Genomic DNA, 55,681 nt, shown 5'->3' on the forward strand with positions numbered 1-55,681 from the left:
GACAGTAGCAAAGCAACCCAGCGCAAGAAGCGCGAGGGCATTACGAAGCGGGTGAAATTTCATGGACTACCTTTCATCACGCGGCGAGGCGGTGCTCGATCGCAGCGCGGCACAGATCAGGAATGTAAGCACCCTCGTCGAGGGAGGGGAAATAAAGATCGAAGCCGCCGCCTTCGACCCGCACGTCGGAAAGATCGGCCTCCTCCGGCAGGCCCAGAGCGGCGACCGGAATCGCGATTTCGCCATCACCTTGCAACGAGAGCACGAGGCGACGCAAGACACGGTCGTAACGCGCGGCGACGGCTCGCGGTTCGCGACGACGCAGCGCCTCGCCGCGCTCGAAGGCGCGCGCGATGGCTTCGTCAAGCGGTTCCATGCATCCGTCTCCAGGCTTCGCACAACATCGTTTGGTTGGCCGCGATGGCGCAGGTCAATTCCTTCAATACGTCGGGACGAATGCCGAAAGCAGAGATTGGCAGCGGCATCCCGCCTGCGCAGTTTAACCCAGATTGTCCATTAGACCGGGCTGATTCGCCATGAGCATTCGATACGATCATTTCAACGCCCTACGCGGCGGTTTTCGAGCTGCGGGCGGCATTTTTGCGCCCCCGCTCCTCGCCAATAAACATGGTTATTGGCTCGTCGCGGAAACGCAAACCTGCTCGCCCTCGCCTTCGAAACCCGCTCGCGTTCCAATGGACAATCTGGGTTTAAGGCAATTTTCGCCCGGCCGCCCGGGCCCGACGACATGCACATGAGGCGGGGGATGGTCGAGCGAGTACATCATGATGCGCCAGCCCGCGATGCGCAGCAACGTGCCCATCAGAGATTGAGCAGCAGATCGTGTTCGGCCGGAATACGCTCGAAGCCGCGCCCTTCGTAGTGCCGGAAGATCGCCGCGACGATCTCTTCCGGCTCGTCGATGATCTGGATCAGCTCCATGTCTTCCGGGTTGATCATGCCTTCTGCCACGAGGCGGCCGCGGAACCAGTCGATGAGCCCGTCCCAGAAGCCGTTGCCGACGAGAATCAGCGGAATGCGCGGCGACTTGTTGGTCTGGATCAGCGTCAGCGCCTCGACCAGCTCGTCGAGCGTGCCGAAGCCACCGGGCATCACCACATAGGCGCTGGCAAAGCGCACGAACATGTACTTGCGGGCGAAGAAGTGACGGAAGGTCTGCGAGATGTCCTGATAGGGGTTGGCTTTCTGCTCCATCGGCAGCTGGATGTTCAGCCCGATCGACGGGCTCTTGCCGAAGAAGGCGCCTTTGTTGGCGGCCTCCATCACACCTGGACCGCCGCCCGAGATCACCGAAAACCCGGCATCGGACAAGAGCCGCGCGATGCGCTCGGTCATCCGATACCACGGCGAATCGGGCTTGATGCGTGCGGAGCCGAAGATCGACACCGCCGGACGCACCGCTGCCAGACGCTCGGTCGCCTCGACGAACTCTGACATAATGCCGAATACCCGCCAGGCCTCGCGCGCCGAATCGGCGGGTGCGGCCAGCCGGGGATCGGCGATCTTCGGCAATTTGTCTTTCGCGCTCATTTCTTCCGCATGCTCCTGCTCGTAGACGGTTCGTCGTATTTATACCGCGCTTTTCACGCCCTGCCCGATCTGAAAAGCCGCACTGGCCAGCCCACCGGGGCAATCTATGGCGTGATCAACATGCTGCGCCGCCTCGTCAATGACTATCCACAGGCGACACGGCGCGCCGTCGTCTTCGACGCCAAGGGCAAGACCTTTCGCGAGGACTGGTATCCGGAATACAAGGCGCACCGGCCGCCGATGCCCGAAGAGCTCGTCGCTCAGATCGAGCCGCTGCATGCGCTCATCCGCGCGCTCGGCTGGCCGCTTCTGTGCATCGAAGGGGTGGAAGCCGACGACGTGATCGCCACGCTCGCCACACAAGCCGCCGCGCAAGGAGAAGACTGCGTGATCTCCACCGGCGACAAGGATTTGGCCCAGCTCGTCGATCGCCACATCACGCTGGTCAATACCATGACGAACGAAAAGCTCGACGTTCCCGCCGTAGAGGAAAAGTTCGGCGTGCCACCGCAACGCATCAATGATTATCTGGCGCTCGTCGGCGATGCGGTCGACAACGTGCCGGGGGTGGCCAAGGTGGGCCCCAAGACCGCGGCGAAATGGCTGCAGCAATACGGCTCGCTCGATGCCCTCATCGCGCATGCCGATGAAATCGGCGGCGTGGTCGGCGAAAACCTGCGCAAGCACCTCGACTTCCTGCCGCTGGGCAGAAAGCTCGTCACCGTCGTGCGCGATCTCGATCTGCCGGCGCTCGATCTTACGCCCACGGCGCCGGACATCGACAAGCTCAGGGCGCTGTATGCCGAACTCGACTTCAAGAGCTGGCTTGCCGAGCTGGACAGCAGCAAAGCCGGCGCGGCCGAGACGGCACCGGCGCCACTCGATCCCGCCCACCCCGACCGCTCGGCTTACGAATGCATCCTCACCGAGGCGCAGCTCGATGCGTGGCTGGCGCGCATCATGAGCGCCGAGCTCGTCGCCTTCGATACCGAAACCACGGCGCTCGATCCGATGGCCGCGAAACTCGTCGGCCTGTCGTTTGCCATCGCGCCGGGCGAGGCCGCCTATTTGCCGCTTAGCCACAGTTACGCCGGCGCACCCGCACAGCTGCCACTCGAGGCGACGCTGGAAAAGCTTCGCCCCTGGCTCGAATCGGCGCAGCACAAGAAGCTCGGCCAGCACCTCAAGTACGACCGCCATGTGCTGGCCAATCATGGCATCGACCTGTGTGGCGTGCATGACGACACGCTGCTCGAATCCTATGTGCTCGAAGCGCACGAATCGCACGAGCTCGGCGCATTGGCCAAACGCCATTGCGGGCTCGCGACGATTTCCTACGATGAGCTCACCGGCAAGGGTGCTAACCGCATCTCCTTCGCGCAGGTGCCGATCGAGCGCGCCACCGCCTATGCCGCCGAGGATGCCGATGTGACGCTGCGGGTGCATCGCGTGCTCGCCCCACGTCTTGCCGCCGAAGAAAGGCTCGAGCGCCTCTATCGCGAGATCGAGCTGCCGGTCGCCGAAATCCTCTTCCGCATGGAGCGCCATGGCGTGCTGATCGACACCCGGTCGCTGGCCGAACAAAGCGACGCGCTCGGCCGCCGGCTCCTCGAAATCGAAGCCGAGGCCCATATGCTCGCCGGCCAGCCGTTCAACCTCAACTCGCCGAAGCAGCTCGGCGAAATCCTCTTCGAGCGACTCAAGCTTCCGGTGCTGAAGAAAACCCCTTCGGGCGGCCCTTCGACCGACGAGGAGGTGCTCGCCAGGCTCGCCGAGGATTACCCGCTGCCCAAACGCCTGCTCGAACACCGCAGCCTGGCGAAACTGAAGGGCACTTACACCGACAAGCTGCCGAAGATGGTCAATCCCGTCACCGGTCGCGTGCATACGAGCTTCTCGCAGGCCGTGGCGGTGACTGGCCGGCTTGCCTGTGCCGATCCGAACCTGCAAAACATCCCGATCCGCACTCCGGAGGGCCGCAAGATCCGCGCCGCCTTCATCGCCCCGCCGGGGTGCCGTCTGGTGAGCGCCGATTATTCACAGGTGGAGCTCCGGATCATGGCGCATCTGTCCAATGATGCGGGGCTACTCGACGCCTTCGCCCGCGGCGAAGACATCCACCGCGCCACCGCCGCCGAGGTGTTCGGCGTGACCCCCTTGGAGGTGACCAGCGAACAGCGCCGCGCCGCGAAGGCGATCAACTTCGGCCTGATCTATGGCATGAGCGCCTTTGGACTGGCCAAGCAGATCGGCATCGAGCGTGGCTTGGCCCAGGCCTATATCGACCGCTATTTCGCGCGTTATCCAGGGGTGGCGCGTTACATGGAACAAACCCGCACAAAGGCGCGCGAGCAGGGCTTCGTCGAAACGGTGTTCGGTCGAAGGCTTTGGCTGCCGGAGATTCGCTCAGGAAGCCAAGGGCGCCGCCAGGCTGCGGAACGCGCCGCGATCAACGCGCCGATGCAGGGCACCGCGGCAGACTTGATCAAGCTGGCGATGATCAACGTGCAGAACTGGTTGGATGCGGAAAAGCTGCGCTCGGTCCTGATCCTGCAAGTGCATGACGAGCTGGTGCTCGAAGTGCCGGAAGACGAGCTCGAAGTCGTGAAAGAGGCCTTGCCGAAGCTGATGAGCGGAGTGGCCAAGCTCGCCGTGCCGCTCGTCGCCGAAGTCGGCGTAGGCCGCAACTGGGACGAGGCGCATTGAGCTGATCGCGACGCTGGTGGAGCTCGATCAAAGTCCCGATTCATCCAACATGTTACGGGCATCCTTGATCACTTCATCGAGCTGCTGCTCGTCCAGCATCAAGTAGTCGAGGACGTTCGCTCCACGCTTTTGCCATTCGATACTGGGTGAAACCCTATATGTCTCGCTTTCGATGTACTGCGCCAGCAGCGCGAGAGCAATCAGGTTAAGCGACTCAGACGGTAGATGGGAGGTGAAAACATCCAAGTCGTGATGCTGGGCGATGGCTGCACGGATATGCTCCGGAAGCTGCCAGCCTTTGGCGAGTAGGGCGCCTACCAGCGCGTGGTTGGTACCAAGCTCGGCATCCTCGACGTCCGTGAAACTGCGGTTCATTTCGGAATTTGCCATGCGCAGCACCTCCTTATAGTTCGGAAAGCGACGCATCAGCAAAGGGATGCCAGCGTTGTGGAAAAGGCCGAAAAGATGGGCGTCCTCCTTGGTGGCGCAGTCCAGCACTTGTGCCAGGTAAGCAGCGACGAGGGCGGTTCGCGCGGCTTCGTCCCAGAAGCGATCCAGCCCCTGGGTGGGTACGGCATTGCGAAGGGCAAGGCTCATCACCAGGGTGCCGATGTTCTTCATGCCGAGCATGCTGACGCCGTGTTCGATCGAGGTGACCTGCCGCCGTAGCCCAAAGAAGGGTGAGTTGACCGTCTTCAGGACGGCGGCGGCGAGGCCCACGTCAGTGGAAATGAGCTGGCTGATACGCCGTAAGTCGGGTTCATCCTTGCCGCGCTCCTCCAGAACTGCGTTGACGATGGCAGGGCGTGGCGGGATGGCCACGCCAGCGATGATTTTCTCGGCTTCCGCTTGGGAAAGATCGGCCATGATGTTCGAAATCGTGACGAGATGGTCGAAAATGGAATGCTTACAACGTTCAACCGTCACTGACGGCTTTGCATGCACCCTATTGCCCCGGATTATCCGTTAAACCAGAACGAGGTCAAATCCGGTCGTTGCATTCCGCATTCGTCGAAAAGGACCGTTGCCCCATCACTCCGTCCTGAGCGCCTCGACCGGATCGAGCCGGGCGGCATTGCGCGCCGGCAGCACGCCGGCAGCAAGCCCGATGGTGACGGCCACACCCTCGGCGAGTAGGACGAAAGACAGCGGGGTTTGTACCGGCAGCGCTGGGAAAATGAGATGCGCGAGCCAAGCGATGCTTGAACCCGCGAGCAGCCCCATGAGCCCTCCCGTTGCGGCGAGCGCGATCGCCTCGGCGAGAAAAATGCCGAGGATGGTGCGCTCGCGGGCGCCCAGCGCTTTGAGCAGGCCGATCTCGTTGGTGCGCTCGGTCACCGCGATGGTCATGATCGTGACGATGCCCACCGCCCCGACCAAAAGCGAAATGCCGCCCAAGGCGCCGACCGCCAGCGTCAGCACGTTGAGGATCTTGGACAGCGTCTTGAGCATGTCCTCTTGTGTCGTCAGCGTGAAATCCTCGCGGCCGTGCCGTGCCGCCAGCGCCGTCTTCACGCCCGTCGCGACATCATTGGCGACCAGCCCTTCGCGATAGGTGAGATGGATGCGCATCAATCCTGCGCGGTTGTAGAGCTCGAGCGCCCGCGCGGTGGGAATGAATACCGTGTCGTCGAGGTCCATGCCGAGGAACTGGCCTTTCGGCGCGGCCACACCGATGATGCGAAACTGCATGCCGCCGATGCGGATGCGCTGGCCGAGCGCCGGGTCGCTGCCGAACAGTTCCTGTTTGAGCTTCGGCCCGAGCACGGCGAGCGGGCGGGCATGCTCGAGATCTTCGTCCGGCAGGAAGCTGCCGCTTAGCATCGTCATCTTCATGATTTCCAGCGTGCCGGGGCCGACGCCCTGCACCGTGGTGCGGCGCAGCCGGCCGTTGGCGGCGACTTCCGAATTGCCCCAGACGTTCGGCGTCACCGCGACGATGCCTGGGACGCGCGCGAGGGCTTCGGCATCCTCGAGCGTGAGCAGCCGCACCGTGGTCTGCAGGCCGCCGGGCCCGCCGGAGGCACGGGTCTTGCCCGGCGCGATCTCGATGACATTGGTGCCGAACTGCGTGAATTCTTCGAGCACGAAGCGATGCACGCCCTCGCCGATGCTGGTGAGCAGGATCACCGCCGCGATGCCGACGGCAATGCCCAGCAGCGTGAGGAAACTGCGCATGCGATGGGCTAGGAGCGCACGCGCCGAGAGCGAAAGCAGGTCGCGGGCGAGCATGATCAGCGTTTCATCAGGGCTTCGACCGGGTCGAGCCGCGCGGCGCGGTTCGCCGGCAGCACGCCGAACAGGAGCCCGGTTGCGAGCGCGGTGATCAACGCGGCGATCACCGCCCAGTCGGGCGGATAGGCCGGCAGCACGGGCAGCGCGCGGCGCAGCGCGAATGCGCCGGTCTGGCCGAGCAGGAAGCCAACCAGCGCGCCGGCGGCGGAAAGCAGCGCGGCTTCGGCGAGGAAGGCGCTGCGAATCGCCGCGTTTTCCGCCCCCAGCGCCTTGAGCAGCCCGATCTCACTGGTGCGCTGCGCCACCGCCACCAGCATCACATTCATCACCAGGATACCGGCCACCGCGAGGCTGATCGCGGCGATCCCGGCCACCCCATAGGTGAGCGTGGCAAGGATGCGATCGAAGGTGGCGAGCACCGCATCCTGCGTGATCACGGTGACGTCTTCCTCGCCGTCGTGGCGCGCCTTGAGGATGGCAAGCACCTGTGCCTTCGCCTGCTCGATCAGCGAACGGTCCTTCGCCTCGACGAGGATGCGAAACAGCGTGTTCGAATTGAACATCGCCAAAGCGACGGCCACCGGCACGATGACGATCTCGTCGGCATTCATGCCCAGGCCCTGGCCGCTTTGCGCCAGGACGCCGATCACGCGCATGCGCCGATCGCCAATGCGCAGCACCTGGCCGATCGCTGGTGTGGCGCCGAACAGCTCGGTCTGGATCTTCGCGCCGATCACGGCCACGCCGGCATTCGGTTCCTCGGCGGGCAAAAAGCGGCCCTGAGCGAGCGCCATGCGCCTCAATTTCAGGTAGTCGGCATTGGTGCCGACGAGGGTGACGTCGCGCAGCTTGCCATTCCAGACGGCTTCCGACGTGCCCACGGCGATCGGCGCGGTACGCAACACCGCCGGGGCGCGTGTCAGGGCCTGGCCGTCCTCGACCGTCAGATCGCGCGGCGTGTTGGTGATCGCATTCACCGGATTGAAGCCGCCAGTCTCGGAACGCCCCGGCAGGACGATCACCAGGCTGCTGCCCAGCGAAGCGAACTCATTGACCACATAGCGGCGCGCGCCATCGCCCAGCGCCGTGAGCACCACCACGGCGGCCACCCCGATCGCCATCGCCAGCACCATCAGGAAGGTGCGCAGCGGATAGCCGGCGGCGGCCCGCGTGGCGAAGCGCAGAGTGTCAGCCGGCTTCATCGACGATCTTGCGCCCGTCCTGCATCACGATGCGCCGCCGCGCCCGGGCGCCGAGGCTTCCATCGTGGGTGACCATGATCAGCGTCACGCCATTGGCGTTGAGCGTCTCGAGTAGATGCACGACCTCCTCGCCGGTGGCGTGATCCAGGTTCCCGGTCGGCTCGTCGGCGAGGATCAGCGCCGGCCGCATGATCGTCGCGCGCGCGATGGCAACCCGCTGGCGCTGGCCGCCCGAGAGCTGGTCGGGACGGTGGTCGGCGCGGTGGGCGAGACCGAAATCCTCCAACGCCTTGGCAACGCGCGCGACGCGCTCGGCCGGAGGGACGCCGGCCAGCATCAATGGCAGTGCGATGTTTTCCGCCGCCGTGAGCCGCGGCACGAGATGAAAGCTCTGGAACACGAAACCGATCTTCTCGCATCTGACGCGTGCCCGTTCGTCGGCGGAAAGTTCAGTCACATCGCGGCCTTCGAGCCGGTAAGTGCCGGCATTGGGCCGGTCGAGGAGCCCCAGGAGATTGAGCAGCGTCGATTTTCCCGAGCCCGAGGCGCCCATCACTGCGACATATTCGCCCGCTTCGACGACGAGATCGAGGTTCGCCAGCGCATGCACTTCGCTGTCACCGAGGCGAAAGATGCGCTCGATGCCGACAAGCTCGATCAAGGGCATCACTTGCCCCCGGCGGCGGATTCTTCGACGACGTACGCGCCGGGCTTGACACCCTCCTTCTCGAGCGAGAGCACGATGCGGCTGCCGGCGCTCAAACCTTCGCGCACTTCGGTCCATTCCCAGTTGGCCAATCCCGGCTTGACCTGCTGGGCCTTTAGCCTGCCATCGGCAGGGATGACGAGCACCCGGTTGCCTTCCTGCAACGCGGCGGTGGGAATGCGCAACACGTCGTCGCGCGCTTCGAGCAGGACCTCGACATCGGCGCTATAGCCGACGAGCAGGCCCTTCGCCTCGTCGGGCGTATCGAAATCGACTTCGACATCGACGGTGCGCGCCTGCTTCTCGAGCGCCGTCACGAATGGCGCGACGCGCCGCACGTGGCCGGCGAAGACGCGGTTCGGATAGGCATCGAGGCGGATTCTCACCGCTTGGCCGGTCTTGATCTTCGGCGCGTCGAGCTCATCCATCGGCGCCTTGACGTAGAGGCAGGTGTCATCGATCAGGTCGATCGCCGGCGGCGTCGGCACGCCCGGCGGCGACGGCGTCGAATATTCGCCGACCTCGCCGACGATCTTCGCCACCGTGCCGGCGAAGGGCGCAGTGATCACGGTGCGTGAAAGGTCGGCGCGCGCGGCGGCGACTTGCCGTTCGGCGGTCACGATGTCTTTCTGGGCGCTCGAACAGGCGGTGCGTCGTGCCTTGGCCTCCGTGCGCGCGCTCTCGGCGCGCGAGCTCGACACGAACCCCTTGGCCGCAAGTGCCTCCTGGCGGCTTGCCTCCCGCTCGGCGTTGTCGGCGACGGTGCAGGCCTCATTGGCGCGACTCTTGGCGCTAGCGAGCTGCGCCTCGGCCACCTGCGCGCGGGCGGACAGATCGTCGCGCCATAGGCGCATCAGCACCTGGCCGGCTTCGACCCGGTCGCCCTCCTTGACGCCGAGATACTCGATGCGCCCGCCGGCAATCGTCGACAGCTTGGTGCGCTGGCAGGATTCGATGCTGCCGGCGCGCGTGTTGGCAAGCGTCGCTTCGACGCGCCCGGTCTCGACTCGATGGACGCGCACCGAAATCGGCTTGGGTCGGGTAAACCACCAACCGCCGGCCGCGACGACAGCAATCAGCGCAATGAGGGTGAGCAGGGACTTCTTCATGCGTTCGTCACCGGACAACGACGTGAAGGCGCGATTCTACGCCCCGCGCGGCGCGGTTCGCGCCGCAGCGCACCGTCCCGCCAGCGCCGAATTTCAATGGCCGGCGAACACCGCCTCGGCCGCTGCGATGGTCGCCGCGATGTCGGCATCACTGTGTGCCGCCGAGACGAAACCCGCCTCGAAGGCCGAGGGCGCGAAATAGACGCCTTTTTCCAGCATCGCGTGGAAGAAGCGGTTGAAGGCATCACGGTCGCAGGCCATCACCTCGGCATAGGAGGTCGGCGGCGTGGCGGCGAAATAGAGGCCGAACATGCCGCCGACCGACTGGGCGGAAAAGGTCACGCCATGCTTCTTCGCCGCAGCGACGAGCCCTTCGACCAGCGATTTGGTCTTGGCCGTCAGCGTCTCGTAGAAGCCCGGGGCGGCGATCTTCTTCAGCGTCGTGAGGCCGGCGGCGACCGAGAGCGGATTGCCGGAGAGCGTGCCGGCCTGATAGACGGGCCCCAACGGCGCGATCTTGGCCATGATGTCGCGCCGGCCGCCGAAGGCGCCCAGCGGCATGCCGCCGCCGACCACCTTGCCGAACGTCGACAGATCTGGCGTGATGCCAAACAAGCCCTGCGCCGAACCGGGGCCCACGCGAAAGCCGGTCATCACCTCGTCGAAGATCAGCACCGCGCCGTAGCGCGTGCAAAGCTCGCGCATCGTCGTCAGGAACTCGGGCTTGGGCGCGACGAGGTTCATGTTGCCGGCCACCGGCTCGACGATCACGCAGGCGATCTCATTGCCATGCCGGGCGAAGGCATCGCGCAATTGCTGCGCGTCGTTGTAATCGAGCACCAGCGTGTGCTGGGCCAGATCCGCCGGCACGCCGGCCGACGAAGGATTGCCAAGGGTGAGCATGCCGGAGCCGGCCTTGACCAGCAGGCTGTCGGCATGGCCGTGATAGCAGCCCTCGAATTTGACCAGCATGTCGCGGCCGGTAAAACCCCGGGCCAGCCGGATCGCGCTCATCACGGCCTCGGTGCCGGATGAGACGAGGCGCACCATCTCCAGGCTCGGCACACGGGCGACCAGCAGTTCGGCGAGCTCGATCTCGGCCTCGGTCGGCGCGCCGAAGGAGAGTCCCTTCGCAGCGGCTTCCTGCACGGCGCGCACGGTGTCGGGATCGGCATGGCCGAGGATCAACGGTCCCCAGGAGCCGACATAGTCGAGATAGCGCCTGCCGTCGGCATCCCAGACGCAGGCGCCCTCGCCGCGGGTGAAGAAGCGCGGCACGCCGCCCACCGAACGGAAGGCGCGCACAGGCGAATTGACGCCGCCGGGAATCAAAGCTTGGGCACGGGCGAACAGTTCCTCGTTGCGGGTGGTCATGAACGGTGTTCCTTGAACAGCTGGTTGAACTTTTCGGCTTGCTTCCTGATGTCCATCGCGTCGAACAGATCCGAGAGCACGGCGATCATGTCGGCGCCGGCCTCCAGCACCTGGCGGGCGTTGCCCGTCGTGATGCCGCCGATGCCGACCACCGGTACCGGAAAACGCCGCTTCGCCTCGCGGATCACGTCGAGCGAGGCGCGCGTCGCCTGCGGCTTGCTGACCGAAGGAAACAGGCTGCCGAAGGCGATGTAATCGGCGCCGGCTTCCACCGCCACTTCGGCGCGCGCCAGGTCGGCGTAACAGGAGACGCCGAGGATGCGATTCGGCCCCAACGCCTCGCGTGCGGTTTTCAGACTGCCGCCCGGCAGATCGTCACGCCCGACATGCGCGCCGTGGGCGCCGATCTCGACCGCCAGCCAGACGTCGTCATTGATGATCAGCTTCGCGCCATGGGCGTTGCAGACCTTCAGCAACGCGGCGGCCTCGACGCGACGCAAGTCTGTCGGTGCGAGCTTGTTGCGGTATTGCACCCAGCGCACGCCGCCCGCCAGGGCGCTTTCGACCAGCGCCGTCAGACGTGGCAGCAGGTTGTCGTCGGGGGTGAGCGCATAGACGCCAAAGAGCGCCGGAGCGCTTTCAGCCGAGGCAGGCATATTCGACCCCCGCCGTGGTGTCAGTCGGCCGGAACGCGCTCATCCACAGCCGGTTCGGAATGTGCTGACCCATCCCGGGCCGAAAACCCGCGGCGAGGCTCTGCCAGGTGTATTCCTGCGCCGCGCGCACCGCATCCGGAATCGTTTGCCCCCAGGCGAGATTCGCGGCGATCGCCGAGGCGAGCGTGCAGCCCGAGCCGTGGAAGCTCCCCGCCAGGCGTTGCCAACGGCAGCTTTGCACTGGACCGTGTGAGCCATAGAGGGTATTGACGACGCTGGCGTCCGGCTCATGCGTGCCGGTGACCAGCACATACCGGCTGCCGGCCTCGATCAGGCGCCGCGCGCATTCCGGAAGACTCGCGGTCGCCGGGCCGAGCTCCTGCGCCAGCCGCCGCGCTTCGAGGCTGTTCGGCGTCAGGATGTCGGTGTGCGGCAGGATCAGCTCGATCATCGCCTCGACGGCATCCTCGTCGGCGAAGGCATCGCCCCGGCCGGAGGCCAGCACCGGATCGAACACCACCGGCGTCTCTGGGTAATCCGAGAGCACCTCGGCTACCGCGCTGATGGCCTCGACGCTGCCGAGCAAGCCGAGCTTGAAGGCGGCCACCGGCATGTCTTCGAGCAGCGCCCGCGCCTGGCTCGATACCCAGTCTGCGTCGAGCGGCAGCACCTCTTCGACGCCGACCGTATCCTGCACGGTGAGCGCGGTCACCACGGTGGTCGGCTGGCAACCGTGCGCGGCGAGCGTGAGCAGATCGGCCTGCAATCCTGCCCCGCAGGTCGGATCGGATGCGGCGATGCTCATGACGACGGGCGGGACGGAAGAGTGCATGGCAGTTGAAGGCGGCGCGCGGCGAGGATGCGCCGATTGTAACCGAAAGGCCCGCGTCAGACGGGCGCGCGCAGCCGGCCAAAACGCGCCAGCGTGCGCTGCCGCGCCGCCGCGTGATCGACGATCGGCGGCGGATAATCGAGCGGCGGTGTTGGCATCTGCCACGGCGCATGGATGAACTCGTCCGGCACGCCGGAAAGCTCAGGCACGTAACGGCGGATGAAGCGGCCCTGCGGGTCGAATTTCTGCGCTTGCGTCACCGGATTGAAGATGCGAAACCACGGCTGCGCATCGCAGCCGGTGCCGGCCGCCCACTGCCAGCCGCCATTGTTGCTGGCAAGTTCATAATCGAGCAACCAACGCGCAAAGTGGGCTTCGCCCCGGCGCCAGTCGATACCGAGATCCTTGGTGAGAAAGGAAGCCGAGACCATGCGCAACCGGTTGTGCATCCAGCCGGTTTGCAAGAGCTGCCTTTGCGCCGCATCGACGAGCGGGTAGCCCGTGCGTCCCTCGCACCAGGCGGCGAACAGCTCGGGCGCCTCATCCCAGACCAGTGCGTCGAATTCGCGCCGATAGCAATGATCGACGACATCGGGACGCTGCCAGAGGATCATCTGGTAGAACTCGCGCCAGATCAACTCGTCAAGCCAGGCTTTCGCACCTGCGCCTTCTGGGGTCAGGCTGCGTTCCAGCGCCGCGGCCACCAGCCGCCGGATCGACACCGTGCCGAAGCGCAGATGCGGCGAAAGATAAGACACGCCTTTCACGGCCGGGTAATCGCGCGTCTCACGGTAGCGCTCGATGCGCGTCAGGAAATCCTCGAACAGCCGCGCGCCGCCGCTCATGCCGCAGGGAATCTTCAAGTCGGTCGGAACGAAACCGATTTCCTCCAAAGTCAGCGCTGGCAAGCCGGCACGGGGTGCCACGAGCTGGTCCGGCCGCGGCTGGCAGCGGTGCTCGGCCAGGTCCGCTGGGGCAAGGCGCGCCCGCCAGGCCCGCGCATAGGGGGTGAAAACCGAAAACGGTTTGCCCTCGCGCGTCGAAATCTCGTCGCGCTCGAAGATCGTCTGATCCTTGTGATCGATGAAGCGCCGCCCGTCGGCGGAAAGCCGCGCCGCCACGGCGGCATCGCGTCGTCGGGCAAATGGCTCGTGGTCGCGATTGGCATGCACGCTGGCCACGCCCAGCTGTGCCGCCAGGCGCGGAATTTCCTCGACCGCCCGGCCGTGGCGAATGATCAGCCCGCCGCCCTTGGCCCGCAGCGCGGCATCGAGCTCCAGCACCGCGCGGTGGATGAAATCGACCCGACGATCGGCCTTCGGCAGTCCCGCGAGGATATCGGTGTCGAAGACGAAGGCGCAATGGACTCGCCCCGCCTCGCGCAACGCCGCGGCGAGCGCAGCATGGTCGAAGTCGCGCAGATCGCGGCGGAACCAGACGAGGGCAGCCGAGTCTTTTTTCATGGCAAGAGATTACAATCAGCAAAACTATGAGCACGAGCAAATTCGAACCCGCCAGCCTCGCGAATCACTTCCTGATCGCGATGCCGTCGCTGACCGATCCGCATTTCGCGCGCACCCTGACCTATGTGTGCGAACACAATGCCGAGGGAGCGCTGGGCATCATCGTCAATAAGCCGCTCGAAATCGATCTCGGCACCTTGTTCGAGCGCGTCAGCGTACCGCTTTCGCGCGGTGAGAAGCTGGAGCGCTATCGCGGCTTGCCGGTCTATTTCGGCGGCCCGGTGCAGACAGACCGTGGTTTCGTGCTGCACCGACCGGCCGGCCGGTGGCAATCGACGCTCATCGTCACGAGCGAGATCGCCCTGACCAGCTCGCGCGACATCCTCGAATCGATGAGCGAAACGGGCGAACCCGCCGACGTGCTGGTCTCGCTCGGCTATGCCGGCTGGGCGCCCGGCCAGCTCGAATGGGAACTGTCGCAGAATGCCTGGCTGACCGTCGCCGCGCAGCCGGACATCATCTTCTCGCTGCCGCCGGCAGAGCGTCTTGGCGCCGCGATGCGTCTGCTGGGCATCGATTTCGGTCAGCTTTCCGAAGTTGCCGGCCATGCCTGAGCAGGGATCAGGGGTCAGGGGTCAGGGGTCGGAAACGGTGATGGCCTTCGATTTCGGCGCGAAGCGCATTGGTGTCGCGATCGGCGAAAGCCTGCTCTCCCACGCGCGGCCGCTGACGACGATCGACGCCGAAGCCAACGCGCTGCGCTTCGCGGCGATCGACCGGTTGATCAGCGAGTGGCGACCGGCGCGTCTCGTCGTCGGCCGTCCGGCCCACGCCGACCGCGAATCCCCCCATGAATTCGCCGCGCGCTGCGAGCGCTTCGCACGCCAGCTCGCCGGGCGCTACCGGCTGCCGGTCGAGTTCGCCGACGAACGTTACAGCTCCCTCGAAGCCGAGGCACGACAGGTCGGCGACAAGCGCAAGGCGCGGCTCGATGCCGAAGCCGCTGCGGTGATCCTTCAAGCCTGGTTCAATGAGCATGCTGACGATTCCACCCGTTCCTGAACTGATCGACCGCCTGGCCGGGCAAATGCGGCCGGCCATCACTGCCGAAACGGTGCTGGTCGGCATCCATACCGGTGGCGCCTGGGTTGCCGAGGCCTTGCATGCCACCCTCGGCCTGGCCACGCCGTTGGCGACCATCGACGTTTCCTTCCACCGCGACGACCACCATCTCGGCAGCGGACTGCGCGCCGGCGGCCGCGTCTCTCACCTGCCCGAAAATGTCGAGGGGGCGCACCTCATCCTCGTCGATGACGTGCTCTACACCGGCCGCACGGTGCGCGCAGCCTTGAACGAGCTGTTCGACTACGGCCGGCCGGGACGCGTCGATCTAGCCGTGCTCGTCGATCGCGGCGGTCGCGAGCTGCCGATCGCGCCCACCTGGTGCGCCTTTGTCCTGCCCGAACCACTGCCAGCAATCGAGAGCCTCGATCTGATGCGCGATGCGGACGGTCAGATGCGTTTTCGCCCGGGGAAAAAATGACCAACGCCAATCCGCAGCTAAACGATCACGGCGAGCTGATCCATCTGCTCAGCCTCGAAGGGCTGTCACGCGAGATGCTGCTTGGCATCCTCGATCGCGCCGAGCCCTTCACCCAGGTGGCCGAGCGCGAGGTGAAGAAGGTGCCACTGCTGCGAGGGAAAAGCGTCTTCAACCTGTTCTTCGAGAATTCGACGCGCACGCGCACCACCTTCGAAATCGCCGCCAAGCGCCTGTCGGCCGACGTGATCAATCTCAACATCAACACCTCGTCGGCGGCGAAGGGCGAATCCCTGCTCGACACGGTCGACAATCTCGCCGCGATGCAGGCCGATATGTTCGTCGTGCGCCACGCATCCTCCGGCGCCCCCTACCTGATCGCGCGGCATCTGGCCGCCACCGGCCGCCACCACATCCATGTCGTCAATGCCGGCGATGGGCGCCATGCGCACCCCACCCAGGGCCTGCTCGACATGTATACGATCCGACACTACAAGAAGGATTTCACGAAGCTCTCGGTCGCGGTGGTCGGCGACATCCTGCACTCGCGCGTGGCGCGCAGCCAGTTGCATGCGCTGGCCACGCTCGGCGTGCCGGACATCCGCCTGGTGGGCCCCAAGACCCTGCTGCCCACCGCCGCCGCGCAGATGATTCCCAACGCGCCGCTTTCCGTCCATCACGATCTGACCCGGGGCCTTGCCGGCGTCGATGTGGTGATGATGCTGCGCCTGCAGAACGAGCGCATGCAAGGGGCGCTCCTGCCTTCCCCGCAGGAATACTTCAAGTCCTGGGGGCTGACGGCGGAGAAGCTCCTACTCGCCAAGCCCGACGCGATCGTCATGCATCCGGGGCCGATGAATCGCGGCATCGAGATCGACTCGGCCGTGGCCGACGGCAAGCAGGCAGTGATCCTGCCGCAAGTCACCTTCGGCATCGCCGTGCGCATGGCAGTGATGAGCATGCTGGCCGGGGGAGGGGCTGCGCAATGAAGATCGAAATCAAGAACGGCCATGTGATCGATCCGGGCAGCGGCTTCGATCGACCGGCCAGCGTGTTCATCGCCGCAGCCAAGATCGTCGGCGTGGGTGAGACGGCGCCGCGTGGCTTTTCCGCCGATGCCGTGCTCGATGCAAGCGGCTGCGTGGTCTGTCCGGGACTGATCGACCTTTCGGCGCGTCTGCGCGAGCCCGGCTGCGAATACAAGGCCACGCTCGAATCGGAAATGGCGGCCGCGGCCGCCGGCGGCGTCACGCGGCTGGTCTGCCCGCCGGATACCGATCCGCCGCTCGATGAGCCTGGCCTGGTCGAGATGCTGAAATACCGCGCGCGCCAGCCGGGGTTCGCCGAGGTCCATCCGGTCGGCGCGCTGACCATCGGCTTGGCCGGCCAACGGCTGACCGAAATGGCCGAGCTTCACGAAGCCGGCTGCATTGCCTTCGGCCAGGCCAGCGTCTGTATCGTCGACACGCAGGTGTTGATGCGCGCGATGCAATATGCGGCGACGTTCGATTTTCCGGTTTGGCTGCAGGCCCAGGATGCCTATCTGGCCAAGGGCGGCGTCGCCCACGAAGGCGCGGTTGCCGCGCGGCTGGGCCTGCCGGGCATTCCGGTGAGCGCGGAAACCGTCGCGTTGGCCACGATCATCGAGCTCGCCCGCGCCACCGGCGTGCGCCTGCACGTGCGGCGTCTCTCCTCGGCCGCGGGACTGGCAATGATCCGCGCCGCGCGTGCCGAAGGCTTGAACATCACCTGCGACGTGACGATCAACCACCTGCATCTGTGCGACGAGGACATCGGCTTCTTCGATCCGATGGCGCGCCTCGATCCGCCGTTGCGGTCTGCCGCCGACCGCGATGCGCTGGCGGCGGGGCTGGCCGACGGCAGCATCGACGCGCTGGTCTCCGATCACACCCCGGTCGATGATGATGCCAAGCAGCTGCCGTTCGATCAGGCGGAAGCCGGCGCAACCGGTCTCGAGCTATTGCTGCCGCTGACGCTGAAATGGGCCGAAGCGCAGGGCATCGGGCTTGTCAAGGCACTTGCCAAAATCACCTCCGAGCCGGCACGCATCCTCGGTCTGACGAAGGGCTGCGGCGCCCTCGCGCCCGGCGCGGTGGCCGACCTGTGCATCTTCGATCCACACGCCGAATTCACGGTCACGCGCGAGCGCCTCAAAAGCCAGGGCAAGAACACGCCTTTCCTCGGCCAGACATTGCGGGGCGAGGTGCGCTACACGCTGACGGCCGGACATCTGGCCTATTCCACTGACGGACTGCTGCGATGATCGTCACCTTCAAATCGCAAGCCAGCGCCGACGTGATCTATTTCGGCGACGTGGCGCAGCGGCTGATGGAATTGATGGGCAAGGAACCCGCCGAGCGGGGCATCGTCACCGTCGAAGAGCTGCCGGAGGCGATCGCGCGGCTCAAGGCCGCGATCGACGCGGATCGGGAAGCCCACCGCCAGCTCGTCCAGGCCGACGAGCCAGGCAGTGAGTCGCTGCCGGAAGGCGGTACCCGGCCGCGCGTCTCGCTCACCCAGCGCGCGCTGCCACTCCTGGCGATGCTGGAAGAATCCCTCGCGGCGGGAAAGCCCGTGGTCTGGGGGATCTGATCAGTGCGTCTTTTCGTCGTTGTTCCGGCCGATGAAACTGACCGGGAACACTACCTGTTCTTCGGCGTGCCGCATCGGCATGCTCTCGTAGTCGGGCATCTGCGCCTCGATACCGCTGGCCTGCACCAATTTTTGTAGGAGGATCTGCACCTGCTCGTCGTACCAGTGGCTGTCGATGCGCGTCGGGATGAAACGCAGCTCCCGCACACTGTCCGGCACTTCCTCTGGGGCGAGGATTTCGAACGCGGCATAGGCGTTCGAGAAAAACGGGCCGGCGATGAATCTGAGCTGCCAGTCGCCCTCGCCGTCGTATTCGATGATGAAGATGCGCGCGCCTTCGGCGGTCTGCTCATCTGCGTCGGTCACTTCGCCGAATACCGGCATCGCGCAGAAAGCGGCCTGGCGCTTCTGCATCACATAAGCCACCGCTTCCTTGAAAGAGAGGCGGCCATCGTTTTCTTGTTCCATTTTCGTCTCCTGGGTTGGGGTCACAGCAAGGGGGCGAGCCATTTTTCGGCTTCTTGGAGCGACAGATTGGCGCGTCTAGCCCAATCTTCAAGCTGGTCGCGGCCGATTTTCGTCACCGCGAAGTATTTTGCCTGTGGATGGGCAAAATAGAAACCCGCCACCGAAGCCGCCGGCGTCATCGCGAAATTCTCGGTCAGCCCCATGCCAGTGTTGCGCGGCACATCGAGCAGCGCGAACAAGTCTTTTTTCACCGTGTGATCCGGGCAGGCCGGATAGCCCGGCGCCGGGCGGATGCCCTGGTACTTTTCCGCGATCAGGTCATCCAGGCCGAGCTTGCCGTGCTCGGCCTCACGGGCATAGCCCCAGTCGTCGATGCGCACGCGCTCGTGCAGCCACTCGGCGGCGGCCTCGGCGAGCCGATCGGCCAAGGCTTTGAGCATGATCGCGTGGTAGTCGTCGTGCTGGGCCGCGAATTCTTCGAGCTTCGATTCGATGCCCAGTCCGGCAGTGACGGCGAAAGCGCCGATGTAATCGGGTATGCCGCGCGGCGCGATGAAATCGGCCAGGCACAGATTCGGCTGGCCGGATGGCCGCTCGTGCTGCTGGCGTAAGCCCCGCCAGGTCATCAAGACTTGCTCGCGCGCCTCATCGGCATAGATTTCGATGTCGTCGCCGACGCTGTTGGCCGGAAACAGGCCGAAGACCGCGTTGGCGATGAGCCACTGCTCGTCGATGATCTTTTGCAGCATCGCCTGCGCGTCGGCATGGACCGCGCGCGCCTGTTCGCCGACTTTCGGATCGTCGAGGAGCTGCGGAAAGCGGCCCGGCAAGTCCCAGGTCTGGAAAAACGGCCCCCAATCGATGTAGCGCGCCAGTGTCGCCAGATCGATTTTGCACAACGGCCGGATGCCCGGCCGGCGCGGTTTGCAGGGCACATAGTCGAGCTTGGGACGATTCGCGCGCGCTGCCTCGAGCGACAGGAGTTTGACGCCCTGTTTGGCCGCATGCTGCTCGCGCAGCTTCGCGTAATCGGCGGCGATCTCGGCGCGATAGGCCGCCGCCTGATCTTCGGAGAGCAACTTGGTGACGACGCCGACCGCGCGCGAGGCGTCCGGCACATAGACCACCGTGCCGTGATAATTCGGTGCGATCTTGATCGCGGTATGCGCGCGGCTCGTCGTCGCCCCGCCGATCAAGAGCGGCGCCGTGAAGCCGCGCCGCTGCATTTCACTGGCGACATGGGCCATCTCTTCCAATGACGGCGTGATCAGACCCGAGAGTCCCACCGCATCGGCGCTGTGTTCTTTGGCCGCGTGGAGGATCTTGTCAGCCGCGACCATCACGCCCAGATCGACGATCTCGTAGCCGTTGCAGGCGAGCACCACGCCGACGATGTTCTTGCCGATGTCGTGCACATCGCCCTTCACCGTCGCGAGCACGATCTTGCCCTTCGCGGCAGCGCCGGTGCGTTTCTTCTCTTCCTCGATGTAGGGCACCAGATGCGCCACCGCCTGCTTCATCACGCGCGCCGATTTGACCACCTGCGGCAGGAACATCTTGCCAGCGCCAAAGAGATCGCCGACCACGTTCATGCCGGCCATCAGCGGCCCTTCGATCACGGCGAGCGGCGGCTTGCCTTCGGCAGCGAGCTTGGCGCGGCATTCCTCGGTATCGGCGACGACGAACTCCGTGATGCCCTTCACCAGCGCATGCTCGAGGCGTTTCTCGACCGGCCATTCCCGCCAGGCCAGGTCCTGTTTTTCCTCCTTCGCCTGACCCTTGACGCTCTGCGCGAATTCGACCAGCGCCTCGCCGGCACCAGGCTTGCGGTTCAGGACGACGTCTTCGACCTTCTCGCGCAACAGCGGATCGAGCTCGTCGTAAACCCCCAATTGCCCGGCGTTGACGATGCCCATCGTGAGTCCCGCACGGATCGCATGGTAGAGGAAGACGGTGTGGATCGCGGCGCGCACCGGCTCGTTGCCGCGAAACGAAAAAGAGACGTTCGAGATGCCGCCCGAGGTTTTCGCATGCGGCAGGTGCTGCTTGATCCAGCGCACCGCCTCGATGAAATCGACCGCGTAGTTGTCGTGCTCCGGGATGCCGGTGGCGATCGCGAACACGTTCGGATCGAAGATGATGTCATCGGCCGGAAAGCCGTCGGCGGTCAGAAGCTCATACGCCCGCTGGCAGATCTCGATCTTGCGTTGGAACGTGTCGGCCTGGCCGGCTTCGTCGAAGGCCATCACGATCACGGCTGCGCCCAGCCGCCGCGCTGCTCGGGCTTGGGCGAGGAATTTCTCCTCGCCCTCCTTCATCGAGATCGAATTGACGATGCCCTTGCCCTGGATGCATTTGAGGCCGGCTTCGATCACCTCCCACTTCGAGGAATCGATCATGATCGGCACGCGCGCGATATCGGGCTCCGCAGCGATCAGATTCAGGAAACGCACCATCGCCGCCTTGGCGTCGAGCATCGCCTCGTCCATGTTGATGTCGATGATCTGCGCGCCGTTTTCGACCTGCTGGCGGGCGACCTGCAAGGCTTCATCGAAGCGGTCTTCGAGGATCATCCGCGCAAAAGCCCGCGAGCCGGTGACGTTGGTGCGCTCGCCGACATTGACGAACAGCGAGTCCGGGCCGATGTTCAAGGGCTCCAGCCCCGCCAGACGCAGCTGAGAGTCGGCGCCGACAGGACGGCGCGGCGGGATGTCTTTGAGCACCGCGGCGATCGCGCGGATGTGCTCGGGCGTGGTGCCACAGCAGCCGCCGGCGATGTTGAGCAGGCCATCCTTGGCCCACTGTTCCAGTTCGCTGGCGAGCATTTCCGGCGTCTCGTCATAACCGCCGAAGGCATTCGGTAAGCCCGCATTCGGATGCGCCGAGACGAAGCAGTCGGCCACCCGACCGATCTCTTCGACATACTGGCGCAGCTCTTTCGCGCCGAGCGCGCAGTTCAGACCAAACGAGAGCGGCCGCGCATGGCGCAGCGAATTCCAGAAGGCTTCGGCGGTCTGGCCGGAAAGCGTGCGCCCCGAAGCATCGGTGATCGTGCCGGAGATCATCACCGGCCAGCGGCGGCCGGCTTGCGCGAAGAAGTTTTCGATCGCATAGACGGCCGCCTTCGCATTCAGCGTATCGAACACCGTCTCGATGAGCAGGATGTCGGCGCCGCCCTCGACGAGTCCGCGCACCGACTCGGCATAATCGGCAGCCAGCGCATCGAAGCTGATGTTGCGAAAGCCCGGATCATTGACATCCGGCGAGAGCGAGCAGGTGCGCGAGGTGGGGCCGAGCACGCCGGCGACGAAGCGCGGCTTGTCGACTGTGGCGTACCGGTCGGCCACTTCACGCGCCAGCCGGGCGCCGGCCAAATTGAGCTCATAGGCCAGGTCTTCGAGACCGTACTCGGATTGCGAGACGCGCGTGGCGTTGAAGGTATTGGTCTCGATGATGTCCGCCCCGGCCTCGAGATAAGCCGCATGGATGCCGGCGATCACGTCCGGCCGGGTCAGGCACAACAGGTCGTTGTTGCCCTTCAGATCCTTGGGATGATTCTTGAAGCGTCCGCCGCGATAGTCGTCCTCGACGAGCCCATGCTTCTGCACCATGGTGCCCATCGCACCATCGAGGATGAGAATGCGCTGCGCGAGCAGCTCCATGAGCTCGCGGGAACGATCTGGCCGCATCGTGGGGAAATCCGCAGAAGTTGTTGAATTGCATTTAACCCAGATTGTCCATTGGAACACGAGCGGGTTTCGAAGGCGAGGGCGAGCAGGTTTGCGTCCCCGCGACGAGCCAATAACAGTGTCTGGCGATACGCGGGGGCGCGAAGATGCCGCCCGCAGCCCGAAAGCCGCCGTGTAGGGCGATGAAATGACCGTATCAAATGCTCATGGCGCATCAGCCCGCTCTCAATAGATAATCTGGGTTGAATCTTATCATGGCAGCGAGACCCATCCTCTCATATCCGGTTGATCGATGGTCCGATTAGTTTTATCGTTGAACTTGAAAGGAGAGCACTGATGGAACACCTGACCCCGAAAGAAGCCGCCAAGTTTCTGGAAGACAATCCGAAGGCATTGTTCATCGACTGCCGCAGCGAGATGGAATACCTGTTCGTCGGTCACCCGGCAGGCGCCTTGCACGTGGCCTGGAACGATGGCCCGGATTGGGAAATCAACCCGCATTTCGTCGGCGAGGTGAAGAAGCTCGCCGGTCACGTCCATGACCGCCCCGTCGTGCTGATCTGCCGCTCCGGGAACCGCTCGGTCGATGCCGGCAACGCGCTGGAAGCCGCCGGCTTCACGCGCGTCTATAACGTGCTCTATGGCTTCGAGGGCGAGCTCGACGAACACCACCATCGCGGCACGCAGAATGGTTGGCGCTTCGAAGGACTGCCGTGGGAGCAGTGCTGAATCATCGCACCGAAGTAGCGAACAAGCGGTAGATCCCCTTGCGCTTGCCGTCGGCGACGAAGATGGCGTCCTGCATGACCGCGAGAGTGCCGCCCAAACCGGCAGCGATTTGTGTCGCGCGACCGTCGTCGAGCAGGAAAATCTCGTCCTCGCTGGCGAACAAAATCTCCGCCGTGCGCGGATGCACGGCGAGCGAAACCACGGGCTTCATCTCGATCAACGGCAGCAACAGACCGAGCGGCTCGCCGGGCCGCACGCGCCAGATCGCCGTGGGAGTCGCAACGATCGAAAAGTCGCCGGCATGGGTGACTGCGGTGATCGGTTCGGTGAATGTGGCGACGAGCTGAGCCTGTCGTCCATCGAAAAGAAACAGCCGCGCCGGCGCGCTCGTTTCAAAGAGGATCAGACTGTCGCCTGCACCACCACTGATGCGCGTAGCCGGCGTGGGCAGCGGCACACGCGGCACGAACAGACGCCCCTGCAATGGGCCGAGACGGCCGGCAGCGACGAGCACTGGCGTGCCGGCTTCGCTGCAGGCGAAACCCTCGATCGGCACGGCCGCATCGAGGAGCCCCTCGTGTGCCCCGATGCGCCAGAGATTGCTCTTTCCCGCGAACAACAGGCCATCGCTGCGTGCACACAGCACGGGTGCGTCCGGCCAGACATCGTTCGGCATCAGCGCTGCCGAAAGCTTTTGCACGCCGAAGCCCGGCGCGAGCCGGATGCCTTCATCTGCCCAGGCAAGGGCAAACCAGAAAAAGGACAGGAGCAGTGCGAGGGCTCTCATCGGATTTCCCAGATGCCCATCAACTTCTTGGCCAGGTCGTTCGCTTCGGTAACGACCGTGAAGGCATTCTTCACGCCTTCGGCGAGCGTCTTGTTTTCGGTGATGCCGCGGTAAAGGAAGGGTTGCGCCGCTTCCTCGACCGAGGTGATTTCCGGGGGCGCGTCGAGCTCGACGGAGCCCAGCCAGCCGGCGGCCTTCGCGGCATCCGAAAGGCTTTGATCGGCAAGCTCATAGACGTCCTTGATCAACATGATGCCCTTGCCGCCGGGCACGAGTTCATCGATGAATAGCCCACCCCAGGCCCAAGCGATCGCCAGCAGCGTCCGGCGACTCTTGTCCCACAGGCGCCGGATCTGCGCGATCGGCCGCGCGTCCTCCTGCGGCGGTGATTCGAGCAGGCGCGCGATCACCAGATCGCGCAGATTGCGCTGCATCTTCTGGCCTGCGGCGATCAGATCGACGATCACTTTCGCATCGGGATGATGGATCCGCGGCGCGCCGCTTGTCACTTTAACGACAACGGGCTTGCCAGCCGCTGGCCAGCGGCAGCCGGAAGCATCGCAGACGGTTTGCGGCGCAAGCACGGGCAGGGCATCGGAGGCGACAAGCGGGCGATGGCGCACCGCGAAACGCAGCCGTGGTGAATCCCAACCGGCGCCGCCCGCCGCGCGCAATGCTTCGCCGCTTTGCGGTGCGACCGGCGGCGCATCCAGGCTCGACAAGGCTTTGAGTTCCAGTCCGCCGCTCGCAGCGTGGGCCGAAGTCGCTGCCGACAGGGGCACCGACTTGAGCGAGGCCAACAGCGCCCGATGGCGCGACTCTTCTTCGGCGGCGCGGCGCTGCGCCTCGGCTTCCGCCCGACGACGCGCCTCTTCCTGCCGGGCGAGCTCGGCCGGATCGGGGCCGGCATCCTCGAAGGAAAAAGCTTGTTGCAGCAAAGAGCCGAAGATCGCCGCACCCATCGTCGCGCCCAATGGAAGCGACGGAGCGACGCTTTTCGTGCGCGGCGCGCTGGCGCGGTTCGTTGCGCTCTTCGGCGCAGGCGCGCTGCGATTCGTGCAGGTGACGCATTCCATTCTCGGCGTCGGCAAATCGGGCGGGCGGTAGTTCGGTCCGGCCAGCTCCTTGGCCTGCTCCCAGGCCGATTGTGCGCCCGCATCGAGCGCGGTCGCGGCTAGCAGGATCGCGCCGATCAGGCGCAGCGACGGCGCCATGCCGCGACTCCGAGAAGCGCTGCGAGCAGCAAAGCCGACGCGACGCCGGGTTGCTCGACCGCGAACACGACCGGCGTCAGCAGCGCGCGCACCAGGGCGCGCAAGCTCTCGCGCTCGCGGATGAAGTCGGCCACGGGCGGAGAGAGCTGGTAGTAACGCGCGACGAACCAGCGTCCAGGTGCATTCGTCAGCAGATGACGGTCGCGAAACGCCCGCAGGGTCGCGACATGCGACTCCCATGGCGAGCCGAACGCAGCGGTGGCGATGAAGCAGCCTTCGGCGCCGGCAGCGGTCGCCGAGACGCCGTGCGCCCGGGGAGTGATTTCGGGCAAGGCTTGGGCAGCCCGTTCGCGCTTGACTTCCCACTCGTAGATCTTGTCTTGCGCCGCACGCGCATCGGGCGCATCGGGCGCGAGTGTCAGGAAGCGGCGCATCTCGCGCATCGCCGCATCGAAATCGGCCTGGCTGCGCGCGACTTGGCCGATCAGCAGCGCGCGGTCGTAAAAGAGCGGCGCATGCCAGGGCGCGGTGCGGTAGGCTTCGGCGTAGAGCGCGATCGCTCCCGCGTAATCCTTTTCTTCGACGAGCACTTTGGCCTTGACGAGCAGACGGCGCAGCGCCTCGGGCACCGGTGGCTTGCCCGGCAAGAGCTTGACGACCGTGGCTAGCCCCGCGATCGCCCGATCGCGAGCGTCGGCGTCTCTGGCATCCCGAAACGCGGCAACGAAAAGGTCGAAAGCGCGCTGCGGATCGTTCTGGAGCAGCGCCCGCTGCGCTTCGGTAAGACGGGCGCGCTGCGCCTCTTCGGCCCGGGCGCGCGCGATTTCGGCGCTCTTGGCGCGCAAAGCCGCGACGGGGCCTTGCAGTTCGTACCAGAGAATGCTTTTCGCGCTGTGGCCCTCGGTCGTACCGCCTTTTTTGTCGCTCTCGCGCAGCTTGCCGAGGAGGTCGAGCCGCTTGACGATCGCATCGACGCGGTCCAGTCCTTCCTGCATCTTGCCGGCGGCGAAAAGCGGCAAGGCCTCGTCGATCACTGCGCGCCAAAAAGGCTTTTGCAGCGCCAGATCGTCGGTGAAGAGTACCACGCCGTCGCTCGCGACGGCCGCCTCGAAATCCTCACGCGCGGCAGCCACGTCGCCGAACACCAGTTTCGCCCAGGCGCGCAGCGCCAGCATGTTGGCGCGCCGCGCTCCGCTTGCCATGCCGATGCTCGCCATCTCGACAGCGCGATCGTAAGCAGCGAGCGCGGCGCCACGCTCACCACGTCGCAACAGGATCAAGGCATCGAGCCGCACCGCGGCTTCCGGAACGGTCAGGGAACTTCTCGGCTTGGCCAGCGCGACGGCATCTTCCGCGGCGGCTTCGAGCTTGCCTTGGGCTATACGGGCGATGGCGCGCATCGTCTGCGCCTGATCGGTCATGACATCGCCAATCAGCGTCTCATCCACGCCTTCCTTGACGATGCGATCGAGCCGCGCTTCCGCCGCGGCATGACGGCCTTCGGCGAGCAGCTCACCAGCAGCATGGAGATCCTTGAGCGTCGCCGCATGGACGGCAAAGGCCAGAAAAAGACCCGCACAGCAGGCGAGAAACTTCTTGAAAGCTTCCACGGCAAAGCTCCGGTATCACGATGGTTTGATTTTATCCCTGCACGGCTTCGCCATCTTTGCGCGCAAACCGAGATATCCGCTAATGAACGCGCAGCAAGGTAACATCGCGCCTCGATGAATATCTCACGCCTCTCTTCTCTGCGAGCCGCGCTCGACAACCCGAAACGCTGGCGCCGCTGGGCGCTCGAAGTGTTGATCGTGATCACGATCGTCGCCGCGATCACCACCTGGCAGAACAGCGGGCTCGCCAGCGGCATCGCGCCGCCGCTGGCCGGCACGCGCACCGACGGCAGCACGGTGAAACTCGGCGCTGGTAAGACGGCACGGCTGGTGGTGTTCTGGGCCACCTGGTGCAAGGTCTGCAAGGCCGAGGCGGGCAACATCGAGGCCGTCGCCCGCGACTGGCCGGTGATCACGGTCGCGATGCAGTCGGGCGAACGCGAAGAGGTTGCCGAATTTCTCGAGGAACGCGGCCTGACGGTGCCGGCAATCGCCGATGACGACGCGAACATCGCCGAAGCCTGGGGGGTGCGCGCGGTGCCGGCGCATTTCGTCGTCGATCCCGCAGGCAACATCCGCTTCCGCCTCGTCGGCTACACCACTTCCTGGGGATTGCGCGCCCGCCTGTGGTGGGCCAATACCTTCCCCCTCTGATGCTCGCCAAATGAACCCGCCACCGCTGCGCCTGGCCTGGACGGTCTGGGGACTGGGCGCGCTGTTTTACCTGTTCGCCTTCTACCAGCGTGTCGCGCCGGCGGTGATGACCGATCAACTGATGGCGGAATTCGCCATCGGCGGCGCGGCGCTCGGCAACCTCTCGGCCTTTTACTTTTACGCTTATGTGGCGATGCAGATTCCCACCGGCGTGCTGGCCGACCGTTTCGGGCCGCGCCACGTGCTGGCGGTCGGCAGCTGCATCGCGGCGCTGGGCAGCCTGCTGTTCGCGTTCGCGCCGGGCTTTGGCTGGGCGGCCTTCGGCCGCCTGCTGGTTGGCGCCTCGGTCGCGGTCGCCTTCGTCTCGACGCTCAAGCTCGCCAGCCACTGGTTTCCGCCGCAGAAGTACGCGCTCGCTTCGGGGATGGCGCTGTTCTTCGGTGTGGCCGGCGGCATCATGGCGGGGGTGCCGCTGCGGCTGCTGGTCGAGCATTTCGGCTGGCGCATCGTGATGGGCAGCGCCGGTCTTTTCGCCATCCTGTTGTGCGCCGCGATCTGGCTGCTGGTACGCGACGATCCCGCCGAGCGCGGCTATGCCAGCCATCACGCTCACGATGGCGCCCAGCACGGCCATCCGCCGATCCTCGCCGGCCTGATCGAGTCGCTTTCCTACCGCAACACCTGGCTGCTGATGCTGGCGCCGATCGGCTTCTCGGGGGCAGTGCTGACCTTTGGCGGCCTCTGGGGCGTGCCCTGGCTGCGGCAGGTGCATGGCCTCGACCCGAAGGCCGCGGCGGCCGTCACTTCCACGCTGCTGGCCGCCTGGGCGCTCGGCGGGCCGCTGCTCGGCAACGGCTCCCAGAAGCTCGGCCGCCGCAAGCCGCTCTACCTGGTGAGCGGCGTCGTTGCCACCGTCGGCTGGGCGCTGGTGATCTTCCTGCCACTGCCGCTGTGGCTGCTGATCCCGCTTTTGATCGTCATCGGCTTCGCCTCGGGCAACATCATCATCGGCTTCGCCTGGGCGAAGGAATCGGTCCCGCTGCGATTGATGGGCACGACTTCCGGCGTCGTGAACATGGGACCGCTGCTCGGCGGCGTCATCCTGCAGCCGGGGGTCGGCTGGCTGCTCGACCGCTCCTGGAGCGGCGCGCAGCAGGCCGGCGCGCGCCTCTACGACGCGGCGACCTGGCAGACCGGTTTCGCGCTGATGTTCGCCAGCGTCCTGATCGCGCTGCTGCTGGTGCCGTTCATCCGCGAAACACATTGCCGGCAGGCCGGTTGAGTGCCGTCCCGCCAGTGCCGACTTTCAGCTGCCCAGCCCGCGCCGATACTGGATCGCCTCGGCGATGTGCGGGCCGCGAACGATCTCATCAGCAGCCAAATCGGCGATGCTGCGTGCCACTTTCAAAATGCGGTGATAGGCGCGAGCAGACAGGTCGAGCCGCTGCATCGCCTGCTTGAGCAGCGCCGCGCCGGCATCATCCGGTCGGCAATGGCAATCGATCTCGTCTGGGACGAGCAATGCATTGGGCTTGGCTTGACGGTCGATCTGCCGCGCTCGCGCCGCGACGACGCGCTCGCGCACGCTCGCGGAAGGCTCGCCCGTGGCGCGCGCGGATAGTTCCGCTTCGGAAACGGCCGGCACCTCGATCATCAAATCGATGCGGTCGAGCAGCGGGCCGGAGAGTTTGCCCCGGTAGCGCGCGATCTGCTCGGGCGTGCAGCGACAGCGTGCATCACCAAGATAGCCGCAGGGGCAAGGATTCATCGCCGCGACGAGCTGGAAGCGGGCCGGAAACTCGGCGCGCCGCGCCGCGCGCGAGACGCGGATGAAGCCGGTCTCGAGCGGCTCGCGCAGGGCTTCGAGCACGCGCCGCTCGAATTCGGGTAGCTCATCCAAAAACAAAATGCCCTGATGAGCCAAGGAAATCTCGCCGGGTTGCGGATTTCCGCCGCCGCCGACCAGCGCCGGCACCGAGGCCGAGTGGTGCGGCGCCTGAAACGGCCGCACCCCCCAGCGGCTGACATCGAAACTGCCAGCAAGCGATTGAACGGCGGCGGATTCCAGCGCCTCTTGTTCCGTCATCGGCGGCAGGATGCCGGGCAGGCGAGCCGCAAGCATCGATTTGCCGGAACCCGGCGGGCCGGACATCAGCAGGCTATGGCCGCCGGCCGCGGCGACCTCCAGCGCGCGCTTGGCCGGCAGCTGGCCTTTCACTTCGGCGAGATCGGGTGCAAGACTCGGCGGCTTCCGGACGGCGCTGTGGTGGGGTGAAAGCGGTGCGGCGCCCGTCAGATGCGCGCAGACCTCGAGCAAAGTGCGCGCCGGCAGGATGATCGCCGTTTTGACCAGGGCCGCCTCGTCGGCACAAGCCCAGGGCAGCACGAAGGCGCGTCCGTTCCCCTTCGCGGCCAGGCACATCGCCAGCGTGCCGCGCACCGGCCGCAGCTCGCCGGAAAGCGACAGCTCACCGGCGAACTCGTGGTCATCGAGACGGGGTGAAGCGAGCTGCCCCGATGCGATCAGGATGCCGAGCGCGATCGGCAGATCGAAGCGGCCGGATTCCTTCGGCAGATCGGCCGGCGCGAGATTCACCGTGATGCGCTTGGCGGGAAACTCGAAGCCGCTGTTTTGGATCGCGGCGCGCACGCGGTCGCGCGCTTCCTTGACTTCCATCTCGGGCAGCCCGACCAGCGTGAAGGAGGGCAGGCCGTTGGCCAGATGCACCTCGACCGCGACCTCGGGCGCGGCCAGCCCCGCCAGCGCACGGCTTTTCAGGATCGCCAGCGACACGGTTGCTGCTTACTTGCGCTGCGCTTCCAGCTCGGCAAGCTTCGCCTCCAGCTGCTTGAGGCGCTCTTGGGCGCGGGCGAGCAGTGCCTTCTGGACTTCGAAGTCCTCGCGGGTGACGAGATCGAGCTTGGCCAACTGGGCGGCAAGCAGCGCGCGCAAATTCTTTTCCAGGTCGGCCACCGGTGTCGCAGCCAGGGCGGTGGAGATGCGGCGACTGATGTCTTCGAGAAATTTCGGGTCGAGCATGATGATGGCTTGAAAGAGGAAAACGCTTGGCGCATCGAGTCTAGCACCAGCCTGGTGCGACGGTGATGTCCGCTTGCGCCGAAGCTGTGCAAGCGGCCTTGCGACCAGGCAGGGCCGACAGCGGCGGCGAGCGCGTTACCTATTGATTTTATTGAATTTTATGCTAGTGGCACGGGATGTGCAGCAAAGCCTGGCGAAATTTCCCGCAACCCACTTAGGAGACACACATGAACATTCGTCATCACACCGTCGCCCTCGCCGCGGCATTCTCTGCTCCGCTCATCGCCACTGCCGCCGATCCGGCGCCTACCCCCGAGCACGGCTTTACCGGCAACATCACTTTGGCCTCGGAATACCTTTACCGCGGCATCGCGCAGACGCGCGGCAACCCGGCACTGCAAGGCGGCTTCGATTACGCTCACAGCAGCGGGTTGTATGCTGGCATTTGGGGTTCGAACATCTCCTGGATCAGCGACGCTGTCGCCGGTGCCAGCGCCAGCCTGGAAATCGACGTCTATGGCGGCTACAAGGGCGCGATCACCGACGACTTCGGCTTCGATGTCGGCGTGCTGACCTACAACTATCCGGGCAGCGGCAAGCCGTCCGGGGCCGCCAAGCCCGATACCACCGAAATCTATGGCGCGCTGTCCTGGAAGTGGCTGACGCTCAAATATTCGCAGACCATTGGCAGTCTGTTCGGCTGGACCAAGCCGGATGGCAGCAAGACCAAGGGTTCCGGCTATCTGGAACTGAACGCTGCTTACGATCTCGGCGAGGGCTGGAGTATGGCCGGCCATGTCGGCCAACAAAAGGTGAATGGCTTTGGCGATGCCTCTTACACCGATTACAAGCTCGGCGTCAGCAAAGACCTCGGTTTCGGCACGCTGGGACTGGCCTATTCGACCACCAACGCCAAGGCCGATTGCGCCAAGGCCGAGCCCTATTGTTTCGTCAAGAGCGACGGCAGCACCTATGACGCTGGCAAGGGTGGCCTGCTCGTCACCTTTGGCAAGACCTTCTGAAAGGAAGCGCAATGAAATTCGTCACCGCCATCATCAAGCCTTTCAAGCTCGACGAAGTGCGCGAGGCCCTTTCCGCCGTCGGCGTGCAAGGCATCACGGTCACCGAAGTCAAGGGCTTCGGCCGGCAAAAAGGGCACACGGAGCTTTACCGCGGCGCGGAATATGTCGTCGACTTCCTGCCCAAGGTGAAGGTCGAGGCCGCCATTCCGTCGGAACTGCTGGAACAGGCCATCGAGGCGATCGAGAAGTCCGCCAGCACCGGCAAGATCGGCGATGGCAAGATCTTCGTCTTCGACCTCGAGCAAGTGATCCGCATCCGCACCGGCGAGACCGGCCCGGCTGCCCTTTGAGGAGAAATGAAATGAGGAAATTACTCGCAATCCTGCTGATGGCTTTGAGCCTGTTCGGTTTTTCGAGCGGCGCGCCGGCGGTCGAAGAGGCGAGCGGCGCGCCGGCGGTCGAAGAGGCGAGCGCCGCGCCCGCGGTCGCTACCGCCGCCAAGGCGCCTGCTGCCGAGCTATCTGCAGCCGAGGCTCCAGCCGCTGCGCCGGCGCCCAACAAAGGCGATACGGCGTGGATGATGGTCGCCACGCTCTTGGTGATCCTGATGACCATTCCGGGTCTGGCGCTGTTCTACGGCGGGCTGGTGCGGGCCAAGAACATGCTCTCGGTGCTGATGCAGGTGTTCGTCATCTTCGCGTTGATCAGCGTGCTGTGGGCGGTCTATGGCTACAGCGTCGCTTTCACCGCAGGCACCCCATACTTCGGTAGCTTCGAGAAGCTGTTCCTGATGGGCGTCACACCCGACTCGGTCGGCGCCACCTTCAGCAAGGGCGTGGTGATTCCCGAGCTGGTGTTCGTCGCCTTCCAGGCCACTTTCGCAGCGATCACCACCGCGCTGATCGTCGGCAGCTTCGCCGAGCGCATCGAGTTCTCCGCCGTGCTGCTCTTTTCGGTGCTGTGGTTCACCTTCAGCTATCTGCCGATGGCGCACATGGTCTGGTACTGGGATGGCCCGGATGCGATCACCGATGCCGCCTCGCTCGAAAAGGTCACTGCCGCGGCAGGCTTCCTGTGGGCCAAGGGCGCGCTCGACTTCGCCGGCGGCACGGTGGTGCACATCAATGCCGCGATGGCCGGTCTCGTCGGCGCCTACTTGGTTGGCAAGCGCGTCGGCTTCGGCCGTGAAGCGATGACGCCACACTCGCTGACGCTCACCATGGTCGGCGCGGCATTGCTCTGGGTGGGCTGGTTCGGCTTCAACGCCGGCTCCAACCTCGAAGCGACCGGCACCGCCGCGCTGGCGATGGTGAATACGTTGTTCGCAACGGCCGCCGCGACGCTCTCCTGGATGTTTGCCGAATGGCTGTTCAAGGGCAAGCCCTCGATGCTCGGCGCCGCGTCGGGTGCGGTCGCGGGACTGGTGGCCATCACGCCGGCCTGCGGTTTCGTCGGCCCGCTGGGCGCGATCATCATCGGCCTGGCCGCAGGCATCGTCTGCCTGTGGGGCGTCAATGGCCTGAAGAAGCTACTCGGCGCGGACGACGCGCTCGATGTGTTCGGCGTGCATGGCGTCGGCGGCATCCTCGGCTCGCTCCTCACCGGCGTGTTCGCCTCGCCGGCCTTGGGCGGCACCGGCGTGTATGACTACGTCGCCAATGCCGTCGGCGAGTACGACATGGCGGCCCAGATCGTCAGCCAGCTCTGGGGTGTCGGCGTCGTGATCGTCTGGTCCGGCGTGGTCGCTTTCATCTGCTACAAGATCGTCGATGTTCTGATCGGACTGCGCGTGCCCGAGGACGAGGAACGCGAAGGGCTCGACATCACCGCGCACGGCGAGTCGGCCTACCATTACTGACCGATAGCGCCGTAAAAGCGGGCGCCTCGAGGGCGCCCGTTTTCTTACCTGAACACCACCGTCTTGTTGCCATGCACCAGCACGCGGTCTTCGAGGTGATAGCGCAGGCCGCGCGCGAGCACCGTTTTCTCGATGTCCTTGCCGTAGCGCACCATGTCGTCGGGCGCATCGGAGTGATCGATGCGAATCACGTCCTGCTCGATGATCGGCCCCTGGTCGAGTTCGGCGGTGACATAGTGACAAGTCGCGCCGATCAGCTTCACGCCGCGCGCATAGGCCTGGTGGTAGGGTTTGGCGCCGACGAAAGAGGGCAGGAAGCTGTGGTGGATGTTGATGATTCGCCGCGGATAGGCTGCGCACAGCTCAGGCGGCAGGATCTGCATGAAGCGCGCCAGCACCATCGTGTCGCCGCGCGATTCTTCGAACAGGCGTTGCACCTCGGCGAAGGCCTCGCGCTTGTTCTCCGGCGTCACCGGCACATGGTGGAAGGGGATGCCATGCCATTCGACGAAGCCGCGGAAGGTGTCGTGGTTCGAGATCACGCAGGGAATCTCGATGTCGAGCTCCTTGGATTGCCAGCGCGCGAGAAGATCGTAGAGGCAGTGTTCCTGCTTGGAGACGAGGATCACGACGCGTTTTTTCACCGCGCTGTCGGTGATCTGCCAGTCCATGTCGAGTTCCTGCGCGATCGGCGCGAAGCGGCTGCGGAATTCGGCGAGCATGAACGGCAGCGAGTCGGCCTTGACCTCGATGCGCATGAAATAACGCCCTTCGATCTCGTCCGAATGAAAACTCGACTCGGTGATCCAGCCGTTGTGTGCGGCGATGAAGCCGGTGACCCTGGCGATGATGCCAGTGCGATCCGGGCAGGAGGCGGCCAGCGTGTAGAAGCGGCCGCTAGACATCACCGACCCTCGCTGCGGCCCGGTCGATTTCGTTGCGCAGCGCGTCATAGGAGAGCGCGACGGGAAACTGCGGGAATTCAGCGATGACATTCTGCGGCGGGTGGAACAGGATGCCGGCATGCGCTTCGGCAAGCATCGCGGTGTCGTTGTAAGAATCGCCGGCGGCGATGACGCGGAAATTGAGCTCCTTGAAACGCTTGACCGCCTCCTGTTTCTGGTTCGGCAGGCGCAGGTGGTATGCGGCGACGAAGCCGGCGGCATCGGTCTCGAGCCGGTGGCAGAACAGCGTCGGCATGCCCAGCTGGATCATCAACGGCATCGCGAATTCGTAGAAGGTGTCGGAGAGGATGATCACCTGATAGTCGCGGCGCAAGGCGTCGAGAAATTCCTTCGCGCCGGGCAGTGGCCCCATGCTCGCGATGACCTTCTGAATGTCCGGCAGGCCGAGCTCGTGTTGCTTCAACAGATCGAGCCGGTAACGCATCAGTTGGTCGTAATCCGGCTCGTCGCGCGTCGTGCGGCGCAGCTCGGCAATGCCCGTGCGTTCGGCGAATTCGATCCAGATCTCGGGGACGAGCACCCCTTCGAGGTCGAGACAGACGAGTTGCACGGCCAAGGCTCCCGGAAAAAAGAAAGCGGCGATTCTACTCGACCTCCCCTGTCGAGGACGGCGGCTGGAAATTACGATTCCTGGACGCAGAGTATGCCGGGATCGCGCTCACCCGCCACTGCCATGGTTTCCAGATGCTGGAGCACCTCCATGCTGGCCGCCTCCATCGCGCCGAGCTCGGCAAGGCCAGTCGTGAAATCGCCGTTGCGATAGGCCTGCACTGCGGCCTTGCCGTGCTGGTGCACGCGTATGTGGGATGGCTCGACCGCGCCATAGCCGGGGAGCTGCGAAAAGCACACCTTGCCGTCGCCTTCGTAATACCACTTGCCGAGCCGACAGGCGGTATGGCTGGCGAAATCGTCAGCATTCTTGTCCGACATACCGAGGAAGACGAGATAGATTTCCATCTTGTAAACGAGGTGGTCCTTCTTGGCCGTCTCGATGAAGCTGCGCAGTGCCGTCGCAGCGATCGTCTGGGTCATGCTTTGCGAGATTTCGAGCAGCCCATCGATGCTGGCGAAGGCTTCTTCGCCGTTCTGGTGGATCGCGGCCATTTCTTCCGGATTGACCTGCGATTGCAGCTTGGCCTGTGACGCTTGCTCCTGCACATTCGCCACCAGCTGAGAGATTTCCCCTGTGGAGGCAGTGGTGCGCTCGGCGAGCTTACGCACTTCGTCGGCCACGACCGCGAAACCGCGCCCCTGTTCTCCCGCACGCGCCGCCTCGATAGCAGCATTGAGTGCTAGCAGATTGGTCTGGTCGGCGATTTCCTTGATCAGCTTGACGATGCCGTGGATGCGTCCCGTGTGCTCGTGCAGCTGGTCGATGGCCGTGGCGCTGGCCTGCGCGCGCTCGATCAGGCGACCAATGTGCTCGGTCAAACGATGCACCGTTTGCTGGCTATGTGCGGTTTCACTGCTGGCCTTGACGACCTCCCGGGTTTCCTGACGCAACGCCAAAGCCATCGTGGCCATGGTGTTCTGAACCGATTTCGTCGATTCGCCGAAGGCGTAGAGATGTTTGACCAGATCTTCGAAGAAGGCTACTCGTGCCCGCTTGTCGGCGCATTCCGCTTCGATGGCAGCCAGCCGGCCTTCGAGCACAGCGACGCGTTCCTGTGCCGCTTGTTCGCGGCTTTTCGCTTCCGATAATTCGCGCTGCAGTGTTTCGATTTCCCTGCGAGATGCACCAAACATGATTCCTCCCAGAGTCAAGCCATATGCTTTACGGATTTCGCGTCAAGCATAGCAGAATCCTGCGTCGCGAATATGGTCAATGACGCTCGACCGCAAACCTCTGCGGTTGCTTTCTGCACCGTGCCCTGAGCGAGAATCTCTGTCAGCCGGGGAAACGATCAAGCTTCGAGCCGTGCATGGATCTCGAGCCAGCGCGCTTCTGCATCCTCGATGAGTCCGGTCAGCTCGGCATCGCGCCGTGCCAGCTCGGCGGCCAATGCGCGGTCGGCATAGAGCTCTGGATCACTGAGCCGTTCTGCCAGCACCGACTTTTCGCGTTGCAAGGTGTCGAGCTCGCCTTCGAGCCGCTCGGCTTCCTTTGCGAGCCGGCGCCGCTCGGCCTGCTGCTGCTTTTTCGCCTGCCGTTCCTCTTGGCCCTGCGTTGACTTTTCTGGACGGGCAGACTGGGCGGCGGCCCGGCGCGCGGCAAGCCAGGCGGCATAGTCGTCGAGATCGCCGTCGAAGGGGTGCACCTTGCCATCGGCCACCAGCCAGAGTTCATCGACCGTGGTGCGTAGCAGATGGCGATCGTGAGAAACGAGCACCACGGCGGCCTCGGTTTCCTGGAGCGCCAGCGTGAGCGCCTCGCGCATTTCGAGGTCGAGGTGGTTGGTCGGCTCGTCGAGCAGCAGCAGATTCGGCCGCGTGCGGATCATCAGCGCCAGCGCCAGCCGCGCCTTCTCGCCGCCGGAGAAATTTTTGCACGGCGTCTCGGCCATCTGCCCGCGAAAGTCGAAGCCGCCCAAGAAATCGCGTAATTCCTGCTCGCGTATCCCGGGTTCCTGGCGCATCAGATGCTGCAAGGGCGACTCGTCGGGCCGCAGCCTCTCCATCTGGTGCTGGGCGAAATAGCCGATCTGCAGATGCCGGCCTTCCAGCCTTTTTCCGGCCAGCGGCGCGAGCTCGCCGGCCAAACATTTCACCAGCGTCGATTTGCCGGCACCGTTTCGGCCCAGAAGGCCGATGCGGCTGCCCGGCCGCAGGTTGAACCGCACCCGATCGAGGACTGCCGTGTCGCCATAGCCGACTTTCGCGTCCTCCAGGACCAGGAGGGGATCGGAAAAGCCGGCAGGCTCCAGGAAACGGAAATGGAACGGCGCATCGACGTGTGCGGCGCTGATGAGCTCCATGCGCGCCAGCGCCTTCAAGCGGCTTTGCGCCTGGCGCGCCTTGGTAGCCTTGGCACGGAAGCGTTCGACGTAGGCATTGAGGTGGGCGATCTCGCGCTGCTGCTTCTCGTGCAGTGCCTGCTGCAGCGCCAACGCTTCGGCGCGGGTGCGCTCGAAGGCCGTGTAATTGCCCGTGTAGAGTTTCATCGCGCCGTTTTCGATCGCCAGGACGTGATCGACGATCGCATCGAGGAAGTCGCGGTCGTGCGAGATCATGATCAGCGTGCCGGGAAAGTTCTTCAGCCAGCCTTCGAGCCACAGCACCGCGTCGAGGTCGAGGTGGTTGGTCGGCTCGTCGAGCAGCAACAGGTCGGCGCGCGCCATCAGCGCCCGGGCGAGATTCAGGCGCACGCGCCAGCCGCCGGAAAACTCGGCGACCGGGCGGCTGAAATCGGTCTGCGCGAAGCCAAGGCCAGCGAGGATCTCGGCGGCGCGCGCCTTCGCCGCATAACCACCGATGTCGGCGTAACGCGCATGGAGTTCGGCGATTTGATGACCGTCGTGCGCGTCTTCGGCATCGAGCAGCGCCGCCTCGATCTCGCGCAGCTCGCTATCGCCATCGAGCACGAATTCGAGCGCCGGCATGGCTAGAGCGGGTGTTTCCTGCGCGACATGCCCGATGCGTAAGGCGCGCGGCAATTCCAGATCACCCGCCTCGGCATGCAATTGGCCGCGCAGCAGGGCGAAGAAAGAAGACTTGCCGCAGCCGTTGGCACCGACGAGCCCCACCTTCCAGCCCGGGAAGAGCTGCAGCGAAGCGCCCGCGACGAGCGTGCGGCCAGCGCGACCGAAAGCGAGGTTTCTGGCGAGGATCAACGGATCGCGGCGAGGAAGTCCTGCCAGTTCGCCCATTCGGCGCGACAGGCGTCGGGCACCGGCAGCGTGCTGGGAATTGCCAGACACTCGAACGGGGAGAGCGCCTGGCCGATGCGGATCGCGCGCGCGAGGATGTCATACCACTGACGATCCACATCGCTGCGGCCGGCCACCGCGGCCGAGACGGCTTCGGGAAATTCGAAGCGCTGCAGATAGCGTTCGGACACCCGGCTGATTTCGCAGGGAAAGATCTCGCGCTGCGCTCGCGCCTTGGTGATCGGATCGGCATCTTTGCAGCGCTCGAGATAGCGCGTCATCAGGGCAGGGTAGGTCTCGGCCACGGCGAGCCAGCCGATGCCGGAGACCAGCCCCGTGGTGAAGGCATCGTCGGCGCGTGACGCGGGAATGCCATACTCGGGCAGCAGTGCGCGCATCGCCGCGCCAGTAGCGACGGCATTCATCCAGAAGCCGCGGTAATCGAATCCCGGACAGGCGCCTTTCTGGTAGCGCGTGATCATCTCGGCGACGAATACCACGCGCTTGACGAAGCCGGTGCCCAACCGGGTCACCGCCTGCGGCACCGACGCCGTCTTGCCAGCGGCGGCGAAACGCGCCGCATTGGCGTAATTGATCAGCAATGTCGAAATCACCGGGTCGGGCTGGATGATGCTGGCCACTTGGCGCGCATCGCCTTCCTCGGCGGCCACCGAGATCTTCTGGAAGATCAGCCCCGGCGCCGGCAGATTGCCGTGGGATTCGATCGCGTCGAGGAACTCGGCCATCGGCGGCGTCATCGGATTCTGGCTCGGCTGCTCGACGATCGCAGTGAGCAGTTCGATCGCCGCCTCGGCGGGCGCACCGATCTCGGTGTAGAACGCATCGATGCCCACACCCTTGTCGAACGGTGTGAACATGATGCGGGGTGCCGTGCCGCCAGCGCCGAGTGTTGTCGGGAACTCCGGCGTCGCGCGATAAAAACGGCCGTAGTTGTCGATCGCCACCCAGACGGCATCATGGACGGCCGCGTCGAGCTCGGCGCGCAGCCAGCCGATCGCATGAGGCGCGAGTTCCTCGATCGGGCGGCCGGGATCGTGGCGCGGATCGCAGGCCAGCGCCACCACGGCCGGTGTGTTCACCGTCGCCGGCACGAAGGCGGCGACGAGCCCTTGGCCAGGCCCGACGACGCCATTGGCAGCCACGGCCAGTTCGAATGTCCGGGGATTCAGTCCATCCATGATGCAGCTCCTCTCGATGGCGCCGATTCTACGACCTCGCCGCCTGGGGTAACATCGCCGGTCATGGTTCCCCACCTCGCCACCGCGCTGACCGGCCCGCTGCTGACGCTGGAGAGGCGCTTCCTCGACAATGAGACCGCCATCGAGCGCTGGCTGCGCGGCCAGTGGCTCGAACATGCGCCACCGTTCTACTGCTCGGTCGATCTCAGGAACAGCGGCTTCAAGCTCGCGCCGGTCGACACCAACCTGTTCCCGGGCGGCTTCAACAACCTCGACCCAGCGATGCTGCCCTTGTGCGTGCAGGCGGCGATGAGCGCGATCGAGAAGCTCTGCCCCGAGGCGAAGAACCTGCTCTTGATCCCCGAAAACCACACGCGCAACCAATACTACCTGATGAATGTCGCGCGGCTGGCAGCCATCCTGCACCATACGGGGCTTAACGTGCGCATCGGCTCGCTGTTGCCGGAAATCGACAGACCGACGACACTCGCGCTGCCCGATGGGCAGTCATTGACGCTCGAACCGCTGCGGCGCTTCGGGTCGACCGGCGATGACGGGCTGGGGCGCCGCCTGGGCCTTGCCAGCGACCCAAGCTTCGATCCCTGCGCGATCCTGCTCAACAACGACTTGTCTGCCGGCGTACCCGCCATCCTCGAGAACCTGCACGAGCAGTTCGTCATCCCGCCGCTTGCCGCCGGCTGGCATGCGCGCCGCAAGTCGCAGCACTTCGCCGCTTACCGGCGCGTCGCGCGCGAGTTCGCCGCGCTGATCGGCATCGATCCGTGGCTGATCGATCCGGAATTCGCGGTGTGCGGCAAGATCGATTTCCAGCAGCGGGCAGGCATCGAATGTCTCGCCGAAAACATCGACAAGCTGCTCCATCACATCCGCGCCAAATACACTGAATACGGCATCACTGCCACACCCTTCGTCGTCGTCAAGGCCGATGCCGGCACCTATGGCATGGGCATCATGATGGTCAAGGACGCAAGCGAAGTGCGCGAGCTCTCGCGCCGTCAGCGCAACAAGATGGCCGTGGTCAAGGAAGGCTTGCCCGTCAGCGAAGTCATCCTCCAGGAGGGCGTGCCGACCTTCGAGAGCGTCGACGAGGGTGTGGCCGAGCCGGTGGTCTACATGATCGACCGCTACGTCGTCGGCGGCTTCTATCGTGTGCACACCCAGCGCGGCCCGGACGAGAACCTCAACGCGCCAGGCATGCATTTCAAGCCGCTTGCCTTCGAGACCGGCTGCTCGCTGCCCGACACGACCCAGAACCCGGACGCGCCCCCCAACCGCTTCTATGCCTATGGCGTGGTAGGCCGGCTGGCGCTGCTGGCGGCCGCTCACGAGCTGGAAGAAACCGGCGAGACATGAGGCTTTGGTTCGCCGGACTGTTGGCGCTCTTGCTCGTCGCCTGCGGCCCGCGCGCGCCGATCGGGCAGGAGGCCTATGTCTTCGGCACGCGCGTCGAAGTGCTGGTCAGCGGGGTCGGCGAAGCCGAGGCGCATGCCGCGCTCGGTGAGGTATTGCGCGAATTCGACCGCCTGCACCGCGCCTACCATGCCTGGCAGCCTTCGGAGCTCACGGCGCTCAATGACGCGATCGCCGCCGGTCGGCCGCATCGGGTTTCCCTGGAGCTCGCTGAGCTGATCCGCACCGCACAGGCACTTGCCGCGCAGGGCGACTACCTGTTCGACCCCGGCATCGGCCGCATCATCGCCTTGTGGGGCTTCCAGAGCGACGAGTTCAAACCGGTGCTGCCGGATGCCACGGCATTGCAGCAACTCACCGCCGCCAAACCGTCGATCGCCGATCTGGCGGTTGCCGACGACGGCACCGTGACGTCGAAGAACCCCGCCGTGGCGCTCGATTTCGGCGGCTATCTGAAGGGAGTCGCACTCGACCGCGCCGCGGCGATTCTCAAACGCCGCGGCATCCACGACGCGCTGATCAACATCGGCGGCAATGTGCTCGCGCTGGGCAGCAAAAACGGCGTTCCCTGGCGGGTGGGCATCCGTCATCCGCGCGTCGAGCTCGCCGGCGAAGGCGTCATCGCCACGCTGGAGCTGCATGACGGCGAAGCGATCGGCACTTCGGGCGACTATCAGCGCTTCTTCGAACTCGACGGCAAGCGCTACTGTCACCTGATCGACCCGCGCACCGGGGTCCCCGCGCAAGGCACGCAGTCGCTGACCGTCCTGATCCCGCCGGGGCCGCAAGCCGGCATGCGTTCGGATGTGCTGACCAAGCCGCTGTTCATCGCCAATGATCGCTGGCGCGAGTTGGCGCGGCGTCTCGACGCAGCCCAGGTGCTGCGCGTCGATGGAGAGGGGCGGGTCTATGTCACCCCAATGATGCAGAACCGGCTGCAATTCACGATGGACAATCTCACCATCGGCGTCGTGCAATAATCTTCTCGATGATTGGCATTCTCCTGATCACCCACGACACGCTCGGCGAGGCACTGTTGCAGTGCGCCTGCCACGTGCTCAACAAGCGCCCGGTACAACTGTTGCAGCTGGGCGTGGCCGCCGGCGACGACCCGAACGACCTGCTGCCGCTGGCGAAGAAGATGCTCAAGCTCGTCGATAGCGGCGACGGCGTGCTGATCCTCACCGACATCTACGGCGCCTCGCCGGCGAATCTGGCCGGCAAGTTGCTCGAACCCGGCCATGTCGAGGGTATCGCCGGCGTCAATCTGCCGATGTTGCTGCGGGCGCTCAGCTATCGCGACAAGGACATGGAAACGCTGTTGAAGCGCACCACCGGCGGCGGCCGCGATGGCGTGCTCGACATGCTGCGACATTGATCCAATGCCGAAAGCCGAGGCGACGATCATCAACAAGCTAGGGCTGCACGCGCGCGCCTCGGCAAAACTCACCCAGCTGGCCGGCAGCTTCCCCTGCGAGGTGTGGATGGAACGGAACGGCCGCCGCATCAACGCGAAGAGCATCATGGGCGTGATGATGCTCGCCGCCGGCAAGGGCAGCAAGGTGATCATCGACACCGAGGGGGAGCGCGCCGACGAAGCGCTCGCCGCGATCCTCGCTTTGATCGACGACCGCTTCGGAGAGGACGAGTAATCATCCTAAAAACCCCAGTTGACCGCTCCTGAAGGCAAAAAATGCCTGAGAAGATCGAAAGATGTTTCACTGATTCCGCTCACCGGAGAGGTGACCCCGCTACGCACCCCCTGGCATGCGCCGGCGGGCGCTTGGCTTTGTTGCTCCTCCTTGCAGGCATGAGCCTGCGGCGTCGTCGCGTCGCGCCAGCCGCCCGCCGGCACGCACCATCGGGCGCGTCCAACTGAGGTTTTTAGGATCATGGCATTCACCGTGCATGGTCTCGCCGTCTCCCAGGGCATCGCGATCGGCCGCGCCCATCTGATTTCCCATGCCATCTTCGAGGTCGTCCATTACACGCTGCGCGAACGCGACATTCCGGCCGAGATCGCGCGCTTCGATGCGGCACTCGCCGCGGTACGCGCGGAACTGGCGCAGTTGAATACCGAGGTCACCGTGCCAGGCACACCCAGCGAGCTCGCCGCGCTGGTCGGTGTCCATGCGCTGTTCCTCGACGATCCGCTGATCGCCGATGTGCCGAAGGTGCTGATCCGCGAGCGGCGCTGCAACGCCGAGTGGGCGCTGGTGCAGCAGATGGAACAGGTGATCGCGCAGTTCGACGAGATCGAGGACAGCTATCTGCGCGAGCGCCGCCAGGACATCGTCCAGGTGGTCGAACGCATCCTGCGCGCCCTTTCCGGCAAGCCGCGCCGGTTGTCGAAGAAAGGCGCAACGGGCGAGATCGTCATCGTCGCCCACGATCTTTCGCCGGCCGACACGATCCAGTTCAAGAACCTGAAGATCGCCGGCTTCGTCACCGACCTGGGTGGCGCCACCTCGCATACGGCGATCGTCGCCCGCAGCCTCGCCATTCCCGCCGTCGTCGGTCTGCACCACGCGCGCGCGCTGGTGCGCGAGGACGACCTGATCATCGTCGATGGCCGGCGCGGCGTGTTGATCGTCGATCCCGACGAGCGCGTGCTCGAGGAATACCGACTCAGGAAGCGCGAGCTCGAGCTCGAGCGCTCGAAGCTCAAGCGCCTGAAGCACGCGCGCGCCGCCACGCTCGATGACGTCGAGATTAGCCTGCAGGCCAACATCGAGCTGCCGCAGGACATCGAACAAGTGCGTCAGGCCGGGGCGGACGGCGTGGGCCTGTTCCGCACCGAGTTTCTCTTCATGAACCGCGAAACGCTGCCGGACGAAGACGAGCAATTCGAAGCCTACCGTCATGTCGCCAAGGCGCTTGCCGGCAAGCCGGTGACGATCCGCACGCTCGACATCGGCGCCGACAAGACGGCACGCGCACTGAACGGTGCGGAGCGCCAGGTGCCCAACCCGGCGCTCGGCCTGCGAGCGATCCGCTATTGCCTGGCCGAGCCACAGTTGTTTCTCACCCAGCTGCGCGCGATCCTACGCGCCGCGCACTTCGGCCAGGTGCGCATCCTGGTGCCGATGCTCGCCCATCATGGCGAGATCGTCCAGACGCTGGCGATGGTCGAGCAGGCCAAGCAGCAACTGCGCGAGCGACGCTGCAAGTTTGCGGAGAACGTCGCCATCGGCGGCATGATCGAGATTCCCGCTGCCGCGCTCTCGCTCGGCCCGTTCCTGCGCCATCTCGACTTCCTGTCGATCGGCACCAACGACCTGATCCAGTATCTGCTGGCGATCGACCGCACCGACGAAGCGGTCGCCCACCTCTACGATCCGCTGCACCCGGCCGTGCTGCGCCTCTTGGCCCAGGTGATCCAGACCGCGAACAAGGCGGAAATGCCGGTGGCGATCTGCGGCGAGCTCGCCGGCGACCCGCAACTGACGCATCTTCTGCTCGGCATGGGGCTGCGCCAGTTCTCGATGCACCCAACACAACTGCTCGAAGTCAAGCAGCAGATCGTGATGGCGGATACCGAACAGCTTTCCGCGAAGGTGTCCCGGATTCTGCGTCTCGACGAACCGGAGCGCATCCGCGAGCTGGTCGAACGCTTGTAGTAGTGCCGTCCCGAAGCCGCCGAGTTTCTGTTAAAGTGCGCGGCTCATGAAAAAAACCCTGACCACGAGCCTGTTTCTGCTCTGCGTCGCCGCTGCGCCCGTTCAAGCCGTTGAGACGGTGGCGCAGCTACCGGCGGGGCAAGCCACGCCGGTCGAACCGACGCCGCCCGCTTCCTTCATGTCGCGTGCCGTCGATAATGTCGGCAGCACGCTCGAGCGTGCGCTCGACTTCCTTGGCATCCGTTACCAACGCGGCGGAAGCTCCCCGGAAACCGGCTTCGACTGCTCTGGCTTCGTGCGCTACGTCTATGGCGAAACGCTCGGCCTGATCCTGCCGCACAATGCCAAGGCGATCAGCCAGGCAGGTGAGAAGGTCGACAAGAGCGAATTGCAGCCTGGTGATCTGGTGTTCTTCAACACGATGCGACGCGCCTTTTCGCACGTCGGCATCTATCTGGGCGACAACCTGTTCGTCCATGCGCCGCGTGCCGGCGCGCGTGTGCGCATCGAGGACATGACCAACCGTTACTGGAGCCGCCGCTTCAACGGCGCGCGGCGGCTCCGGCCGTAATTCCCCGCATGGAAGACAAGCGCAGCATCGGCCCGGTCGAGGCGCGACGCGTCGTCTTCGATGAACCCTTCGTCTTCGCCGCCGGCAAGGCCCTGCCGCAGTGGGAACTGGTCTATGAGACCTATGGCACGCTCAATGCCGCGCGCACGAACGCGATCCTGGTCTGCCACGCGCTCTCCGGCCACCATCACGTCGCCGGCTGGTATGCCGACAATCCGAAGAACCTCGGCTGGTGGGACAACATGATCGGCCCCGGCAAGCCGATCGACACCGAGCGCTTCTTCGTCGTCGGCGTCAATAATCTGGGCGGCTGCCACGGCTCGACCGGTCCGGCCTCGCTCGATCCGGCCACCGGTGAGCCCTGGGGCGCTGATTTCCCGGTCGTCACCGTGCCGGACTGGGTCAGAGCGCAAGCGAGACTGGCCGATCATTTGGGCATCGAACAATGGGCGGCGGTGGTCGGCGGCAGCCTGGGCGGCATGCAGGCGCTGCAATGGACGATCGACCTGCCCGAGCGCGTGCGCCATGCGCTGGTGATCGCCGCGGCGCCGAAGCTCACCGCCGAGAACATCGCCTTCAACGACGTCGCCCGCCAGGCGATCATCACCGATCCGGACTTCCACGGCGGCCATTTCTACCGTTACGACACGCGGCCGCAGCGCGGCCTGCGGCTGGCACGCATGCTCGGCCACATCACCTATCTGTCGGACGACCAGATGGCGGAGAAATTCGGCCGCAAGCGGCGCAGCGGTGCCGGCAGCTACAGTTTCGACGTCGAGTTCGAGGTCGAATCCTATCTGCACTACCAGGGCGACAAGTTCGCCGGCATCTTCGATGCCAACACCTATCTGTTGATGACCCGCGCGCTGGACTATTTCGATCCGGCGGCACCTTATGGCGATGATCTAGCCGCTGCTTTGGCGCGTGCGCAGGCTGGCTTCCTCGTCATCTCGTTTTCGACCGACTGGCGCTTTTCACCGGCCAGAAGCCGCGAGATCGTCAATGCGCTGGTGAAGAACCAGCAGCCGGTCAGTTACGCCGAGATCGCCAGCCAGCATGGTCACGATTCCTTCCTGATGGCCGATAGCTACTACCATGCGGTGGTGGCGGCCTACATGGCGAACGTCGAGACATGAGCCACGCGATCAAACGCCCCGACTTCGCCGTCATCGCCGGCTGGATGAAGCCGGGCGAGAGCGTGCTCGATCTGGGTTGCGGCGCGGGCGAGCTGTTGCTGCTGCTCGCCGAACGGGGCTTGCGCGGCTGGGGCATCGAGCGCGACCCGGGCCACGTGCTGGCGGCGATCGAAAACGGCGTCAATGTGATCCAGAGCGACCTCGAAGAAGGTCTGGCTGGCTTTGAAAACGATGCCTTCGACCACGTCGTGCTCTCGCGCACGCTGCAGACGATGCGCCATACGCAACAGATCCTCGCCGAGATGCTGCGCGTCGGCCGCGAGGCGGTGGTTTCGTTTCCGAATTTCGCCTACTGGAAGAACCGCCTCGCGATCTTGAACGGCCGTATGCCGGTCTCGGAAGATCTGCCCTACCAGTGGTATGACACGCCGAACGTGCGTTTCTTCACGATGCTCGACTTCGAGAGCCTGTGCAAGGAAATGGGCATCGTCATCCGCGAGCGCCAGGTGCTCGACGAAAAAGGCCTGCTTGTGACCGAGGAACACAATTTCCTCGGCAGCCTGGCGGTTTATCGGATCGGCCGGCCGCGCTGAGCGCTGGTGCCCGGAGCCGGACTCGAACCGGCATGCCATGCGGCGAGGGATTTTAAGTCCCTTGTGTCTACCAATTTCACCATCCGGGCAGCGTCTGCATTCTAGGCTGCCCGGGCGCGGCGCGGAGCGCTTCAGTGCGGGATCGGCGTTCCACTGGTGAACAACCGTGCGAAATCCTCGAAAGCCATCGGCCGCGCGAACAGATAGCCTTGCGCCAGATCGCAGCCGAAATCGCGCAGGATCCGCGCCTGGGCCAGTGTCTCGACGCCTTCGGCCACCACCGTCATGCCCAGGTTGCGCCCCATCTGGATGATGGTTTGGACGATCTTGCGGCTCTTTTCGTCGTGTTCCAGACCGCCGACGAAGGCCTGGTCGATCTTGAGCTTGTCAACATGCAGGCGCAGCAGATTGCCGAGGTTCGAATAGCCGGTGCCGAAGTCATCCACCGCGATCGCGATCCCCGCCGTGGCGAAGGTTTCCAGCGAGCGGACGAGGGTTTCGTTTTCGCTGGCGATCGCGCTCTCCGTAATCTCGACTTCCAGACGTTGCGCCGGCAATCCGCAGGATTCGATCAGCTCGAGCACCCGCGGCGCACAGTCGTGATCGAACTGCAGGGGCGAGAAATTCACCGCGATGCCGAACCCGCGCAGCCGACCGTCGAGGCGCGCGCCCGCTACACAGGCTTCGCGCAGCACCCAGTGACCCAGGGTCTTGATCAGGCCGGACTCTTCCGCCGCGGCGACCAGCTCGGCGGGCGAGGGCATCGAGGCGTCCTCGTGGCGAGCCAGGCGCAGCAGCACTTCGACGCCGGCGATCGTCCCATCGGCAAGCCGCACCTGCGGCTGCCAGGCGAGCATCAGCCCCGAGGAAGCGAGCGCCTTGCGCAGGATATCGGTTGCCTCGATGCGCCGCGCCAGACGCCGGTGCATTTCGCTGGCGAAGAAATAGTAACGGCCGCGGCCTTGCTGCTTGGCGTTGTACATCGCCGTATCGGCGTTCATCAACAGCGCCTCGACCGTCTCACCGTCGCCCGGATAGCGGGCGATGCCGATCGATGCGGCGAGGAAGAATTCGCGTTCGTCGTGAGTGAATGGTTCGGCGAACGCGGTCAGCAGCTTTTCGGCGACCTCGGCCAGATCGGCTTCATCGACGATGTCCTCGACGATCACGGCGAATTCGTCCCCGCCCAGCCGCGCCACCGTGTCGTTGGCGCGCACGAGATGGGTCAGCCGCTGCGCCGCCTCGACCAGGATGCGATCGCCGATGCCGTGGCCGTAGGCATCGTTGATGTCCTTGAAGTGGTCCAGATCGATGAACAGCACACCGATCTCGGTTTCGTTGCGCTGCGCGCGGGCGACCGCCTGGCCGAGGCGATCGAGCAGCAGACGACGGTTCGGCAAGCCGGTCAGCGCGTCATGGAACGCAAGATGCATCAGCTGCGCACGTAGCTCTTTGTGCGAGCCGATATCGGCGAACACGCCGACGTAATAGCGCGGCTTGCCCTGCTCGTCGCGCACCAGATCGATGTGCAGCCACTCGGGATAGATCTCGCCGCTCTTGCGGCGGTTCCAGATCTCGCCTTGCCAAGAGCCGGTCTCGTCGATCGTGCGCCACATCTCGGCATAGAACGCGGCATCGTGACGCCCGGACTTCAGCAGGCCAGGCGTCTGGCCGATCGCCTCTGCCTCGGAGTAGCCGGTGGTGCGGCAAAAAGCTGCATTGACCAGCAGGATGCGGCCTTGCACATCGGTGACCATGATGCCTTCGGCGGTGGCATCGAACACCGCGGCGGCAATCTTGCGGTTTTCCAGCTCGCAGCGCAGGTTGTCGATCAGGCGCGCACGCTCCTCGTTGAGCGCGTGCTCGTGCTCCATCAACGCGGCCACCAGCGCGAACCGTGAGACCACACCGACGAAAGCACCCTCGCCGCTGATGACCGGCAGATAATCGCAACGCTCCCGTTCCAGCCGCGCCCAGACCTCATCGACCGGCGTGGCCGGATCGAGCCCGGGCGGCTGACGGCGCACCAACAGGTCGGCGAACACCCGCGCCGGAAACAGCGCGGCTTCGCGCACTTCGACGAGACCGAGGAAGCGTCCATCGCCATCGTCTTCGTCGAAGACCGCATACACCAGCACCTCGTTGCCGTTCCTCGCCGCCACGTCGCGATAGCGCTGCAGCGCACCGACGCTGCGATGACGGGAGCAAAGGCAATCGCGCGCGGTCAGCATGTCATTACGAGTCGCCGCCCGCCGCTTCGAGCGCGATCTCGACATCCAGGTCGAGATGAATGATTTCCTCGGGCCCCATCAGGGGTTTGACGTGATCGAGGACGAAGCGGCGCAGCGACTCGGCATCGACCTTGCGCAGGATGGCGCTGCGCACCAGGACATCGCCGATCACCTCGTCTTCGATCGGCACGTGCTCAAAAGGCGTCGTCATCAGCAACGCGAGCGCCTTGCCCATCGCCACCTGGCCGATCGGCGAAGACCGGCCGAGGACGAGACCGTCGACGATCGGCGGCAAGACGAACTCGCGCGCCCGCATCCTGATGTTCTGCCGTTGCTTTTTCATTTCTGCCCCTCGCCGCCGCCATCACCCCCCGAGATGGCTGGCGGTCGCTCGAAAAACCCTACGGGTCATCGTTTGTCATTAGACCATATTCGCCGTGACATCGAAATGGTTTTGCTCAAGAAACCTCAAGGCCTGCCATGATCCCACTGCCGCCGGACGATGTCGCGGATCAAATGCAGGCGGCGGTGGAAGAAATGGTCGGCGCCGGGAATGACGATCACTGGCAAATCGAGAGGTTCGGCCCAGGCGAGAACGTTGGCAAGCGGCACCGTCTCGTCCTTGCCGCCGTGGATGACGATCGTGTCGGTGGGCACGGCAGCGGTTTCATAGTTGCGTAAGCCTTCGATGAAGCCGGCCGCAGTGCCGACCAGCACCAGCCGGCTCGCCGGATCACCCTCCTCTTTCAGCCGCTGCGCGAGCCGGGTGATCACATAGGCGCCGAACGAGAAGCCGGCAAGATAAATAGGCAGCGTTCGGCCAAAACGTTGTCGTGCGTCAGCCAGCACGGCGAGCAAATCCTCGGTCTCGCCGATGCCCTGATCGTGCGCGCCTTCCGAGCCGCCGACGCCGCGGAAATTGGGCCGCAGCGTCGCGCAGCCCAGCTCGCGGAAAGTGCGCGCCAGCGTGGTGACCACCTTGTTCTCTGCGGTGCCGCCATAGAGCGGGTGCGGATGCGCGATCAGCGCGATGCCGGTCGCCTGCGCGTGAGGCTCGACGAACACCTCGATCTTGCCCGCCGGGCCGGCGAGGAACAAGCGATCGGAGCGCATCATTCGTTACATGATGGGCATAAATCCAACAAAACGATGTCCAGCTTGTACAAACGCGCAAGGTGGATGTATTGCCTCACCATCGGCGAAGTTGCAACCTTGACATATCCGCTGTTTTTGGCACCGCGGTAATGATGATTTCTCATGCAAATATATAATTTCTTGACTCTGGAATCCAAAATGGCCTTGAGTACGTCCTTGAAAAACTCAGCGAAAGCATCCGCCAAGCTGATTTCTATCGCGACTCCGTTCTGAACATCCAAAATATCAAAGGCCTGTAACTTTTCGGTTTCCACGGCCTCTTCGTTCTGCACGTCTATGCCTTTGAATCTCAAGGTCATGTTCTCTGCAACCTTGGCTTCGATCTTTATTCTCGCCCCGTATTTGGCCGACAAGAACTCCTGCAATTTCTTCGTGGTTCGATAGCTTTTCGCCTCATCGGCGCTATTTTCATTAAGATCGATGTTTTTCAACCATTCTTCCCTGTATGCAGCGCACTTGTAGCGGCCACCATCGACGCTCTTCGGAACAAAGACATTCTCGAAGAAAGCCAGTATGTCCTCGATGATGTCTTGCTCAGGCATGATTCCAGCCATTGAACAAACCAGATTCAAGGGAGGCAGAAATCAGATCAGCAGCCGCTCGACGATCTCGCCCTTGGCCAGATGGCGTTCGACGATCTCGTCGATGTCTTCCCGATCGACGTAGGTGTACCAGACGGCCTCGGGATAGACGACGATCACCGGCCCCTTGTCGCAGCGATCCAGGCAGCCGGCGCTGTTGACGCGCACCTTGCCGGGGATCGCCTCACCCATGCTTTTGACTTTTTCCTTGCAGTAGTCGCGCATCGCCTGGGCGTTGTGGTTGTTGCAGCACATCTCGCCCGGCTCGCGCTGGTTGGTGCAGAAGAACAGGTGGTATTGGTAGTAGCTCATTTTTTTCTCCATGATCGGCTGGGTTGGGAGTGCCAATTTACCAAAGTCGGCGCTGGCGGGAAGGCATAATGCGGACGATGTCCTCTGCCGCTTTGCCCCTCGATCCCGTCAAGGAGAGGCTGCTGCTCGCCACGCTCGCCGGCATCCAGTTCGCCCACATCCTCGACTTCATGATCATGATGCCGCTCGGGCCGATCCTGATGCAGGAATTCGCCCTCGATGCGCAGCAGTTCGGCCTGCTCGTCTCGGCCTACACCTTCACGGCCGGGGCGGCCGGCGTGCTCTCTGCCGTGTTCGTCGACCGCTTCGAAAGAAAGCGCCTGCTGCTACTGATGTTCGCGCTGTTCGCTCTCGCCACACTCGCCTGCGGCCTGGCGCCTGGCTATGCCACGCTGCTGGCAGCGCGGTCTTGCGCCGGCGCCTTCGGCGGCGTGCTGGGCTCGATGGTGCACACCATCGTCGGCGATGCGATTCCTTTCGAGCGCCGTGGCCGTGCCGCCGGCGTCGTGATGTCGGCCTTTTCGCTGTCCACCGTCGCCGGTGTGCCGCTGTCGCTCTTCCTCGCCAACCACTTCGGCTGGCGCAGCCCATTCTTCCTGATCGCCGCGCTTTCCGTCGCGTTGTTGCTCATTGGCTTCGTTCGGCTGCCGACGCTGCGCGGCCATCTGCCGACCGCGGTGATCGGGGAAGAAGAGCGCGCCCATCCGCTCGCCGCGATCCTCGAAACGCTGGCCCATGCCAACCACCTGCGCGCGCTTGCATTCATGGCGCTGATGATGCTCGCCGGCTTCACGGTGATCCCCTATATCACGGTCTACGCGACCGCCAATGTCGGCATCCGCCAGCAAGACATCCCCTATATGTATCTGGCCGGCGGCTGCGCGACCTTCTTCACCGCGCGCTGGATCGGCCGGCTGGCCGACCGCCACGGCAAGGTGCGCGTGTTCCGCCTCGTCGCGCTCGCAGCCTTGGTGCCGCTCTATGTGCAGACCCACCTGCCGCCGGTGCCATTGTGGGTGATGGTGGCCTGCGCGACGGTGTTCTTCATCTTCGTGCCGGGCCGCATGGTGCCGGCGATGGCGATCATCACCTCGGCAGTCGAACCGCGCCTGCGCGGCACCTTCATGTCGCTCAATGGCGCGGTGCAGAATCTGTTTTCGGGGCTCGCCGCCTGGGCGGGCGGCCTGATGATCACGCTGGAAAACGGCCGCGTGGTCGGCTATGGCAACGTCGGCCTCGTGGCGATGGCCGCTACGGTGCTGGCGGTGCTTTACGTCGGCCGCATCCGCATGGAGGGTGCCGTTCCGCCAGCGAGGATTTTCAACGGGCAGGATATTTGAGGGCGTTCTTGGCGATCTTGTCGCGCGCGGCGGCGATCGGATCGATATTCAGCGCATCGGCGAGCTCGACCAGATAGATCAGCGTATCGGCTACCTCGTCGCGGATTTCGGCGAGCTTTTCCGGCGGCGGCGCGAGGCTTTCCTCGGCAGTCGCCCACTGGAAATGCTCGACCAGTTCCGCCGCCTCGACGATCATCGCCATCGCCAGGTTCTTCGGCGTGTGGTATTGCCGCCAGTCGCGCGCGGCGGCGAAGTCGCGCAAGGCGAGTTTCAAGGTTTCGAGGTCATGGATGTCGTTCATCGTTCGCTCCGGGAAAGTATCAGCCAAGGCAGCGCGAAAAAAGGCCACAAGGCGGTGGTCAGACGCGTCAAGCCATTGAAGTTGAGGAAATGCCCCTGTTGCCAAACACGTAAGGTGTCGGCGAGATAAGGATTGTCCGGCATCAGATTCACGAGCACGGTGGCAATCATCAGCGCCAGCGCCGCGATCGCCTGGCGAACGGCGGGCGCGAAGGCCATCGCTACTCCCCACAGCAGCAGGCCGAGCGCGAGTCCCGCCAGGGTGCCGGGCGTGGCCCAGGCCAAGCCATGCACGCCTTGCATCAGCACGAAGAGCGCGGCGCTCTTGACGACGAGGGCGAGCAGAATCAGCGCCAAAGGATACAGGGCAGGGTGGGCTCTGGCCAGCCGCGCGCCGATCAACGCGATCGCCGCGGTTTGTGCGGCGACCGTGGCCAGCTCGAAGCTTCTGATGCGGTCCGCCGCGAAGTCGAGCGCGGCCGGCAAGCCGATGAGCCCGCGCAGATTGCCGCTGCCGAACAGGGTGCTTTCGGGGTTGAGCTGGGTGAGCAGCCACAGTGCGACGAGCAGCAAGCCCGCATCGCCCGCTGCACCGGCGAGCAGACGCCGCTCGCGCCAGCGATTTAGACGCCCGCCATCGAGCAGCGCGCGCCCGCCAGCCAGCCCCAGGAGGGCGCCGATCAGTGCGCCGACGCTGTTGCAGGCGAAATCGAGATTCGAAGGCACGCGACTGGGCAAGTAGTTTTGCACGGTCTCGACGCCGAGGCTCAGGCCCGCGCCGAGCAAGACCGACAAGATGAGCGAGAGGATCGGAGCAAGCCGCCGGATGAGCGCCGCCGTCCAGAAGAAGCCCAGGGGCAGATAGGCCAGCACGTTGCCGGCGAGATCGAAGCCGGTGAAATAACGCGGCCAGAATGATGACAGGAAGGCGAGAGGATCGACACCCGTATCGCGCCAATCGGCAAACGGATAGAGGCTGCCGTAGATGAGGAGCAGCGTCCAGGCGCCGGCAAGTTTGAGCGGCAGGTTCGAGGAGGCGCGTGCGGACACGCCGGCGCCGATTTTCTAGGTGCCGTGGGGGGTGATCCGGCGCAGGCGGGCAAGCAGCCCGGCGGGGGAAAGTCGCTGCGGTGCGAAGCGCGGCAGCTCGACGGCATCGAGCGTATTCTTGACCAGCAACCCCAGATCGGTATCGCCTTCCATCACCAGTCGCCGGTTGAAGAACAGCGTGTCCGGATCCTCCTCGCGGGCAAGCAGCGCGAGAAAATCGCGCGCCCGTGCCGAGATGGTGAGATCGGCCCGCCGGGAATCGAAGACGGGATGGAAGCCGCGGCCGTTGTAACCGAAACGCAGCGTCATCCCGGCATCCTTGACGCGGATCGCGAAGCGCTTGCCGGCAAGCATCTCGAGCGGCTCGCGCGGGATCAGGCGACCGAGCGCGAGATTGAGACCAGTCACCAGCGCCAGAGTCGGCGGCAGTTGCGGCAGCCGGTCGCCGAGACGGGACAAAGGCGCAGGCAGCGTGAAATCCGGTAGCTTGAAGTTCTTGATCATGGCGTCGTTCCAGAAACCCAGTCCAAGCCTGGGCGATCGTACCAGAAGCCGTTGCAGTAATCGCCTCCCGGCATCGCCGCCGGCAGGCCGTCGAGCAGCGCGCGATAGGCGCGGATGAGTTCCGCCATGCCTTCGGATTGCGGCGAGAGGCGGATCAGATCGACGCCCAGGGCAGCCAGTTCCGGCAATTCGCGTTCGAGGTGGTAGAGCTTGGCAGACTGCGTCTGGATGCCGTTCAAGGTGAGGAAAGGCTCACCCTCGCGCGTCTTGACCGGCAGGCCGTCCGGAAACTGGATGCAGCGGAACTCGCAGCAGTCCTTTTGCAAGCGGTAGCGCCGTGCGGTGAAGCAGCGCGCAGAATAAGCGAGCGGCAAGCGGCCGTGGGCGAACACCTCGGTCTCGATGCCGGCCGGCATTGCCTTTGCCATGCCCGTCAATGCGCTGCGGCCGACTTCCGGCGGCATCACCCAGCGGGTGGCGCCGCAGTCGACGAGGATCTTCAGCGTATGGCCGTTGAAGACGTTGAGCGTCGGGCCGGCGACGAAGCGCTGGCCGCGCTGTGCGAGCTGGCGCACCGCGCCCATCTCGTTGGCTTCCACCGTCAGGCGCGGATCGTCCTTCGCCGCATCCATCAGCCGGCGCACCGCCTTCAGGTCCGATTCGGATTCGATCAATGGCAAGGTGGAAAGGGCGACTTCCTTGCCGGCGTCTGCGAGCATGGTTGCCGCTTCGAGGTAATCGTCCAGCCGCATTTCGTGACGACGCGAGCAGACCGCTTCGCCGAGATAGACGACATCGACGGGCGCCTCGATCATCTCGGCATAGAAATCCATCACCCGCTGGCGCGGCCAGTAGTAGAGCAAGGGGCCGAGGGCGAGTTTCATTTCCACGGCCGATTGTACGCGCCGAGGGTTGCCGTCAGCCCTTCGGATACCTTGTTGAGCTCCGCCATCCACGCGGCCGTGGGCGCAAAGTGTTCGCGATCGCGTCGGCAGGCGTCGATCGCCTGGCGCCAAACCTGGGTGACCTGCTTGACGTAAGCCGGGCTCCTCTGGCGGCCTTCGATCTTGATCGCCCTGATGCCCATCCTCATGAGCTCCGGCAACAGTTCCAGCGTATTGAGGCTGGTGGGCTCCTCGATGGCGTAGTAGGTTTCGTCGTCCACCTCGAAACGCCCCTTGCACAGCGTCGGATAGCCGGCGCGTTCGCCCGGTGCGAAGCGATCGATCAGCACACCATTCAAACGCGTCTCCATGCCGTCGGGCGTTTCCTCGTAGCGCACCGCCTTGCCCGGCGAACAGGCGCCCTGGCAGTTCGGGGAGGTGCCGGTCGCATATGCGGAGAGCGCGCAGCGGCCCTCGACCATCACGCATAGGCCGCCGAAGCCGAACACCTCGATCTCGACCGGGGTGTTCTTGACGACGTGTTCGACCTGGGCGAGCGACAGCACGCGCGGCAGCACGGCGCGCTGGATGCCGAAGCGTTCGTGATAGAAGTTGATCGCCTCGTAATTGGTCGCCGAGCCTTGCACCGACAGGTGCAGCCGCAGCTGCGGGTGGGTACGGTGCGCATAGTCCATCAGGCCCGGGTCGGCGAGGATGATCGCATCGACACCGAACGCGGCCGCCTTGTCGACGGCGGCCGTCCAGCCGGGCCAGTTGTCGGTCTGCGGATAGGTGTTCAGCGCGACGAAGACCTTGACGCCGCGCGCGTGGGCATAGGCGATGCCCTCCTTCAGGCTCTTGTCGTCGAAATTGAGGCCGGTGAAGTTGCGCGCGTTGGTCGCGTCTCGGAAGCCGGTATAGACGCAGTCGGCGCCGTGATCGACG

At 64.8% G+C, this 55,681-nt stretch carries 56 protein-coding genes, 1 tRNA gene and 1 pseudogene (2 of these 58 cut by a window edge); 22 read left to right on the forward strand and 36 right to left on the reverse strand.

Translation table 11 applies throughout. From position 1 onward, the window contains the following. The 4 genes from EL335_RS12350 to EL335_RS12365 form a co-directional block, all read right to left on the reverse strand. Nucleotides 1-63 carry the beginning of a DUF2782 domain-containing protein gene (locus EL335_RS12350; protein ID WP_126447338.1) on the reverse strand. It extends 291 nt beyond the left edge of the window, so only the first 63 of its 354 coding nucleotides appear in the window; its start codon is at nt 61-63; its stop codon lies beyond the left edge, outside the window. A gap of 13 nt (nt 64-76) precedes the next feature. Beyond that, nucleotides 77-376: a hypothetical protein gene (locus EL335_RS12355; protein WP_126447340.1), complete on the reverse strand. Its 300-nt coding sequence runs from the start codon at nt 374-376 to the stop codon at nt 77-79. Nucleotides 377-631: 255 nt separating this feature from the next. Further along, entirely contained in the window at nt 632-823 is a 192-nt protein-coding gene (locus tag EL335_RS14600) for a DUF4160 domain-containing protein (RefSeq protein ID WP_126447342.1), read from the reverse strand. Continuing rightward, entirely contained in the window at nt 823-1,551 is a 729-nt protein-coding gene (locus EL335_RS12365) for an LOG family protein (protein ID WP_126447344.1), read from the reverse strand. Before EL335_RS12365 ends, EL335_RS14600 begins: the two co-directional genes overlap by 1 nt. Nucleotides 1,552-1,560: 9 nt before the next feature. On the opposite strand from EL335_RS12365, the gene polA reads away from it, so the two are divergent. Continuing rightward, complete coding sequence (gene polA, locus EL335_RS12370) at nt 1,561-4,257, forward strand: DNA polymerase I (RefSeq protein ID WP_126447346.1); 2,697 nt, start codon at nt 1,561-1,563, stop codon at nt 4,255-4,257. 27 nt (nt 4,258-4,284) lie between these two features. On the opposite strand, the gene EL335_RS12375 is transcribed toward polA, so the two are convergent. The 9 genes from EL335_RS12375 to EL335_RS12415 all read right to left on the reverse strand — a co-directional run bounded on the left by EL335_RS12375 (nt 4,285) and on the right by EL335_RS12415 (nt 13,834). Continuing rightward, a complete protein-coding gene (locus EL335_RS12375; RefSeq protein WP_126447348.1) occupies nt 4,285-5,184 on the reverse strand; it encodes an HDOD domain-containing protein in 900 nt (299 codons plus the stop codon). A 105-nt stretch (nt 5,185-5,289) separates the two neighbouring features. Then, nucleotides 5,290-6,489, reverse strand: a complete 1,200-nt coding sequence (locus EL335_RS12380; protein WP_126447350.1) for an ABC transporter permease — start codon at nt 6,487-6,489, stop codon at nt 5,290-5,292. Nucleotides 6,490-6,491: 2 nt separating this feature from the next. After that, nucleotides 6,492-7,694: an ABC transporter permease gene (locus EL335_RS12385; protein WP_126447352.1), complete on the reverse strand. Its 1,203-nt coding sequence runs from the start codon at nt 7,692-7,694 to the stop codon at nt 6,492-6,494. Continuing rightward, nucleotides 7,681-8,355, reverse strand: a complete 675-nt coding sequence (locus EL335_RS12390) for an ABC transporter ATP-binding protein (RefSeq protein ID WP_284155508.1) — start codon at nt 8,353-8,355, stop codon at nt 7,681-7,683. The genes EL335_RS12385 and EL335_RS12390 overlap by 14 nt, the downstream gene beginning before the upstream one ends. 5 nt (nt 8,356-8,360) lie before the next feature. Then, nucleotides 8,361-9,509 (reverse strand): efflux RND transporter periplasmic adaptor subunit, encoded by a 1,149-nt coding sequence (locus tag EL335_RS12395; protein WP_126447356.1) that lies wholly within the window; start codon nt 9,507-9,509, stop codon nt 8,361-8,363. Nucleotides 9,510-9,602: 93 nt separating this feature from the next. Further along, entirely contained in the window at nt 9,603-10,883 is a 1,281-nt protein-coding gene (gene hemL, locus EL335_RS12400) for a glutamate-1-semialdehyde 2,1-aminomutase (RefSeq protein ID WP_126447358.1), read from the reverse strand. Further along, nucleotides 10,880-11,539 (reverse strand): thiamine phosphate synthase, encoded by a 660-nt coding sequence (gene thiE / locus EL335_RS12405; RefSeq protein ID WP_126447360.1) that lies wholly within the window; start codon nt 11,537-11,539, stop codon nt 10,880-10,882. The genes hemL and thiE overlap by 4 nt, the downstream gene beginning before the upstream one ends. After that, nucleotides 11,523-12,371, reverse strand: a complete 849-nt coding sequence (gene thiD / locus EL335_RS12410; protein ID WP_126447362.1) for a bifunctional hydroxymethylpyrimidine kinase/phosphomethylpyrimidine kinase — start codon at nt 12,369-12,371, stop codon at nt 11,523-11,525. The genes thiE and thiD overlap by 17 nt, the downstream gene beginning before the upstream one ends. A 56-nt stretch (nt 12,372-12,427) precedes the next feature. Further along, nucleotides 12,428-13,834 carry a cryptochrome/photolyase family protein gene (locus EL335_RS12415; RefSeq protein ID WP_126447364.1) on the reverse strand — a complete coding sequence of 469 codons (1,407 nt, stop codon included), beginning with the start codon at nt 13,832-13,834 and terminating at the stop codon, nt 12,428-12,430. Between the two features lie 26 nt (nt 13,835-13,860). Here EL335_RS12415 and EL335_RS12420 point away from each other — a divergent pair, with 26 nt between their 5' ends. Genes EL335_RS12420 through EL335_RS12445 form a run of 6 tightly spaced genes read left to right on the forward strand, consistent with a single transcriptional unit; the run spans nt 13,861 to nt 17,987 of the window. Continuing rightward, on the forward strand, nt 13,861-14,448 hold the full coding sequence (locus tag EL335_RS12420) for a YqgE/AlgH family protein (RefSeq protein ID WP_126447366.1): 588 nt from the start codon (nt 13,861-13,863) through the stop codon (nt 14,446-14,448). A 40-nt stretch (nt 14,449-14,488) separates the two neighbouring features. Further along, complete coding sequence (gene ruvX, locus EL335_RS12425; protein ID WP_284155370.1) at nt 14,489-14,896, forward strand: Holliday junction resolvase RuvX; 408 nt, start codon at nt 14,489-14,491, stop codon at nt 14,894-14,896. Next, nucleotides 14,874-15,377 carry a bifunctional pyr operon transcriptional regulator/uracil phosphoribosyltransferase PyrR gene (pyrR, locus tag EL335_RS12430; RefSeq protein ID WP_284155509.1) on the forward strand — a complete coding sequence of 168 codons (504 nt, stop codon included), beginning with the start codon at nt 14,874-14,876 and terminating at the stop codon, nt 15,375-15,377. The genes ruvX and pyrR overlap by 23 nt, the downstream gene beginning before the upstream one ends. Continuing rightward, nucleotides 15,374-16,363, forward strand: coding sequence for an aspartate carbamoyltransferase catalytic subunit (locus EL335_RS12435; RefSeq protein ID WP_126447370.1), 990 nt, complete (start codon nt 15,374-15,376; stop codon nt 16,361-16,363). The genes pyrR and EL335_RS12435 overlap by 4 nt, the downstream gene beginning before the upstream one ends. After that, a complete protein-coding gene (locus tag EL335_RS12440) occupies nt 16,360-17,658 on the forward strand; it encodes a dihydroorotase (protein ID WP_126447372.1) in 1,299 nt (432 codons plus the stop codon). The genes EL335_RS12435 and EL335_RS12440 overlap by 4 nt, the downstream gene beginning before the upstream one ends. Then, nucleotides 17,655-17,987, forward strand: a complete 333-nt coding sequence (locus tag EL335_RS12445) for a DUF1840 domain-containing protein (RefSeq protein ID WP_126447374.1) — start codon at nt 17,655-17,657, stop codon at nt 17,985-17,987. The genes EL335_RS12440 and EL335_RS12445 overlap by 4 nt, the downstream gene beginning before the upstream one ends. Here the strand turns inward: EL335_RS12445 and EL335_RS12450 are convergent, their stop codons facing one another. Continuing rightward, a complete protein-coding gene (locus EL335_RS12450) occupies nt 17,988-18,455 on the reverse strand; it encodes a hypothetical protein (RefSeq protein ID WP_126447376.1) in 468 nt (155 codons plus the stop codon). A gap of 20 nt (nt 18,456-18,475) precedes the next feature. Then, nucleotides 18,476-22,144, reverse strand: a complete 3,669-nt coding sequence (gene metH, locus EL335_RS12455) for a methionine synthase (protein ID WP_126447378.1) — start codon at nt 22,142-22,144, stop codon at nt 18,476-18,478. Nucleotides 22,145-22,480: 336 nt separating this feature from the next. Between metH and EL335_RS12460 the strand changes: the two genes are divergently transcribed. Then, a complete protein-coding gene (locus EL335_RS12460) occupies nt 22,481-22,873 on the forward strand; it encodes a rhodanese-like domain-containing protein (protein ID WP_126447380.1) in 393 nt (130 codons plus the stop codon). 1 nt (nt 22,874) lies between these two features. Here the strand turns inward: EL335_RS12460 and EL335_RS12465 are convergent, their stop codons facing one another. From EL335_RS12465 to EL335_RS12475, 3 genes are read right to left on the reverse strand one after another with little or no spacing between them, the layout of a single operon-like run. Beyond that, the gene (locus tag EL335_RS12465) at nt 22,875-23,660 is read right to left on the reverse strand and encodes a hypothetical protein (RefSeq protein WP_126447382.1); all 786 of its coding nucleotides are present in this window, start codon (nt 23,658-23,660) and stop codon (nt 22,875-22,877) included. Next, nucleotides 23,657-24,874, reverse strand: coding sequence for a hypothetical protein (locus EL335_RS12470; protein WP_126447384.1), 1,218 nt, complete (start codon nt 24,872-24,874; stop codon nt 23,657-23,659). The genes EL335_RS12465 and EL335_RS12470 overlap by 4 nt, the downstream gene beginning before the upstream one ends. Further along, on the reverse strand, nt 24,853-26,484 hold the full coding sequence (locus EL335_RS12475; protein ID WP_126447386.1) for a CFI-box-CTERM domain-containing protein: 1,632 nt from the start codon (nt 26,482-26,484) through the stop codon (nt 24,853-24,855). The genes EL335_RS12470 and EL335_RS12475 overlap by 22 nt, the downstream gene beginning before the upstream one ends. A 114-nt stretch (nt 26,485-26,598) precedes the next feature. Between EL335_RS12475 and EL335_RS12480 the strand changes: the two genes are divergently transcribed. Further along, nucleotides 26,599-27,138 carry a protein disulfide oxidoreductase gene (locus tag EL335_RS12480; RefSeq protein ID WP_126447388.1) on the forward strand — a complete coding sequence of 180 codons (540 nt, stop codon included), beginning with the start codon at nt 26,599-26,601 and terminating at the stop codon, nt 27,136-27,138. 10 nt (nt 27,139-27,148) lie between these two features. Next, nucleotides 27,149-28,420, forward strand: a complete 1,272-nt coding sequence (locus EL335_RS12485; protein ID WP_126447390.1) for an MFS transporter — start codon at nt 27,149-27,151, stop codon at nt 28,418-28,420. 24 nt (nt 28,421-28,444) lie between these two features. On the opposite strand, the gene EL335_RS12490 is transcribed toward EL335_RS12485, so the two are convergent. Next, complete coding sequence (locus EL335_RS12490; RefSeq protein ID WP_126447392.1) at nt 28,445-29,932, reverse strand: YifB family Mg chelatase-like AAA ATPase; 1,488 nt, start codon at nt 29,930-29,932, stop codon at nt 28,445-28,447. Nucleotides 29,933-29,941: 9 nt separating this feature from the next. Beyond that, on the reverse strand, nt 29,942-30,178 hold the full coding sequence (locus EL335_RS12495) for an accessory factor UbiK family protein (protein ID WP_126447394.1): 237 nt from the start codon (nt 30,176-30,178) through the stop codon (nt 29,942-29,944). A 227-nt stretch (nt 30,179-30,405) separates the two neighbouring features. On the opposite strand from EL335_RS12495, the gene EL335_RS12500 reads away from it, so the two are divergent. From EL335_RS12500 to EL335_RS12510, 3 genes are read left to right on the forward strand one after another with little or no spacing between them, the layout of a single operon-like run. Next, complete coding sequence (locus EL335_RS12500; RefSeq protein WP_126447396.1) at nt 30,406-31,200, forward strand: TorF family putative porin; 795 nt, start codon at nt 30,406-30,408, stop codon at nt 31,198-31,200. A gap of 11 nt (nt 31,201-31,211) precedes the next feature. After that, nucleotides 31,212-31,550: a P-II family nitrogen regulator gene (gene glnK, locus EL335_RS12505; RefSeq protein WP_126447398.1), complete on the forward strand. Its 339-nt coding sequence runs from the start codon at nt 31,212-31,214 to the stop codon at nt 31,548-31,550. A gap of 11 nt (nt 31,551-31,561) precedes the next feature. Beyond that, nucleotides 31,562-33,058 carry an ammonium transporter gene (locus tag EL335_RS12510; RefSeq protein WP_126447400.1) on the forward strand — a complete coding sequence of 499 codons (1,497 nt, stop codon included), beginning with the start codon at nt 31,562-31,564 and terminating at the stop codon, nt 33,056-33,058. A gap of 44 nt (nt 33,059-33,102) precedes the next feature. On the opposite strand, the gene purU is transcribed toward EL335_RS12510, so the two are convergent. From purU to EL335_RS12535, 5 genes and pseudogenes are all read right to left on the reverse strand, one after another. Beyond that, nucleotides 33,103-33,963, reverse strand: a complete 861-nt coding sequence (gene purU / locus EL335_RS12515; RefSeq protein WP_126447402.1) for a formyltetrahydrofolate deformylase — start codon at nt 33,961-33,963, stop codon at nt 33,103-33,105. After that, complete coding sequence (gene thrH, locus EL335_RS12520) at nt 33,956-34,573, reverse strand: bifunctional phosphoserine phosphatase/homoserine phosphotransferase ThrH (protein WP_126447404.1); 618 nt, start codon at nt 34,571-34,573, stop codon at nt 33,956-33,958. Before thrH ends, purU begins: the two co-directional genes overlap by 8 nt. Nucleotides 34,574-34,644: 71 nt before the next feature. Next, nucleotides 34,645-35,349: pseudogene (locus EL335_RS14605) on the reverse strand (methyl-accepting chemotaxis protein); the annotation flags it as partial. Between the two features lie 578 nt (nt 35,350-35,927). Beyond that, nucleotides 35,928-37,793 carry an ATP-binding cassette domain-containing protein gene (locus EL335_RS12530; protein WP_431306274.1) on the reverse strand — a complete coding sequence of 622 codons (1,866 nt, stop codon included), beginning with the start codon at nt 37,791-37,793 and terminating at the stop codon, nt 35,928-35,930. Further along, the gene (locus EL335_RS12535; RefSeq protein ID WP_172600099.1) at nt 37,790-39,028 is read right to left on the reverse strand and encodes an HDOD domain-containing protein; all 1,239 of its coding nucleotides are present in this window, start codon (nt 39,026-39,028) and stop codon (nt 37,790-37,792) included. Before EL335_RS12535 ends, EL335_RS12530 begins: the two co-directional genes overlap by 4 nt. A 63-nt stretch (nt 39,029-39,091) precedes the next feature. Here EL335_RS12535 and gshA point away from each other — a divergent pair, with 63 nt between their 5' ends. The 8 genes from gshA (at nt 39,092) to metW (ending at nt 46,379) form a co-directional block, all read left to right on the forward strand. Next, nucleotides 39,092-40,402 carry a glutamate--cysteine ligase gene (gene gshA, locus EL335_RS12540; RefSeq protein WP_126447412.1) on the forward strand — a complete coding sequence of 437 codons (1,311 nt, stop codon included), beginning with the start codon at nt 39,092-39,094 and terminating at the stop codon, nt 40,400-40,402. Beyond that, complete coding sequence (locus tag EL335_RS12545) at nt 40,399-41,439, forward strand: FAD:protein FMN transferase (protein WP_126447414.1); 1,041 nt, start codon at nt 40,399-40,401, stop codon at nt 41,437-41,439. Before gshA ends, EL335_RS12545 begins: the two co-directional genes overlap by 4 nt. 8 nt (nt 41,440-41,447) lie before the next feature. Then, entirely contained in the window at nt 41,448-41,837 is a 390-nt protein-coding gene (locus EL335_RS12550; RefSeq protein WP_126447416.1) for a PTS sugar transporter subunit IIA, read from the forward strand. A gap of 4 nt (nt 41,838-41,841) precedes the next feature. Continuing rightward, nucleotides 41,842-42,111 (forward strand): HPr family phosphocarrier protein, encoded by a 270-nt coding sequence (locus tag EL335_RS12555; protein ID WP_126447418.1) that lies wholly within the window; start codon nt 41,842-41,844, stop codon nt 42,109-42,111. A gap of 240 nt (nt 42,112-42,351) precedes the next feature. Further along, entirely contained in the window at nt 42,352-44,079 is a 1,728-nt protein-coding gene (gene ptsP, locus EL335_RS12560; RefSeq protein ID WP_126447420.1) for a phosphoenolpyruvate--protein phosphotransferase, read from the forward strand. A gap of 46 nt (nt 44,080-44,125) precedes the next feature. Beyond that, nucleotides 44,126-44,650: a C40 family peptidase gene (locus tag EL335_RS12565; RefSeq protein ID WP_126447422.1), complete on the forward strand. Its 525-nt coding sequence runs from the start codon at nt 44,126-44,128 to the stop codon at nt 44,648-44,650. Between the two features lie 8 nt (nt 44,651-44,658). Then, the gene (gene metX, locus EL335_RS12570) at nt 44,659-45,786 is read left to right on the forward strand and encodes a homoserine O-succinyltransferase MetX (RefSeq protein WP_126447424.1); all 1,128 of its coding nucleotides are present in this window, start codon (nt 44,659-44,661) and stop codon (nt 45,784-45,786) included. Beyond that, nucleotides 45,783-46,379: a methionine biosynthesis protein MetW gene (gene metW, locus EL335_RS12575; protein WP_126447426.1), complete on the forward strand. Its 597-nt coding sequence runs from the start codon at nt 45,783-45,785 to the stop codon at nt 46,377-46,379. The genes metX and metW overlap by 4 nt, the downstream gene beginning before the upstream one ends. Before the next feature lie 4 nt (nt 46,380-46,383). On the opposite strand, the gene EL335_RS12580 is transcribed toward metW, so the two are convergent. From EL335_RS12580 to EL335_RS12605, 6 genes are all read right to left on the reverse strand, one after another. Further along, nucleotides 46,384-46,468: transfer RNA gene (locus EL335_RS12580), tRNA-Leu, on the reverse strand. Between the two features lie 42 nt (nt 46,469-46,510). Beyond that, nucleotides 46,511-48,610, reverse strand: coding sequence for a putative bifunctional diguanylate cyclase/phosphodiesterase (locus EL335_RS12585; RefSeq protein WP_172600100.1), 2,100 nt, complete (start codon nt 48,608-48,610; stop codon nt 46,511-46,513). 4 nt (nt 48,611-48,614) lie between these two features. Continuing rightward, nucleotides 48,615-48,953, reverse strand: a complete 339-nt coding sequence (locus EL335_RS12590) for a hypothetical protein (protein WP_126447430.1) — start codon at nt 48,951-48,953, stop codon at nt 48,615-48,617. A 125-nt stretch (nt 48,954-49,078) separates the two neighbouring features. Further along, nucleotides 49,079-49,726 (reverse strand): alpha/beta hydrolase, encoded by a 648-nt coding sequence (locus tag EL335_RS12595; RefSeq protein ID WP_284155371.1) that lies wholly within the window; start codon nt 49,724-49,726, stop codon nt 49,079-49,081. After that, nucleotides 49,723-50,307, reverse strand: coding sequence for a hypothetical protein (locus EL335_RS12600; RefSeq protein ID WP_126447432.1), 585 nt, complete (start codon nt 50,305-50,307; stop codon nt 49,723-49,725). Before EL335_RS12600 ends, EL335_RS12595 begins: the two co-directional genes overlap by 4 nt. 42 nt (nt 50,308-50,349) lie before the next feature. After that, nucleotides 50,350-50,658, reverse strand: a complete 309-nt coding sequence (locus EL335_RS12605) for a (2Fe-2S) ferredoxin domain-containing protein (protein ID WP_126447433.1) — start codon at nt 50,656-50,658, stop codon at nt 50,350-50,352. Nucleotides 50,659-50,726: 68 nt separating this feature from the next. On the opposite strand from EL335_RS12605, the gene EL335_RS12610 reads away from it, so the two are divergent. After that, complete coding sequence (locus tag EL335_RS12610) at nt 50,727-51,998, forward strand: MFS transporter (protein ID WP_284155372.1); 1,272 nt, start codon at nt 50,727-50,729, stop codon at nt 51,996-51,998. On the opposite strand, the gene EL335_RS12615 is transcribed toward EL335_RS12610, so the two are convergent. The 5 genes in view from EL335_RS12615 to ubiU are tightly spaced (at most 15 nt apart) and all read right to left on the reverse strand, a layout consistent with a single transcriptional unit that may run on beyond the window. Further along, nucleotides 51,979-52,299 (reverse strand): nucleotide pyrophosphohydrolase, encoded by a 321-nt coding sequence (locus EL335_RS12615; protein WP_126447435.1) that lies wholly within the window; start codon nt 52,297-52,299, stop codon nt 51,979-51,981. The genes EL335_RS12610 and EL335_RS12615 overlap by 20 nt on opposite strands. Beyond that, on the reverse strand, nt 52,296-53,348 hold the full coding sequence (locus EL335_RS12620) for a VanZ family protein (RefSeq protein ID WP_126447437.1): 1,053 nt from the start codon (nt 53,346-53,348) through the stop codon (nt 52,296-52,298). Before EL335_RS12620 ends, EL335_RS12615 begins: the two co-directional genes overlap by 4 nt. A gap of 15 nt (nt 53,349-53,363) precedes the next feature. Next, entirely contained in the window at nt 53,364-53,852 is a 489-nt protein-coding gene (gene ubiT / locus EL335_RS12625) for a ubiquinone anaerobic biosynthesis accessory factor UbiT (RefSeq protein WP_126447439.1), read from the reverse strand. Beyond that, nucleotides 53,849-54,736: a U32 family peptidase gene (locus EL335_RS12630; RefSeq protein ID WP_126447441.1), complete on the reverse strand. Its 888-nt coding sequence runs from the start codon at nt 54,734-54,736 to the stop codon at nt 53,849-53,851. The genes ubiT and EL335_RS12630 overlap by 4 nt, the downstream gene beginning before the upstream one ends. Continuing rightward, on the reverse strand, nt 54,733-55,681 hold the 3' portion of the coding sequence (gene ubiU / locus EL335_RS12635; RefSeq protein WP_126447442.1) for a ubiquinone anaerobic biosynthesis protein UbiU. 59 nt of this gene lie beyond the right edge of the window; only the last 949 of its 1,008 coding nucleotides appear in the window; its start codon lies beyond the right edge, outside the window — the gene reads right to left on this strand; the stop codon is at nt 54,733-54,735. Before ubiU ends, EL335_RS12630 begins: the two co-directional genes overlap by 4 nt.

Source organism: Sulfuricystis multivorans (assembly GCF_003966565.1).
Taxonomy (GTDB): domain Bacteria; phylum Pseudomonadota; class Gammaproteobacteria; order Burkholderiales; family Rhodocyclaceae; genus Sulfuricystis; species Sulfuricystis multivorans.

Coding starts and splice junctions, on each gene's coding strand:
- EL335_RS12355 (WP_126447340.1), bottom strand. CDS start 376: ATGGAACCGCTTGACGAAGCCATCGCGCGCGCCTTCGAGCGCGGCGAG.
- EL335_RS14600 (WP_126447342.1), bottom strand. CDS start 823: ATGGGCACGTTGCTGCGCATCGCGGGCTGGCGCATCATGATGTACTCG.
- EL335_RS12365 (WP_126447344.1), bottom strand. CDS start 1,551: ATGAGCGCGAAAGACAAATTGCCGAAGATCGCCGATCCCCGGCTGGCC.
- polA (WP_126447346.1), top strand. CDS start 1,561: ATGCTCCTGCTCGTAGACGGTTCGTCGTATTTATACCGCGCTTTTCAC.
- EL335_RS12380 (WP_126447350.1), bottom strand. CDS start 6,489: ATGCTCGCCCGCGACCTGCTTTCGCTCTCGGCGCGTGCGCTCCTAGCC.
- EL335_RS12385 (WP_126447352.1), bottom strand. CDS start 7,694: ATGAAGCCGGCTGACACTCTGCGCTTCGCCACGCGGGCCGCCGCCGGC.
- EL335_RS12395 (WP_126447356.1), bottom strand. CDS start 9,509: ATGAAGAAGTCCCTGCTCACCCTCATTGCGCTGATTGCTGTCGTCGCG.
- hemL (WP_126447358.1), bottom strand. CDS start 10,883: ATGACCACCCGCAACGAGGAACTGTTCGCCCGTGCCCAAGCTTTGATT.
- thiE (WP_126447360.1), bottom strand. CDS start 11,539: ATGCCTGCCTCGGCTGAAAGCGCTCCGGCGCTCTTTGGCGTCTATGCG.
- thiD (WP_126447362.1), bottom strand. CDS start 12,371: ATGCACTCTTCCGTCCCGCCCGTCGTCATGAGCATCGCCGCATCCGAT.
- EL335_RS12415 (WP_126447364.1), bottom strand. CDS start 13,834: ATGAAAAAAGACTCGGCTGCCCTCGTCTGGTTCCGCCGCGATCTGCGC.
- EL335_RS12420 (WP_126447366.1), top strand. CDS start 13,861: ATGAGCACGAGCAAATTCGAACCCGCCAGCCTCGCGAATCACTTCCTG.
- ruvX (WP_284155370.1), top strand. CDS start 14,489: ATGGCCTTCGATTTCGGCGCGAAGCGCATTGGTGTCGCGATCGGCGAA.
- EL335_RS12435 (WP_126447370.1), top strand. CDS start 15,374: ATGACCAACGCCAATCCGCAGCTAAACGATCACGGCGAGCTGATCCAT.
- EL335_RS12440 (WP_126447372.1), top strand. CDS start 16,360: ATGAAGATCGAAATCAAGAACGGCCATGTGATCGATCCGGGCAGCGGC.
- EL335_RS12445 (WP_126447374.1), top strand. CDS start 17,655: ATGATCGTCACCTTCAAATCGCAAGCCAGCGCCGACGTGATCTATTTC.
- EL335_RS12450 (WP_126447376.1), bottom strand. CDS start 18,455: ATGGAACAAGAAAACGATGGCCGCCTCTCTTTCAAGGAAGCGGTGGCT.
- metH (WP_126447378.1), bottom strand. CDS start 22,144: ATGCGGCCAGATCGTTCCCGCGAGCTCATGGAGCTGCTCGCGCAGCGC.
- EL335_RS12460 (WP_126447380.1), top strand. CDS start 22,481: ATGGAACACCTGACCCCGAAAGAAGCCGCCAAGTTTCTGGAAGACAAT.
- EL335_RS12465 (WP_126447382.1), bottom strand. CDS start 23,660: ATGAGAGCCCTCGCACTGCTCCTGTCCTTTTTCTGGTTTGCCCTTGCC.
- EL335_RS12470 (WP_126447384.1), bottom strand. CDS start 24,874: ATGGCGCCGTCGCTGCGCCTGATCGGCGCGATCCTGCTAGCCGCGACC.
- EL335_RS12480 (WP_126447388.1), top strand. CDS start 26,599: ATGAATATCTCACGCCTCTCTTCTCTGCGAGCCGCGCTCGACAACCCG.
- EL335_RS12485 (WP_126447390.1), top strand. CDS start 27,149: ATGAACCCGCCACCGCTGCGCCTGGCCTGGACGGTCTGGGGACTGGGC.
- EL335_RS12495 (WP_126447394.1), bottom strand. CDS start 30,178: ATGCTCGACCCGAAATTTCTCGAAGACATCAGTCGCCGCATCTCCACC.
- EL335_RS12500 (WP_126447396.1), top strand. CDS start 30,406: ATGAACATTCGTCATCACACCGTCGCCCTCGCCGCGGCATTCTCTGCT.
- glnK (WP_126447398.1), top strand. CDS start 31,212: ATGAAATTCGTCACCGCCATCATCAAGCCTTTCAAGCTCGACGAAGTG.
- EL335_RS12510 (WP_126447400.1), top strand. CDS start 31,562: ATGAGGAAATTACTCGCAATCCTGCTGATGGCTTTGAGCCTGTTCGGT.
- purU (WP_126447402.1), bottom strand. CDS start 33,963: ATGTCTAGCGGCCGCTTCTACACGCTGGCCGCCTCCTGCCCGGATCGC.
- EL335_RS12535 (WP_172600099.1), bottom strand. CDS start 39,028: ATGGATGGACTGAATCCCCGGACATTCGAACTGGCCGTGGCTGCCAAT.
- gshA (WP_126447412.1), top strand. CDS start 39,092: ATGGTTCCCCACCTCGCCACCGCGCTGACCGGCCCGCTGCTGACGCTG.
- EL335_RS12545 (WP_126447414.1), top strand. CDS start 40,399: ATGAGGCTTTGGTTCGCCGGACTGTTGGCGCTCTTGCTCGTCGCCTGC.
- EL335_RS12550 (WP_126447416.1), top strand. CDS start 41,448: ATGATTGGCATTCTCCTGATCACCCACGACACGCTCGGCGAGGCACTG.
- EL335_RS12555 (WP_126447418.1), top strand. CDS start 41,842: ATGCCGAAAGCCGAGGCGACGATCATCAACAAGCTAGGGCTGCACGCG.
- ptsP (WP_126447420.1), top strand. CDS start 42,352: ATGGCATTCACCGTGCATGGTCTCGCCGTCTCCCAGGGCATCGCGATC.
- EL335_RS12565 (WP_126447422.1), top strand. CDS start 44,126: ATGAAAAAAACCCTGACCACGAGCCTGTTTCTGCTCTGCGTCGCCGCT.
- metX (WP_126447424.1), top strand. CDS start 44,659: ATGGAAGACAAGCGCAGCATCGGCCCGGTCGAGGCGCGACGCGTCGTC.
- metW (WP_126447426.1), top strand. CDS start 45,783: ATGAGCCACGCGATCAAACGCCCCGACTTCGCCGTCATCGCCGGCTGG.
- EL335_RS12585 (WP_172600100.1), bottom strand. CDS start 48,610: ATGCTGACCGCGCGCGATTGCCTTTGCTCCCGTCATCGCAGCGTCGGT.
- EL335_RS12590 (WP_126447430.1), bottom strand. CDS start 48,953: ATGAAAAAGCAACGGCAGAACATCAGGATGCGGGCGCGCGAGTTCGTC.
- EL335_RS12595 (WP_284155371.1), bottom strand. CDS start 49,726: ATGATGCGCTCCGATCGCTTGTTCCTCGCCGGCCCGGCGGGCAAGATC.
- EL335_RS12600 (WP_126447432.1), bottom strand. CDS start 50,307: ATGCCTGAGCAAGACATCATCGAGGACATACTGGCTTTCTTCGAGAAT.
- EL335_RS12605 (WP_126447433.1), bottom strand. CDS start 50,658: ATGAGCTACTACCAATACCACCTGTTCTTCTGCACCAACCAGCGCGAG.
- EL335_RS12610 (WP_284155372.1), top strand. CDS start 50,727: ATGCGGACGATGTCCTCTGCCGCTTTGCCCCTCGATCCCGTCAAGGAG.
- EL335_RS12615 (WP_126447435.1), bottom strand. CDS start 52,299: ATGAACGACATCCATGACCTCGAAACCTTGAAACTCGCCTTGCGCGAC.
- ubiT (WP_126447439.1), bottom strand. CDS start 53,852: ATGATCAAGAACTTCAAGCTACCGGATTTCACGCTGCCTGCGCCTTTG.
- EL335_RS12630 (WP_126447441.1), bottom strand. CDS start 54,736: ATGAAACTCGCCCTCGGCCCCTTGCTCTACTACTGGCCGCGCCAGCGG.